Source organism: Butyrivibrio sp. VCB2001 (assembly GCF_000423965.1).
Taxonomy (GTDB): Bacteria; Bacillota; Clostridia; order Lachnospirales; family Lachnospiraceae; genus Butyrivibrio.
In genome coordinates, this window is sequence record NZ_AUIZ01000006.1 from 115,343 (window position 1) to 173,013 (window position 57,671).

At 45.0% G+C, this 57,671-nt stretch carries 50 protein-coding genes (2 of these 50 running past the window's edge); 40 read left to right on the forward strand and 10 right to left on the reverse strand.

Annotated elements, in window-relative coordinates:
- The 3 genes in view from G589_RS0108505 to G589_RS0108515 are tightly spaced (at most 27 nt apart) and all read left to right on the forward strand, a layout consistent with a single transcriptional unit that may run on beyond the window.
- Positions 1 to 757 carry the 3' portion of a helix-turn-helix transcriptional regulator gene (locus tag G589_RS0108505; protein WP_026521814.1) on the forward strand. It extends 233 nt beyond the left edge of the window, so 757 of the gene's 990 nt are visible here — the last part of the coding sequence; its start codon lies off the left edge, out of view; it ends in the stop codon at positions 755 to 757.
- A 27-nt stretch (positions 758 to 784) separates the two neighbouring features.
- Positions 785 to 2,287 (forward strand): 4-alpha-glucanotransferase, encoded by a 1,503-nt coding sequence (gene malQ, locus G589_RS0108510; RefSeq protein WP_026521815.1) that lies wholly within the window; start codon positions 785 to 787, stop codon positions 2,285 to 2,287.
- Between the two features lie 24 nt (positions 2,288 to 2,311).
- Positions 2,312 to 2,833, forward strand: a complete 522-nt coding sequence (locus G589_RS0108515; RefSeq protein WP_026521816.1) for a cysteine hydrolase family protein — start codon at positions 2,312 to 2,314, stop codon at positions 2,831 to 2,833.
- On the opposite strand, the gene G589_RS21865 is transcribed toward G589_RS0108515, so the two are convergent.
- Positions 2,834 to 3,007: a hypothetical protein gene (locus tag G589_RS21865; RefSeq protein ID WP_155832516.1), complete on the reverse strand. Its 174-nt coding sequence runs from the start codon at positions 3,005 to 3,007 to the stop codon at positions 2,834 to 2,836.
- A 273-nt stretch (positions 3,008 to 3,280) separates the two neighbouring features.
- Here G589_RS21865 and G589_RS19345 point away from each other — a divergent pair, with 273 nt between their 5' ends.
- From G589_RS19345 to G589_RS0108595, 15 genes are all read left to right on the forward strand, one after another.
- Positions 3,281 to 3,670 (forward strand): DUF4342 domain-containing protein, encoded by a 390-nt coding sequence (locus G589_RS19345; protein ID WP_022767670.1) that lies wholly within the window; start codon positions 3,281 to 3,283, stop codon positions 3,668 to 3,670.
- Between the two features lie 218 nt (positions 3,671 to 3,888).
- Entirely contained in the window at positions 3,889 to 5,178 is a 1,290-nt protein-coding gene (gene dinB, locus G589_RS19350) for a DNA polymerase IV (RefSeq protein ID WP_035775705.1), read from the forward strand.
- Between the two features lie 13 nt (positions 5,179 to 5,191).
- The gene (locus G589_RS0108535; RefSeq protein ID WP_035775707.1) at positions 5,192 to 5,455 is read left to right on the forward strand and encodes a hypothetical protein; all 264 of its coding nucleotides are present in this window, start codon (positions 5,192 to 5,194) and stop codon (positions 5,453 to 5,455) included.
- A 21-nt stretch (positions 5,456 to 5,476) separates the two neighbouring features.
- Positions 5,477 to 5,812 (forward strand): hypothetical protein, encoded by a 336-nt coding sequence (locus tag G589_RS19355; protein ID WP_035775709.1) that lies wholly within the window; start codon positions 5,477 to 5,479, stop codon positions 5,810 to 5,812.
- A 1-nt stretch (position 5,813) separates the two neighbouring features.
- On the forward strand, positions 5,814 to 7,391 hold the full coding sequence (locus G589_RS0108545) for a Y-family DNA polymerase (protein WP_026521818.1): 1,578 nt from the start codon (positions 5,814 to 5,816) through the stop codon (positions 7,389 to 7,391).
- Positions 7,392 to 7,402: 11 nt separating this feature from the next.
- On the forward strand, positions 7,403 to 7,885 hold the full coding sequence (locus G589_RS0108550; RefSeq protein WP_051192271.1) for a hypothetical protein: 483 nt from the start codon (positions 7,403 to 7,405) through the stop codon (positions 7,883 to 7,885).
- A 113-nt stretch (positions 7,886 to 7,998) separates the two neighbouring features.
- Positions 7,999 to 9,282, forward strand: a complete 1,284-nt coding sequence (locus G589_RS0108555; protein ID WP_026521820.1) for an O-acetylhomoserine aminocarboxypropyltransferase/cysteine synthase family protein — start codon at positions 7,999 to 8,001, stop codon at positions 9,280 to 9,282.
- Positions 9,282 to 10,061, forward strand: coding sequence for a YdcF family protein (locus G589_RS0108560; RefSeq protein ID WP_026521821.1), 780 nt, complete (start codon positions 9,282 to 9,284; stop codon positions 10,059 to 10,061). Before G589_RS0108555 ends, G589_RS0108560 begins: the two co-directional genes overlap by 1 nt.
- Before the next feature lie 67 nt (positions 10,062 to 10,128).
- Positions 10,129 to 10,308 carry a hypothetical protein gene (locus G589_RS0108565; protein WP_022767662.1) on the forward strand — a complete coding sequence of 60 codons (180 nt, stop codon included), beginning with the start codon at positions 10,129 to 10,131 and terminating at the stop codon, positions 10,306 to 10,308.
- A 79-nt stretch (positions 10,309 to 10,387) separates the two neighbouring features.
- Positions 10,388 to 10,657 (forward strand): hypothetical protein, encoded by a 270-nt coding sequence (locus tag G589_RS0108570; RefSeq protein ID WP_026521822.1) that lies wholly within the window; start codon positions 10,388 to 10,390, stop codon positions 10,655 to 10,657.
- A gap of 23 nt (positions 10,658 to 10,680) precedes the next feature.
- Complete coding sequence (dtd, locus tag G589_RS0108575; protein ID WP_026521823.1) at positions 10,681 to 11,115, forward strand: D-aminoacyl-tRNA deacylase; 435 nt, start codon at positions 10,681 to 10,683, stop codon at positions 11,113 to 11,115.
- Positions 11,116 to 11,247: 132 nt separating this feature from the next.
- Positions 11,248 to 11,556: a hypothetical protein gene (locus tag G589_RS22100; RefSeq protein ID WP_026519300.1), complete on the forward strand. Its 309-nt coding sequence runs from the start codon at positions 11,248 to 11,250 to the stop codon at positions 11,554 to 11,556.
- Between the two features lie 114 nt (positions 11,557 to 11,670).
- On the forward strand, positions 11,671 to 12,609 hold the full coding sequence (locus tag G589_RS0108585) for a hypothetical protein (RefSeq protein WP_026521824.1): 939 nt from the start codon (positions 11,671 to 11,673) through the stop codon (positions 12,607 to 12,609).
- A gap of 11 nt (positions 12,610 to 12,620) precedes the next feature.
- Entirely contained in the window at positions 12,621 to 13,580 is a 960-nt protein-coding gene (locus G589_RS21085) for a CPBP family intramembrane glutamic endopeptidase (protein WP_051192272.1), read from the forward strand.
- Between the two features lie 61 nt (positions 13,581 to 13,641).
- The gene (locus tag G589_RS0108595) at positions 13,642 to 14,628 is read left to right on the forward strand and encodes a DUF3048 domain-containing protein (RefSeq protein ID WP_026521825.1); all 987 of its coding nucleotides are present in this window, start codon (positions 13,642 to 13,644) and stop codon (positions 14,626 to 14,628) included.
- Between the two features lie 55 nt (positions 14,629 to 14,683).
- Here G589_RS0108595 and G589_RS0108600 read toward each other — a convergent pair whose 3' ends face one another.
- From G589_RS0108600 to G589_RS0108615, 4 genes are read right to left on the reverse strand one after another with little or no spacing between them, the layout of a single operon-like run.
- Positions 14,684 to 15,115: a hypothetical protein gene (locus tag G589_RS0108600; protein WP_155832517.1), complete on the reverse strand. Its 432-nt coding sequence runs from the start codon at positions 15,113 to 15,115 to the stop codon at positions 14,684 to 14,686.
- An 18-nt stretch (positions 15,116 to 15,133) separates the two neighbouring features.
- Positions 15,134 to 16,558 (reverse strand): Mbeg1-like protein, encoded by a 1,425-nt coding sequence (locus tag G589_RS19365; protein ID WP_051192273.1) that lies wholly within the window; start codon positions 16,556 to 16,558, stop codon positions 15,134 to 15,136.
- Between the two features lie 42 nt (positions 16,559 to 16,600).
- Positions 16,601 to 17,194 (reverse strand): hypothetical protein, encoded by a 594-nt coding sequence (locus G589_RS0108610; protein WP_026521827.1) that lies wholly within the window; start codon positions 17,192 to 17,194, stop codon positions 16,601 to 16,603.
- 2 nt (positions 17,195 to 17,196) lie between these two features.
- Positions 17,197 to 19,098 carry an acyltransferase family protein gene (locus tag G589_RS0108615; protein WP_081668981.1) on the reverse strand — a complete coding sequence of 634 codons (1,902 nt, stop codon included), beginning with the start codon at positions 19,096 to 19,098 and terminating at the stop codon, positions 17,197 to 17,199.
- A 79-nt stretch (positions 19,099 to 19,177) separates the two neighbouring features.
- Here G589_RS0108615 and G589_RS0108620 point away from each other — a divergent pair, with 79 nt between their 5' ends.
- The 10 genes from G589_RS0108620 to G589_RS0108665 all read left to right on the forward strand — a co-directional run bounded on the left by G589_RS0108620 (position 19,178) and on the right by G589_RS0108665 (position 32,266).
- Positions 19,178 to 20,332: an aromatic amino acid transport family protein gene (locus G589_RS0108620; RefSeq protein WP_026521829.1), complete on the forward strand. Its 1,155-nt coding sequence runs from the start codon at positions 19,178 to 19,180 to the stop codon at positions 20,330 to 20,332.
- Between the two features lie 11 nt (positions 20,333 to 20,343).
- Positions 20,344 to 21,678 (forward strand): B12-binding domain-containing radical SAM protein, encoded by a 1,335-nt coding sequence (locus G589_RS0108625; RefSeq protein ID WP_026521830.1) that lies wholly within the window; start codon positions 20,344 to 20,346, stop codon positions 21,676 to 21,678.
- Between the two features lie 21 nt (positions 21,679 to 21,699).
- Positions 21,700 to 22,992 (forward strand): B12-binding domain-containing radical SAM protein, encoded by a 1,293-nt coding sequence (locus G589_RS0108630; protein ID WP_026521831.1) that lies wholly within the window; start codon positions 21,700 to 21,702, stop codon positions 22,990 to 22,992.
- Positions 22,993 to 23,002: 10 nt separating this feature from the next.
- On the forward strand, positions 23,003 to 24,340 hold the full coding sequence (locus G589_RS0108635) for a B12-binding domain-containing radical SAM protein (RefSeq protein WP_026521832.1): 1,338 nt from the start codon (positions 23,003 to 23,005) through the stop codon (positions 24,338 to 24,340).
- Positions 24,337 to 25,740 (forward strand): B12-binding domain-containing radical SAM protein, encoded by a 1,404-nt coding sequence (locus G589_RS19370; protein ID WP_081668983.1) that lies wholly within the window; start codon positions 24,337 to 24,339, stop codon positions 25,738 to 25,740. The genes G589_RS0108635 and G589_RS19370 overlap by 4 nt, the downstream gene beginning before the upstream one ends.
- Positions 25,682 to 27,034: a B12-binding domain-containing radical SAM protein gene (locus G589_RS0108645; RefSeq protein WP_242826435.1), complete on the forward strand. Its 1,353-nt coding sequence runs from the start codon at positions 25,682 to 25,684 to the stop codon at positions 27,032 to 27,034. The genes G589_RS19370 and G589_RS0108645 overlap by 59 nt, the downstream gene beginning before the upstream one ends.
- A complete protein-coding gene (locus tag G589_RS0108650) occupies positions 27,031 to 28,101 on the forward strand; it encodes a hypothetical protein (protein ID WP_026521834.1) in 1,071 nt (356 codons plus the stop codon). Before G589_RS0108645 ends, G589_RS0108650 begins: the two co-directional genes overlap by 4 nt.
- Positions 28,098 to 29,660, forward strand: a complete 1,563-nt coding sequence (locus G589_RS0108655) for an ABC-F family ATP-binding cassette domain-containing protein (RefSeq protein WP_026519295.1) — start codon at positions 28,098 to 28,100, stop codon at positions 29,658 to 29,660. Before G589_RS0108650 ends, G589_RS0108655 begins: the two co-directional genes overlap by 4 nt.
- An 18-nt stretch (positions 29,661 to 29,678) precedes the next feature.
- Positions 29,679 to 31,091: a hypothetical protein gene (locus tag G589_RS0108660; protein WP_035775712.1), complete on the forward strand. Its 1,413-nt coding sequence runs from the start codon at positions 29,679 to 29,681 to the stop codon at positions 31,089 to 31,091.
- 83 nt (positions 31,092 to 31,174) lie between these two features.
- Entirely contained in the window at positions 31,175 to 32,266 is a 1,092-nt protein-coding gene (locus G589_RS0108665) for a radical SAM protein (RefSeq protein WP_026521836.1), read from the forward strand.
- A 36-nt stretch (positions 32,267 to 32,302) separates the two neighbouring features.
- On the opposite strand, the gene G589_RS0108670 is transcribed toward G589_RS0108665, so the two are convergent.
- Complete coding sequence (locus G589_RS0108670) at positions 32,303 to 33,559, reverse strand: DNA polymerase Y family protein (RefSeq protein ID WP_026521837.1); 1,257 nt, start codon at positions 33,557 to 33,559, stop codon at positions 32,303 to 32,305.
- A gap of 23 nt (positions 33,560 to 33,582) precedes the next feature.
- Complete coding sequence (locus tag G589_RS0108675; protein WP_026521838.1) at positions 33,583 to 35,004, reverse strand: amidophosphoribosyltransferase; 1,422 nt, start codon at positions 35,002 to 35,004, stop codon at positions 33,583 to 33,585.
- 170 nt (positions 35,005 to 35,174) lie between these two features.
- Between G589_RS0108675 and G589_RS0108680 the strand changes: the two genes are divergently transcribed.
- Positions 35,175 to 35,816: a DUF4867 family protein gene (locus G589_RS0108680; RefSeq protein ID WP_026521839.1), complete on the forward strand. Its 642-nt coding sequence runs from the start codon at positions 35,175 to 35,177 to the stop codon at positions 35,814 to 35,816.
- A 73-nt stretch (positions 35,817 to 35,889) separates the two neighbouring features.
- Here G589_RS0108680 and G589_RS0108685 read toward each other — a convergent pair whose 3' ends face one another.
- The gene (locus G589_RS0108685; RefSeq protein ID WP_026521840.1) at positions 35,890 to 38,412 is read right to left on the reverse strand and encodes a glycoside hydrolase family 2 TIM barrel-domain containing protein; all 2,523 of its coding nucleotides are present in this window, start codon (positions 38,410 to 38,412) and stop codon (positions 35,890 to 35,892) included.
- Positions 38,413 to 38,654: 242 nt separating this feature from the next.
- On the opposite strand from G589_RS0108685, the gene G589_RS0108690 reads away from it, so the two are divergent.
- Complete coding sequence (locus tag G589_RS0108690) at positions 38,655 to 40,901, forward strand: glycoside hydrolase family 2 protein (RefSeq protein WP_026521841.1); 2,247 nt, start codon at positions 38,655 to 38,657, stop codon at positions 40,899 to 40,901.
- A gap of 11 nt (positions 40,902 to 40,912) precedes the next feature.
- A complete protein-coding gene (locus G589_RS0108695; protein WP_026521842.1) occupies positions 40,913 to 42,274 on the forward strand; it encodes a GH1 family beta-glucosidase in 1,362 nt (453 codons plus the stop codon).
- A gap of 35 nt (positions 42,275 to 42,309) precedes the next feature.
- Here G589_RS0108695 and G589_RS0108700 read toward each other — a convergent pair whose 3' ends face one another.
- On the reverse strand, positions 42,310 to 44,808 hold the full coding sequence (locus G589_RS0108700; protein ID WP_026521843.1) for a GH39 family glycosyl hydrolase: 2,499 nt from the start codon (positions 44,806 to 44,808) through the stop codon (positions 42,310 to 42,312).
- Between the two features lie 261 nt (positions 44,809 to 45,069).
- On the opposite strand from G589_RS0108700, the gene G589_RS0108705 reads away from it, so the two are divergent.
- From G589_RS0108705 to pgmB, 9 genes are all read left to right on the forward strand, one after another.
- Positions 45,070 to 46,575, forward strand: coding sequence for a sugar ABC transporter ATP-binding protein (locus G589_RS0108705; protein ID WP_035775714.1), 1,506 nt, complete (start codon positions 45,070 to 45,072; stop codon positions 46,573 to 46,575).
- Between the two features lie 15 nt (positions 46,576 to 46,590).
- The gene (locus G589_RS0108710) at positions 46,591 to 47,556 is read left to right on the forward strand and encodes an ABC transporter permease (protein ID WP_026521845.1); all 966 of its coding nucleotides are present in this window, start codon (positions 46,591 to 46,593) and stop codon (positions 47,554 to 47,556) included.
- 46 nt (positions 47,557 to 47,602) lie between these two features.
- A complete protein-coding gene (locus tag G589_RS0108715) occupies positions 47,603 to 48,820 on the forward strand; it encodes a substrate-binding domain-containing protein (protein ID WP_026521846.1) in 1,218 nt (405 codons plus the stop codon).
- Between the two features lie 83 nt (positions 48,821 to 48,903).
- Positions 48,904 to 49,917: an ABC transporter permease gene (locus tag G589_RS0108720; protein ID WP_022767631.1), complete on the forward strand. Its 1,014-nt coding sequence runs from the start codon at positions 48,904 to 48,906 to the stop codon at positions 49,915 to 49,917.
- Positions 49,918 to 49,930: 13 nt separating this feature from the next.
- On the forward strand, positions 49,931 to 51,628 hold the full coding sequence (locus tag G589_RS0108725) for a glycoside hydrolase family 3 N-terminal domain-containing protein (RefSeq protein ID WP_026519279.1): 1,698 nt from the start codon (positions 49,931 to 49,933) through the stop codon (positions 51,626 to 51,628).
- An 18-nt stretch (positions 51,629 to 51,646) separates the two neighbouring features.
- The gene (locus tag G589_RS0108730; RefSeq protein ID WP_022767629.1) at positions 51,647 to 51,880 is read left to right on the forward strand and encodes a poly(A) polymerase; all 234 of its coding nucleotides are present in this window, start codon (positions 51,647 to 51,649) and stop codon (positions 51,878 to 51,880) included.
- Between the two features lie 67 nt (positions 51,881 to 51,947).
- Entirely contained in the window at positions 51,948 to 54,713 is a 2,766-nt protein-coding gene (locus G589_RS0108735) for an alpha-L-rhamnosidase (RefSeq protein ID WP_026521847.1), read from the forward strand.
- Entirely contained in the window at positions 54,713 to 56,212 is a 1,500-nt protein-coding gene (locus G589_RS0108740; protein WP_051192275.1) for a family 43 glycosylhydrolase, read from the forward strand. Before G589_RS0108735 ends, G589_RS0108740 begins: the two co-directional genes overlap by 1 nt.
- Positions 56,213 to 56,226: 14 nt before the next feature.
- Positions 56,227 to 56,865, forward strand: a complete 639-nt coding sequence (gene pgmB / locus G589_RS0108745) for a beta-phosphoglucomutase (RefSeq protein ID WP_026521849.1) — start codon at positions 56,227 to 56,229, stop codon at positions 56,863 to 56,865.
- Here pgmB and G589_RS0108750 read toward each other — a convergent pair.
- Positions 56,862 to 57,671: the 3' portion of an extracellular solute-binding protein gene (locus tag G589_RS0108750; protein WP_026521850.1), read on the reverse strand. 684 nt of this gene lie beyond the right edge of the window; only the last 810 of its 1,494 coding nucleotides appear in the window; its start codon lies off the right edge, out of view — the gene reads right to left on this strand; its stop codon occupies positions 56,862 to 56,864. The two genes, pgmB and G589_RS0108750, sit on opposite strands and share 4 nt — an antisense overlap.

Below are 57,671 nucleotides of genomic sequence, written 5' to 3' on the forward strand. Positions count from 1 at the left end.
CAAGGAGTTTGAGATAGCAGAGCTTAAACTCCTGGTGGATGCTATTCAGTCTTCCAAATTTATTACAGAAAAGAAGTCCAGCGAACTTATAAAGAAGCTCACAGGGCTTGTAAGTGACTACGAGGCGCTGCAGCTTAAGCGTCAGGTGGTGGTTCAGGGCCGTATAAAGACCATGAACGAGAGCATTTATTACGTAGTAGATGAGATCCATAGTGCAATCAGTAACAACAATAAGATCCGATTCAATTATTTCAAATGGAATATCAATAAAGAGATGGTTCCGAGAAAAGAGGGAAAATATGAGGTAAGTCCCTGGGCGCTGACCTGGGATGACGAGAATTATTACCTGATAGCATTTGACTCAGAAGCAGGAATCATCAAGCACTACAGAGTCGATAAGATGCGTGATATCGATATTATCGAGGAGAAAAGAGAGGGAAGAAGCCACTTCGAGGAAGTTGATATGGCCACCTACGCCAGGATGAATTTCGGAATGTTTGGTGGAAAAGAGGTCAAGGTTAAGCTTAAGTTCAAGAAGGACCTGGTGGGAGTTTTGCTGGACAGATTCGGAAAAGATATTGCTATTCGATCTACAGACGATGAGGAGTGGGCGGAAGCAAATGTCGATGTGGCCCTCAGCGAACAGTTTTTGGGATGGATCTTTTCCCTTGGCTCAAGTATAAAGATTGTTGGCCCGGATGAGGTTGTAAAGCGCTTTACAGAGGACCTTGGCGCAATTGAAAAGCTATATAAATAACAAATGTTATCTAAGGAGGATAAGATTTTGAACAGGGAAAGCGGAGTGCTGATGCCTATTTTTTCACTGGCATCAAGATTTGGGATTGGATGTTTTTCAAAAGAGGCATTCGAATTTGTGGACTTTTTGGAGAAGTCCGGACAGGGATACTGGCAAGTTTTGCCACTTGGCCCTACGGGCTACGGAAATTCTCCGTATCAGCCACTTTCGGCCTTTGCAGGCAATCCATATTTTATTTCGCCTGAAAAGCTCATAGAAGAGGGACTTTTGTCCTGGGATGATGTAAACTGCATGGATTTTGGCGGCAATCAGGAGTGCGTGGACTACGGAAAACTCTACGAAAACAGATATAAGGTACTGGAGAAGGCATACGACAATTTCCTTGAAAAGGGCGAAAAGAAGGAGCTGGATAAGTATTTTAAGGAAAATGCATACTGGCTTGAGGATTACGCATTATACCTCGTGATCAAGGAGCTCCAGGGCGGCAAATCCTGGACAGACTGGGATAAAGAGTTAAGAAGCCGCGATAAAAAGGTTATAGATGAGATAAAAAAGACCAACAAAAAGGAAATGGAATTCATCTATTTCCAGCAGTTTAAGTTTGATGAACAGTGGAAGGCGCTCCTTGAATATGCGCACAAGCACAATGTGAAGATCATAGGAGATCTTCCCTTTTATGTTGCCATGGACAGCGCAGACAGCTGGTCACATCCGGAAGTCTTTGAGATGGACAAAGACTTTGAGCCCAAGTCAGTGGCCGGATGTCCTCCGGATGCTTTTTCACCTACAGGCCAGCTTTGGGGAAATCCCATTTATGATTGGGATGCTCTCAAAAAAGACGGCTATTTGTGGTGGATAAAGAGAATTGAGCGCAATTATCAGTGGTTCGACGTGATCCGTATCGATCATTTCCATGGATTTTCCGAGTATTACGAGATTCCTTTCGGGGATGAGACTGCAAAGAACGGCAAAATGAAGAAGGGTCCTGGAATGGATCTTTTCAATGCACTTAAAAAGAGCCTTGGAGAGCTTGATATGATTGCAGAGGATCTGGGAAATACCACAGAGGAGAATGTTAAACTCCTTAAGGATTCAGGCTTCCCGGGAATGAAGGTGCTTCAATACGGCTTCACAAGCTGGGACAGCTGCTATGTAAATCACAGACACGAGAAAAACTGTGTTGTTTATACCGGCACCCATGATAACACACCGACTTTTGCCTGGGTTCAGGAGATTAACGAGGGCGAAAGGTCTTTTACCAGAAGATACATAAACTCCATGAATACGGACTACGGCGCTTTTGTGTGGGATATTATCAGGGAGGCATATCGCTCCGTGGCAGATTTGTGTATAATTCCTTTACAGGATTATCTGTGTAAGGGAAAGGAAGCCAGGATCAATACCCCGGGAACTGCAGAGGGGAACTGGCAGTGGCGCCTTACACCGAACTATCTCTCGGAGGATCTGGCAAGAAGCATCAGGCTTTTGAGTGAGACTTATAGCCGTCTGCCCAAGGCTTCCGAGGAATAAATTATATTTGGGAGAGAGAAAGATATGAGAAAAATACTTATTGTCATCGACATGCAAAAGGACTTTGTTGATGGGGCACTTGGAACAAAAGAGGCAGTGGCCATCGTGCCAAACGTGGTAGAAAAAATCAAGCGTTATGATATAAAAGACGTATTTGCCACAAGAGACACACATCAGCCCAACTATATGGAGACTCAGGAGGGAAAGAACCTCCCGGTTGTTCACTGCGTAGAGGGAACAGAAGGATGGGAAATAAATAAAGCCGTTGCAGCCGTACTTGATGGGGCAACTATCTTTGATAAGCCCACCTTCGGCTCAGCAGCTCTCTGTGATGCAATATTAAAGCTCTCCAAGGAAGAAGAGCTGGAAATTGAGATGGTCGGACTTTGCACCGACATCTGCGTTGTATCAAATGCGCTCATGCTCAAGGCCTTTATGCCCGAAGTCAAGATCAGCGTTGATTCCTCATGCTGCGCGGGTGTTACCGTGGAAAAGCACGAAGCAGCGCTTGAAACCATGAGATCATGTCAGATCAATGTCATCTGATCAGCCAAGAAGCAGGATGATAAATGTAATAAATGAAATGGCAAATACGGAAGTTGTGGTGGCTGTAATGACTTTCTGAGTGAGAACTTCCTTATCTACGTACTTTCCGCCGATGTTTATTGCATCCACTACTTTTGCGCAATGTGATTTTGAATAAAAATTTGAATTGCCCATTGGTATAGTCTCCGTGTGATATAACAACAACCGATATAGCTATAATACCCTATAATTCTGTATTTCTCGTAATCAGTCGCTAAAGAAAGTATAAAAAGAGTCTGTATTTTTTGTGGATTATTACTGCAGGACATGCATAAGGAGAAAAATATGCGGTTATAATTCACGGAATACAATATTTTTGTGGATAGTATCTCCGGATATAATCATATCATCAGCAAAACACATAGCTGATTTCGAGATAGATCACAAAGATTAGAGGAGGGACTTAAAATGGAAATCACATTAGAAGCTATCGAGAAAGTAATGGAGGCAACAGGAGTTGAATACAAGACTGCTAAAGAAGCCCTTACAAAGACAAACGGAAATGCTGATGAGGCTATCAAACTGATCCGTCCCGATACAATAGACATCGGAGAAGAGGCTAAGGCAGCTGTAGAAAAGCTCAAAAAGAAAGTGGAAGAGGGCAATGTAGACAGAATCCAGATTCGCAAGGATGACGAGATTGTACTCAGTGTTCCTGTAAATGTAGGAATCATCGGAGGATTTCTTGGACTTGCTGCAGCACCCTGGGCCATGATCGCCGGTTCTGTAGCAGCATTCGGACTTGGATGCAAGCTTGAAGTAGTAAAAAAAGACGGAACTACCGATGAAGTAAAGTAATAAAAAACTGAATACTAAATATGACAGGGCCACTATTCATCTCTGATGGATAGTGGCCTTTTCTGTTGCGCCATTTATCTGCTGCGCGGGGGAATGAGTCCAATAAAGGGCCCACCACAACATCTAGCGGTTGATTTTTCGAACAAACATTCGTACAATAAAAGCACAAACAAGAACAGATGTTCGCAACACATGTTTGCGAGTGCTAAGGAGTGGTTATGGATGATGACAGGATCATACTTCATTCAGACTGCAATTGTTTCTACGCATCGGTAGAGATGTTGCACAATCCGGGTCTCAGGGATATACCCATGGCAGTGGGAGGAGATCCGGAGGCCAGGCACGGGATCATACTTACTGCCAATTATATAGCCAAGAGACGCGGAGTTAAGGTTGGAATGGCCCTCTGGGAGGCCAGGAAGGTCTGCGGAGATCTGACTATTGTTTCACCAAACTACGACGAATACATAAGATTTTCACGCAAGGCAAGGAAGATTTACTCGGATTATACGGATCTGGTCGAGCCCTATGGGCTTGATGAGTCCTGGATCGACATAACGCACTCAAAGGATATGCTTGGAACTGATACAGGAATGTCCATTGCAAAAGAGATATCAAACCGGGTCAAAAGAGAACTGGGAATCACGGTTTCCATAGGTGTTTCGTGGAACAAGGTCTATGCCAAATTCGGTTCTGATTATAAGAAGCCGGATGCGATAACACAGATTTCCAGAGATAATTACCGGGATATTCTGTGGAGTGCACCGGCATCGGATCTTTTGTATGTGGGAAGGCACACAAGTGAGAAGCTCAGGAAATACGGAATAATAACCATAGGAGACCTGGCCAAGGCGGATCCTGAGAGCCTTCACAATATATTTGGCAAGATAGGTTACGTTCTGTCGGCTTTTGCAAGGGGGGAGGATCAGACTCCGGTGGCGGCTGTGGGCGAGTCATCTCCTATAAAGAGCGTTGGAAACAGCACAACGACACCAAGAGATCTGGTTAATGACGAGGATGTCCGTATGGTCATATACCTGCTTTCGGAAAGTGTGGCAGCAAGGCTCAGGGAGAACCACTTTATCGGAGATGTAATAGGCATCAGCGTAAGAGATAACGGCCTGTTTAGCTTCACAAGACAGCACAGAGTCAAGATTCCAACCAATATTTCCGAGGAGATCGCAGGCTACGCCTGGCAGCTTTTTAAAGAAAATTATGACTGGGCTCATCCGATCAGAAGCGTGGGAGTGAGGGTGGCTGGGCTTGTACCCGATACGATGCCTTATCAGACGGATCTTTTCAGGAGTGAGGCACTCAGGGAGAAGTATTTAAGAGCTGATCTTGCAGTCACTGATATACGAAGGAGATATGGCTATAGCGCTGTGCTTCGGGGCCTTATGTATTATGACAGGGAATTGTCCGGACTTGATGCAAAGGCTGATGACCACATGATCCATCCGGTGGCATATTTCCAGAATGGAAACAAGGTTCTTGGGGAGAATGAATGATAGGAGGCCGGATATGGCGATTCGGATAGGACATAAGGTTTATGTGGATACGGTGGTTGAATTTTCGGATGAAGGAGAGATACGTCCTTTGTCCATAGAGTGGGAAGACAGCAGGAAATATCAGATAACAAGGGTTAAGGATTGCGTTCCCGGAGCCAGCAGAAGGGCCGGCGGAGCGGGACTTGTATATACCTGCATTGTAGATGGAAAAGAGATTCACTTGTATTTTGAGGACTCACCCTCCGGTGCCAAGTGGTTTCTGGAGTCCAAGGCCTGATAGAGAAAGGAAGGTTTGACTATGATTTATGCGGTAGATTTTGACGGAACATTAAGCATGGGCGAGTGGCCAGAAGTTGGACCGGCCAACAGCGGGCTTATAGATTATCTTATAGACAGACAAAGGGGCGGTGATAAGCTCATACTCTGGACTTGCAGGGCAGGAGAACCTCTGGAGAGAGCGGTGAAGTTTTGCAAGGATCATGGGCTGAATTTTGATGCAGTCAATGATAATCTTCCGGAGACAATAGAGAAGTACGGTTCCAACTCCCGCAAGATCACCTGTGATGTGTATCTGGATGACAGAGCATGCCGTGTCGATGGTGCAGCGACAGATTTTTTAGGATATACTTTATAACATGGAAAAACAGTACATAGCCATAGATCTGAAGTCGTTTTATGCCTCTGTTGAGGCAGTGGACAGAGAGTGCGATCCTCTTATGACGAATCTGGTGGTGGCAGATCCATCAAGAACGTCTAAGACCATCTGTCTGGCGGTTTCACCATCTTTAAAAGCATATGGAATATCCGGCAGAGCCAGATTGTTTGAAGTGGTGCAGAGGGTTAAAGAGATCAACATTGAGCGCCTGAATAGAGCAATAAGGCTCGGAGTAGCGGTCAAGGATGATTCGGGAAATTACCACTTTTCCGGATCTTCTTGTGATGCCAGGGAGCTGGATAATGACCCGTCTTTGGAGCTTTCATATATCACAGCGCCTCCGCGCATGGCTAAGTACGAAGAAGTCAGCACAAAGGTATATTCAACATACCTGAACTACGTAAGTCCGGATGATATACATGTTTATTCCATAGATGAGTGCTTTATCGATGTATCAGCATATCTGAAAACCTATTCTCTCACAGCCCATGAACTGGCGAGGACCATGATAGGAGATGTGCTTAAAGAGACCGGAATTACGGCGACAGCCGGAATCGGAACCAATATGTACCTGGCCAAGGTAGCCATGGATGTCGTGGCCAAGCATGTTCAGGCAGATGAACAGGGTGTTCGTATTGCAGAGCTTGATGAAAAGAAATACAGAGAGCTTTTGTGGTGCCACAGGCCTCTTACGGACTTCTGGCGCGTGGGACGGGGGATATCAAAGCGCCTGGAGAATATGCAATGCTATACCATGGGAGACGTGGCAAGGCTCAGCATACAGGACGAGGAGCGCCTTTATAAAGAGTTTGGCGTAAATGCAGAGCTGCTGATAGACCATGCCTGGGGGTGGGAACCGACGGAGATATCCACCATCAAGTCCTATAAGCCAGAGAACAACTCGATTTCCTCCGGACAGGTTTTAATGGAGCCTTACAATGCAGAAAAGGGCAAGCTCATAGTAAAAGAGATGACAGAGCTTCTCGTTCTTGACCTTGTAAGGAAGAATCTGGTGACCAAGCAGATTGTACTGACGATCAGCTATGACAGGGAGAGCCTTAAGGTCTTGCATCAGGGCAGAACTCCGCAGGATACGGTATATGCTGTGGCCACAACAGGTAAGAGATATACAGGCGTAGTCACAGCTGATTACTATGGCAGAATGGCGCCGAAACATGCCCATGGTACAGGCAATCTGGATAGATATACCAGCTCAACACGAAAGATCATGGAAGTAATGACTCAGCTTTATGACAGGATCGTTGATCCTGACCTGCTGATAAGAAGGGTTAATGTTGTTGCAGCCGGAGTAATAAAGGAGTCAGACATTCCTCCCGAAGAGCCTGAGCAGATGGATCTTTTTACCGATTACTCCAAGAGGGATAAAGAGCGGGAAGAAGAGAAAAAGGCTGATGAAAAAGAAAAAAGAATGCAGAAAGCAACTCTTTTACTCCAGGAGAAATTTGGAAAGAATGCGGTACTAAAGGGGATGAATCTCAATGAAGGTGCCACTACCATACAAAGGAATGGTCAAATAGGAGGCCACAGGGCCGAATAAGGGGATTTTAGATGACAAAGGGTATAACAGGCCATGAGCCCGATCCAAGGGCCATATACGCGGATATAATCGATTTGCCGCACCATCAGTCTGAGGTGCATAAGCATATGAGTCTTTATGACAGGGCTGCACAGTTTGCGCCTTTTGCTGCCCTTACCGGATATGACGACATGGTGGAGGAAGAGGCAAGGCTGGTTGACAATAAGATAGAGCTGGATGGGTCAGAGCTCGAAATCCTGGATCAGAAGCTGGCTGTTATAGCCAAGGAGATAGATAAGGGAAGGGCTCCGGAGGTGTCCATTACCTATTTTGTGCCTGATCTTCTAAAAGAAGGAGGCAGCTATCAAACAATAACGGAAGTTATTAAAAGGGTCGACAATGTCAGCAGGAAACTGGTTTTAGAGCGAAAAACCGGGATTTCCGGGACGAATGCGACCATAGATATAAGTGACATCTTGGAGATACATGGGGAGATGGTAGATGCATTGCAGTGAGACGGGGATTTACGGCTTACTTATCGCCAGTTAAAAGTTTTAGTTAATTGACGGTAAAGGCGCGCAGGCTCTATCATCAGTTTCAAGAAAACACGAACGGAGGATTTAATGGTATGAGCAATTACAAATTTGAGACACTGCAGTTACACGTAGGACAGGAACAGCCGGATCCCGCAACAGATGCAAGAGCGGTACCGATCTATCAGACAACATCATATGTTTTCAGGAATTCACAGCATGCAGCAGACAGATTTGGACTTGCTGATGCCGGAAATATCTACGGAAGACTGACAAACAGCACACAGGATGTTTTGGAGAAGAGAATAGCAGCACTTGAGGGCGGCAGCGCAGCACTTGCAGTTGCTTCCGGAGCAGCAGCAATTACCTACACAATCGAAGCACTGGCTGCAAACGGCGGACATATTGTTGCACAGAAGACCATCTATGGTGGAAGCTACAACCTTCTTGCACATACTCTTCCACAGTACGGCGTTACAACAACATTCGTTGACGCTCACAACCTGGCAGAGGTTGAGGGAGCGATCAAGGATAACACAAGAGCCATCTATCTTGAGACACTGGGCAATCCTAACAGCGATATTCCTGATATCGATGCCATCGCAGAGATCGCTCACAAACACGGACTTCCATTGGTAATTGATAATACCTTCGGAACACCATACCTTATCAGACCTATTGAACACGGTGCTGATATCGTGGTACACTCAGCAACGAAGTTTATCGGTGGCCACGGAACTACCCTTGGCGGAATCATTGTTGAGTCAGGTAAGTTCAACTGGAAGGAAAGCGGAAATTACCCACAGATCGCAGCTCCTAACCCAAGCTATCACGGCGTATCCTTCTATGATGCTGTAGGACCTGCTGCATTTGTCACATACATCAGAGCAATCCTTCTTAGAGATACAGGCGCAACTATTTCACCATTTAACGCATTCCTGCTTCTTCAGGGTGTTGAGACATTATCTCTCCGTCTTGACAGACATGCAGAGAATACCAAGAAAGTGGTTGAGTTCCTTGCAAACCACCCTCAGGTAGAGAAGGTTAACCATCCTTCACTTCCTGATCACCCTGACCATGCTCTTTATGAGAAGTACTTCCCCAATGGCGGAGCATCAATCTTTACCTTTGAGATCAAGGGCGGAAAAGATGCAGCCTGGAAGTTTATCGACAACCTGGAGATCTTCTCACTTCTTGCTAACGTAGCGGATGTTAAGAGCCTTGTTATTCACCCTGCAACAACTACTCATTCACAGCTCAATGATGAGGAGCTTGCAGATCAGGGAATTACACAGAGTACCATCAGACTTTCAATCGGTACCGAGCATATAGATGATATCATCGCAGATCTTGAGAAAGGCTTTGCAGCAGCTAAGTAATGAAGTTTTTTAAACCAAAGATCAGAATACTATGGCTGGGACTGGCAGTAATCTGCTTATTGTACTCAGCCATGGTATATATGGTTGGGAGCGGAACCTATTCCTTTACCATCTGGCTGGCAGGAAGCGCATTTTTCGCACTGTGCTTTTTCCTTTCAGGGAAAGGGAGATGGATGAGAATTCCCAAAGCCCTTAGATACGGCGCAATAGCTGTTATTACAGCAGTTGCAGCCGTGTTTTTGGTGTGCTTTATTGCGATATTTTCGCATTTTTCCGACAAGGGTGAAGAGAACCTGGACTATATAATTGTTCTGGGAGCCCAGATGAGGAGCACCGGTCCCAGCGTTGTATATAGATACAGGCTTGAAAAAGCCTCAGAATATCTAACAGAAAATGGCGATACCATCTGTATCACCACCGGAGCAAAGGGTGTAAATGAAACCGTAAGCGAAGGCGTAGGAGGCAGAGATTACCTTATATCCAAGGGCATATCTCAGGATAGGCTTATAGCTGAGGATAAGTCCCTTGATACGGATGATAATATATCCAACGCCCTGGCTATCATAGAAGACAGGGAAGGATCCACGGAGAATCTTCACATTGGAATTGTCACAAACGGTTTTCATGTATTCAGGGGTGTTCATTTGGCACAGAAGCTGACAGATGCCGATATTTGCGGTATTGCAGCATATATGGAGCCTCAGTATGTACCCAATAATGTAGTAAGAGAGTGTTTTGGAATACTGAGAGATCTGAAAAATGGCCTACTACAATTGTGAGTAGGGGCAGATATGAGGTATAATCAGGATATAGACTATATTCTCACTCAATTTCGAGAGGTGCCTCATGCGTTCAGAAGAAGATATCAGGAAAAAACTCTGTGATGAGATCGATACGTATCTTACGTGTCCAAAGTTTTCTGTGGAGGAACATGCACACAATATCACAATGCTGGCCTGGGTAATTGACTTATCGGACCAGGAGCTTAGTGACATGATAAAAGAGGCTGAAAGCGCCTTTTTATGATTGTGTGATATTTCTGTGATAAACCGGATGATAATATTTTCTCATAACAAATCACGTCGAGATATTAAGGAGAATAGTTATGAGAAAGAGTTTTATTGGCATCGCAACAACATTTTTTGGAATCATGTTAATTGCATTCCTTATTTTCCATTTTGCATTTATTCACATCTTTGCAGCTAGCCCTGTTACTGCAGTAGATCCTGTTGATACAATAGTTGTAACAGAAACTGTAAACCCTCAGATGATGAATATAGCTTGCCACGAGTGTGGAGAAGTAATTACAGTAGATATTAGCCAGCCTGAAGCAACTTGCACACACTGTGGAGAGTGTAATCATTTCTCAGGCTGAATAAGTTTTAGCCGGAGGAGATCATGAGAGCGGTAATCACAAGAGTTTTGTCAGCATCAGTAACTATTGACGGGGTAAAGACATCGGAGATCGATAAAGGGTTTCTGGTTCTCCTGGGAGTAAGGACTACTGATACACAGGAGCAGGCAAAAAAGATTGCCGACAAGATATGCGGACTCAGAGTATTTGAGGACGAGAATGGAAAGATGAATATTTCTCCTAAAGATGCCGGAGCTAAATTACTTATAGTCAGTCAGTTTACTCTTTATGCAGATTGCAGTTCCAGAAGACCCGGGTTTACGGATGCTGCAAGACCAGAGATTTCAAAGCCACTTTATGAACTTGTTGTTTCTGAGTGTAAGGGCCGGGGATTTGAAGTTCAAACCGGTGAATTCGGAGCAGATATGAAGGTGGAATCGATAAACGACGGACCGGTAACTATAGTACTTGATATTTGACGAGGAAAGAACCCCTCATTGCTTGCTAAGCGGTGGGGGATTTTTTACGCCCATAGGTAATTGTTGAGAGGCCTTAATTGGGATATTATGGATATATGAGTATTTCGTTCACATCACAAGGAGGAGAGAAGTATGGCCACAGCAAAGAAGACAACCGCCAAAAAGACTACAACTGCTAAGAAGCCGGCAACAACCGCAAAAAAGACTACAGCTGCCAAGAAACCTGCTACAACAGCTAAGAAGAGCACAACAGGTTCATCCGTAAAGGTTACAGCTACAGAGAAAAAGCTCCTTGAACTCTACAGAGCTGCAGATGCCGATACCAAGAAGGCAGCAATGGCTCTTTTAAAGGGTGAGAAGTCACAGCTTAGTGGCATTCTTGATGAGATCCTGAAAAACAAAGCCATTATGAATACGGTAACAAGCCTGTTTGGCAAATAATCTGATAATATTAAATAACTATTAAAAAACTCTCCGGAAGTTGATTATTTCCTGAGAGTTTTTTATTATGGAAATTGTCTGACAATTAAGTCAGTACAGGAGGAGAAAAGGAATATGAAAAAAAGAATCGCAACAGCTGTTGTAGCAGGCGTGCTGATGACAGCTATTTTAGCCGGTTGCGGAAAGAGTGCGGATAATGAGCAGGCAAACAGCTCTTTATTCGAGCAGGTATCAGAAAGCGGATCAGAGCAGTCTGAGAATGCACAGAGCCAGCAGGCAGAATCAGAGTCATCTCTCTATGATGACTTTAAAGCAGGAAATGCCAAGGCCAAGTACACCGGTGCAGGGGACAGAACCTCTTATCTTGAGACATCCCTTTGCCTTGAAAAGGGCAAGTCTTATACAATGGACGAAATCGTCAGTGCCCTTGAAGGATCAACCGATTACAAAAAGGCTTCCGACACAACATATACCATGATAGATTGCGGAAGTGACGGGATACCTGAGATGCTTACAGAGACCTTTTTTGATCCGGAGTTTACTCTCTACATGATCATCAAGGATATCAACGGTGAGCTTGTTATCTGCTTTGATCAGGACGCATGGTCAAGGAGTGACTTGCAGGTTGAAGCTGACGGAAAGATTTCATCCGGTGGATCAGGCGGAGCAGCTATCCATATCGTGGATTATGCATTTGTAGATGCTAAGGGTGATTACAAGTTCTTTTACGGATGTGAGGAGACACTTACTCTTTACAACGATATTTACCTCTATGATAAGACTGATTATCAGGTACTTCCTGTTGACGGCCTTGATGTGGACCACATCGGAATCAGAGATTATTACTTTGAGGCTGATTATGAGCAGAGAACTCATTACTATGAGTATTTCATGATAAATGACAATTATGAAGATGTTACTACTGATGCAGATTACGAGGATTCAAATCCCGTAAAGCAGAAGTTTAATGAATGCGGTGTTAAGGCGTATACTCACGCAGACATTGAGGCACTACTTAACGCAAGAGCTGCAGATATTGGTTATAAAAGATAAGGGGGTAATCTATGAGCGAAGAAAATGTAGTAGAGAAAAAGTCATTCTTTAAGAGAATTCACAACGAAGGTTTTACCTGGCACGACAACTTTTTCGTTATTACCCTGTTGTTTATCTTTTTGATGGTTGTTTCGTCGGTTCTTGCGGCGCCTTTTGAATATCTTATTATACGCTTATACCCAACAGTTAATGATGACGGCTTCTGGTCATTGTTTATCATGTATGCATCAACAATATTCCAGTGGCTGATATTTGCCTTGTACTGTGCTGTAACAAAGCTGAATAGGCCTATTCTTAGAGCTATCACGCCCGAGGCAAAGGGAAATACTCTTAAGATGCTCCTTATTGGCCTTTTGATCGGCTTTGGTGAGAATGCGCTGGGTATTTTGCTTGCAGCACTTCATAGCGACATTCATCTTTCATATAACGGATTCCCGATCATCAGACTGATAGCCATGTTTGTTGTTGTGTTTATCCAGTCATCCTCTGAGGAGCTTTTGTGCAGAAATTTCCTGTATCAGAGGTTAAGAAGAGGTTATAAGTCTCCCTGGGTGGCTATAATCGGTAATGCAGTTATCTTCATGGCGCTGCATCTTTTAAACCCCGGAGTATCGGTAATTCCAATCATTCACCTTGTTGTAATTGCAGTATTTTATTCATGTTTCGTATATTACTTTGACAGCATCTGGCTTCCAATGATGGCGCACGCAGGCTGGAATTATACTCAGAATATTATTTTTGGACTTCCCAACAGCGGAATCGTCAGCTCTTTTTCCATTGCGAAGCTCGAGGCGTCTGTTGGACAGATAACCTTCTTCTATGATCCGACCTTTGGTGTTGAGGGCTCAGCATTTTTGTTGGTTGTGACCATTGTAGCTACGGTAGCGGTCATTGTTATCGGGGAAAAGAGAGGTACAAGGAGCCTCAATGTATGGAAAAATCAGGAAGAAACAAAGCAATTAACTGTATAAAGAGCCAAATTGTATGATATAATGAATATTACTCACCCTTATTTTTAAAGGAGGCCATTTTATGCGTTTAAAAACAGTTTTTGCTTTGGTATTATGTGCAGTGCTCACATTTGTGCTGCCTACAACGGTTTATGCTGCGACCAACGAGCTTACGGGACTTGAAGTTTCCGATGGAATTGCCGGACAGAGACCTGTAGCGATCATGGTAGACAATGAAAAGAAAGCCCTTCAGCACTATGGTACAGCTGAGGCTGATGTTGTCTATGAGATGATGAACAGCACAGCAAACGGAAGAATTACCAGACTCATGTGCCTGTATAAGGACTGGACAAACCTTCAGAGAACAGGAAGCATCCGCAGTACAAGAACAACAAATGTTATGATTGCAGATGAGTACAATGCTGTTCTTATCCATGACGGCGGTCCGTTTTATATCAACACATATCTGGCTCAGCCATACGCAGCTCATATCAGCGGCGGATTTTCAAGAATAAAGAATGGTAAGCCAACAGAGTTCACTGAGTATGTATTCGGACAGGAGATGCTGGGCAGATTTGCCAAGGCAGGAATCCCAACCACCTATACTCTTGGGCTTGAGAGAGGAACTCACTTCGTATTTAACGGAGCTGACACCGATCTTGCAAGTGAGCTTGTTGCAAACAACGTAGAGCTCGGAAACGTGTTCCCTCATAATAAGAGCAGACTTGCTTTTAATGCAGGAACAAGAACCTACGACTACTATGAGTACGGATCAATTCATACAGATGCGGAAGACGGTCAGGTAATGACCTTCAAGAATGTAATTCTGCAGAATGTCTCTTTTAACCAGCTGGATAAGAACGGATATCTTACCTACAACGTGATCGGATCAGGAAGCGGATACTACATCACAAACGGTAAGGCTATTCCTATCACATGGTCCAAGGGAAGCGAGACAGGAATGACACACTACTACAACTCAGCCGGACAGGAGATTTCCATCAACAGAGGAAAGACCTATATCGGACTTGTACCTGCGGATACATGGGGCAGTGTAGTGCTCAACTGATCGGAACATACAAAAAGGTATAATTAAAGGGAAGGCGAAAGCCTTCCCTTTTTAGTCACTCAAGACCACATTCGTTATAAAATTTGGTAATCCTTCTCTTGGCCTGTTTCCTGTCGATGATCTCAAATTCCATCACCTTGGATATCATGGCACAGTAGAATTTGAAGGCCTCCTTGGCTGCCAGAAGCTTCATATATCGCAGCTCTTCGTGCTTACCCTGCCCGATAAAATCCTGCAGGCCCTTGATGATGGTGGTGCAGGCCTGAACCTCGGGACTTATGTTTGAAGATGAACTCTCCTCCTCGTCCATCATCTCCTCAATATATTCCTTGCAGGCCGTATAGACACTTCCAAGGTATTCGTGGTTGTACATGTCAAAATACTTATCGATGTATAAAAGAACCTGTGATTTACGTGTTCTGGCGCTGTTTACTCTTGGGCTTTCCACCCTTGTTATGTACTTATCTGCTTTAAAAAATAGTTTCATAAAAAAATTATAGCACAATTAATGTACCACAAATAAGAATAAGAAAAACAAAATTAGCAGAAAAATGAAAGCCGCAATAAGAACCTTTTTTCCCCGGCCTGTACGCCTTGCAAAGCTGCTAAACCAGCCTCCGGCCGTATCCGGAGTCATGTCATCGCCCCTGTATTTTGTGGGGTCAATAGAGCGCATTTTGCTGGCTGTAAGGATCAGGAAATCAAAGAGCTCACGGTGGTTTTGAAGGAAAGAAACAAGCTCTTTTGGCGCATTATTAAGCCTGAGAAGACCTATTATGGAATTAGGGCTTGCGCCTACAAACTCCATAAGGAGCTCATGATTGGTAACAAAGTCAATTACGCCCAGCATCGCGGTATCAAACCCGTTCTGACTCAGGATTTCCTGTAGAGAGGCCATTATCTCAGGCTTTTCTTCCTTGTATCTGAGAATGAAGGCCAAAAGGTCAGCGGTATTATCGCTGTATTTTTCTCCGGTAAAAGAGCTGATGATGCCCTCGGAGTCATTGTTTTTGGCGCAGACAATGATGTTTGCAAGGGCGTTGTAGAGCATCTCTTTCTTGCCTGAGGGGTAGGATCTTACAAAGCTGTTGAGCATATGGTCAAGATCAGACATCCTCTTATCCTGCTTTTGCGCCTTCCAGACTGAAGGATCGCCCTGATCATCAAAGAAAAGAAGAGCGTTTGAGCAGTGATTCTCTACAAAACCAAGTCTTCCGAAGTTCGTACCAAGGTAATAGGTCCTTTTGCCCACGTCATTGAGGAGGATATTAACAAAATCGCTCTCTGCGTTGATGTTAAGGATCTTATCCTGATACTCTCTGATATTTGAGGCGTATTTTTTGATAAATTCGTCGTTGAAGCCCTGTCCGTCCATGGCGAAACAATTGTCCACGCTTTCATCCATGAGCGTTATGAATTTGGACTTGTTTCCACCCTTTGAATGGCCGGTAACGGTAATGATATCGTAGCCTGAAAGGTCGAGGGATCTGTACCAGTCCAGAGCGCTTTGCTGATAGGCTGTAGGCACTCTGCAAAGGCCTGAGAGATTGTCTATCCACTCTGCATCTCCCTCAGTTCCCTTAAATCCAACGATGGCCTCGTTACAAGCAGGATCGTAGAGCAGAGCGCTTCTTCCGCCGCCGGCATCCGAGCTCTCAATATGAACCTGCATTATGATCATATCTTTAAGGTGCTGATTTTTATTTACGGCCGCAAGGATCTCTTTGTACTCAGAGCCGGTGATTCCGGTGCTGTACTCCTTGTCATCCTCGATAAGGTCAGAGCTTTTCAGCGTTCCCTTTACGTAATCACCTATGGTTTTCATCTCCTGGCCTGGAGAGAGGAAAGTTCCCTTTGGGCCACCGAGATTTTCTGCGTACAGCAGGTTATTTATCAAAACAATTTCTTCAATCGTAAGATTACTGTTCATTAAAAGCCATCCCCCCATTAGACTTTTGTTTCGAAGTGCTGCTTACAGAGTGAAACTGTCGGAATATAGCCTCTCTCTGGCTGGATCGGCATCTTTATCCTTTAATATCACCACATAGTAGTCTCCTGTGAATCTCTTTTGGGAAAAGACCTTTTCCAGTGCCGGAAGCACATTGTCGTAGGAAGACTGTTTAAGCTCTGAGCCGTCCAAAAAGATCTTGATATCGTTTCCTGCGTTTATTTTGCCGGTCAGAACATCAAGGGCCGACATGTCTTTTGCCTCATCCGAGCCGAATTGCTCCCAGAAGGAGACCTTTACATCTATGGCAGCAAAGCCTGCTTCTGATGTAGCTCTTTTAATGCTCCTTACAATTTCGTCACTGATAAGTTCACCGTAAAAATCGTCTGTGAGCTCATAATTTTCGCCATCAGGCATACCTTTTGCGACGAAGGAGGATTCATTTGTGGCGTTTCCGTCGGCATCCAGTGCGTTGTAAAACCACTCGTCATAATCCCTGGCAGTGCCGGCCATGGGGGTACAGCCCGTAACTTCAAAGCGCTGCCCCGGGTATTTGCTGCATAGATAAGCTTCTACGTCCTGCGTCTTTATTTTCATTTCGGTGTTGTTCTGATCCATACTCATCCTCCGATTTGATCTATCTTGACTCTTATGACCGGCCTTATGGCCCCGGCCGGCTTATTTACGTACTTTTCGTCTAAAGAGATGACTCCGTCTACGGTAACTATGGGCGCCGTTAGTGCAGATACGCCCTTATCGCCCCTAAGCCACCACCAGGAGGTCTTTACATTTGTCATATCCCACTCATGGTGCTTACTCAGATCGTTGATATTTGTTCCCTGAGCTTTAGCCATAGGCGTGATGAGAAGTTCTCTTGATACATCCGAGGAAAAGAGCTTTTCAGCTTCCGAGGCGGTCAGAAGTGATACAAGGTCGCCATCTATGAAAAGCATGTCCGGACGCTCGTATTTGCTAAAGGATTTAAGGGACTTATCAGAGTTTATGAGCCCCCTTAGGTCGCTGTCCTCCCAGGAAATTGCCGTGTGATGCTGATGATAGTAGCTTCCTGCAAGACCCATTTCGGATATCAGAAGAGCGCTTTGATCGTCTTTTTCAAGGACTATCCAGGTAATGTGTTCTTTTCCGGGGATAGAAGGATTTGTGTCTATGTGGCCCCATTCGATGATGTCTCCGACCTCTGCACCCTTAAGCTGTGCCTGTTCTTTTGAGTGTTCGCCTTTTAAGATGACGGATTTGCCAACGAGGAAATAAATAACAGCTGCGACGATTAGAATGCCTGCTGTTAAGCTAAAAATCTTAATTCGTTTCGCCCTTTGCTTTTCAATGATTGCCCGCTCCAGAGTATCGTTTTTTACTCGTTTTGTGTTTAGGAGCATCGTAATCTTTTTTACCAAAAATTTCACGACAGGGGCAATGAGTGCAGTACAAAGTATGCTGCATATGAGCACAACCGTATAGCGGACAAAATCGCTCATTTCACGGGAGCCGAATATCTGATTCACAAAAAGGCCGTGGATAAGGAACAGCTCAAGGCTCATATTGCGAATGAACAAAAGGGCTCTGTTTCCTATTGACAGCCTCATGTTGAGGACCAGGATAAAGGTTGTAAAAATGATGGCAGAAGCGCTTTGGATAACTAGTGTTATGGCTGCATCCCGCACTCCGTGGTGCACAGCCTCATGGTAGTAACCTAAATGTTTCTGAGCAAATACATTTATTCTGACTGAAACTATTGTCAGTACAGCAAAAAGAGCAAGCATCAGCTTGTAGTGTTTAACACAAAAAGCTGAGAATTTGTCTTTCATGCCTGCAAAAAGGACTCCAAAAGCGAAAGTAATTGTCGAATTGTACCACCACTCGCCCTCAAACCAGCGAGGCTGAGTTCCTTTGGTATTGTGTCCCTGTAAGAAACCATAGACAATGATGCATACGGTGGCGATACACAAAAGAGCTGTGGCAAGTTTTCGGTTTTTTACAAATCTAAACAGTACATAAAAGATGATATAAAAAAATACAATCTCAATTATGTACCAGCCATTGCCGTTTATGAGAGTGACTCCTGCTATTGCACATGCTATCTCGCTTGCAGAGAGCTTTGGTCCCGGGAGAAATGAAACCAGAATGACCGCGAGAATATTGATGATCCAAAAGGGAATCAGAACCGCCGGAAGTCTCTTTTTCAAAAAGCTCTTTAAATAATCCGGCTTGGTGTTTAGGCTGGTCATCAGGCCATACCCTGAAAAGAAGAAAAACAGCGCAGTAAAAAGGTACCCGATATAGCTAAAGAGCGTGATCGGTCCCTTGGGACGCATTCCGTAAACCGATATCTGCTGGGTGACATGGTGAATGATTATCGCTAAGCAGGCAAAGGCCTGAATGTTCTTGCTCTGATCAAGGTCAAGAAAAGTGTCGGAAATAAGACCTTTTTTTGAAAGTGTCGTACAATAAAAGGTTATAACAAAAAGAAGTATTGGAAATATGAGCAATAGTAAGTTTTGCATACACTTATCTTAAACCACGGGCACAGAATTAACAATAATTTACTAATGGATGATAAAATATAATTAGGAGACTATGTCAATGAAGAAAAAGACTGTATTTACAGCCGCAGCCATAGTTGCCGGAAACGGGATCGGAAGCGGAGTCATGGCTATTCCGTATTTCGTGTCCAAGATAGGCCAAGCGGGCGGCGTTATAGCTTTTTTAACAGCATATATTATCAGCGCGCTGCTTCATCTGATGATCGCCCAGATCATGCTGACAATGGGTGAGACATCTGATATTCTCGGCGCTTTCAATGTCTATCTGTTCAGAGGCAGGTTTAAAAATGTCTTCAAGATAGCCTTCTTTATCATCATGATAGTGGTTCTTGAGACAAACCTTGCAGCCTATATAACTGGAGCTTCCGCTATTATGGCCGATTTTTTGCCGGGAGTATCAGAAAAGCTCCTTGGCACCGTGTTTTTCGTCCTGGCGGCGGTTATTGTCCTTCTTGGCCTTAGAGCTGTTGCAATAGGAGAGAACGTAACGGTCAGCATTATGGCTATAATTCTCTTAATTGCGCTGTTTTTCTCATTTAGAAACATAAATCCGTCTATGGCCATTGAGTCCATAGGCTTTGATGCAAAAGGTCTTTTGCGCCTTGCAGCTACATACAGCATGATCATGTTCTCTTTTTCCGCGATATTTGCTGTGCCCCAGGTCATCGAGTGCCTGGAGCATGATGCGGTAAAGGTCAGAAAGTCCATATATCTCGGGCTTTTCATGAACCTGGTCTTATCGGCGGTCATAACCTTCTGCACCATAATCACATCAAAAGAGGTGACGAAGGTGGCCATAGTCGGCTGGGCTGACGCAGTTGGTGGAATAATCCGAGTTTTGGGCTCGGCGTTCATAATCCTTGCCATGTTCACATCCTACTGGTCTATTGGATTTGCCACTACTGAAATTATTTCAAATCAGACCAAATGGACCTTTGGACTTAGCTTTATTCTGGCCACTGTCCCTGCGCTTCTACTGACATTTCTTTTATCAAACGGCTTCATGGAATATATGAAGCTGGCAGGCGGCGCTGTGGCAGTGATCATATCCCTGATGGTCATCCCCACCTATCTGATATCCGTCAGGGGGCAAAAGACATCCATCCTGACGCCCATAGAGGCTTCAAAAGCGTCGGTAGTAATCGTATTTGCAATGTACATCGTAATGGCCATAGGGTCACTGATTTCTGTCTGATGGGAGAAAGAATGAGAGTAGCGTTACTGGCACCTGCAGGTGCAATGCACAGATATAACGGAATGTTCCACAAGAACCTTCATTATGCGCCAATTACTCTGGCGCTCCTTGCTGCATACCTTCCGGATGATGACGTAGTCATATATGACGAGACGGCAGAGCCGATCCCTCTTGATCTTCAAGCGGATGTGGTGGCTATCACCAGCATCACCGGTACTGCTGAGCGCAGCTACAAATATGCGGACTACTTCAGAAGCCGCGGTATTCCGGTTCTCATGGGCGGCGTTCATCCGACGCTTATGCCTGAGGAAGCCAAGGAGCATGCGGATTCTGTTTTGGTGGGACTTGGAGATCGGACCTTCAAGCAGGCCATAGAGGACGTTTCAAAGGGCTGTCTTAAGCCGTTCTACCGGGATGAAGGAGGGTGCCCTTCTATAGCCGGTCGCCCCATTCCTCGAAAAGATCTTTTGAAAAAAGACAGATACATCACCTTAAATACCGTTGAATGCGTAAGGGGGTGCAATCATTCCTGCTCATTCTGTGCCTATCCGGCGGCTTTTGGACAGCACGTTTTGACCCGTCCGGTGCAGGATGTTATAGACGAGATAAAAACCTTTAAGGGAAAATTTGTTATATTCCCCGATGTTAACCTGATTGCAGACGTGAATTATGCAAAAGAGCTTTTCACAGCCATGATTCCACTGAAAAAGTGGTGGTTTGGCCTTACGACCACAGCCATAGGAAGGTGTGACGACCTGATCGAGATCTTTGAAAAGAGCGGCTGTAAGGGACTACTCCTTGGTTTTGAGTCTGTAAATCAGGAGACTCAGAGCGAGATCAACAAGAATGTCAACAGGGTGGATGACTATAAATGGCTTATGGACAAGCTTCATGAGCACAACATCCTTGTCATGGGCTGTTTTGCCTTCGGAAGTGATGAGGACGGAAAAGATGTCTTTGACAGAACGGCGCAGCTGTGCCTTGATGCCAAGATAGACCTGCCCAGATTTTCGATTATCACGCCATTTCCGGGCACAAGTTTTTACAACGAACTGGAAGCTCAGGGAAGGATAACGGAGCGAAACTGGGCCCTGTATGACGTTGAACACGTAGTCTACAAGCCGGCGCAGATGACCAAGGCAGAGCTTCTTGAGGGAATCGAGCGGGCCTGGAAGATGTGCTATTCCTGGAAAGCCATATTTAAGCGCTTTGATTTTAAAAGAGTGCATCGCTGGCTCTTCATTTATATGATCGCAAATATCGGATATCGCAAGTACGCAAAGAAGTTCGGGGACTATGACGAGGCGGTCATGATCGACAACTCGGACATTCCGGACGTAACCTGAGCGCATAAAAAAGGCTTTTAGATGAAAGTATTACTGGTTTTACCCTGGCACAGTACCGACATGAGCTACAGGAGCAGGTTTTCAAGCCTGTTTACCTATCCGCCCTTAACACTCGGTGCTCTGGCAGCAATAATTGAAAAAGTGCATCCCGACTGGGTTATTGATGCCGTTGATGAAATATCCGGCAGAGTAAGATTTGATAATTCCTACGACCTTGTCATGCTCACTGCTACAACGCCCACTGTAACAAGGGCCTATGAAATTGCAGATAAATTCAGAGAAATGGGATCGTATGTCTGCATAGGCGGATATCATGTTACCTATTGCAGAGAAGAGGTCCTTCAGCACGCAGATACAATATTTATCGGGCCGGGAGAATATACTGTTCCGCAGTTCCTTAAAGATCTTGAAGCCGGAAATCCCCTTGATACCTACGAGGGGAGCTGTGTTATGGGAAAAGACATCCCATCTCCCGACAGGTCCAAGATCTCCCATAAGAAATACCTCAAGTACCCTCCTGTGGTAGCCAATCCCGGATGCCCCAACAGATGCAGCTACTGCGTCATCAGCCAGATGTGGGGCGAAGCGACAGCAAGGCCCATAGAGGATGTAATAAGTGAGATAAAGAGCTTAAAGAGTAAGATAATCGTGTTCTTTGACCCGAATTTCTTCGGAAACAGGGATTATTCCATTAAGCTGATGAAAGAACTGATGGGGCTTAAGATAAGGTGGGTCGGAAGCGCCACGATAGATGTCGGGTTTGATGAAGAGCTGCTTACACTTGCCGAGAAGAGCGGATGTAACGGACTGTTGGTGGGACTTGAGTCCGTAAACCAGCAGACGCTAAATAAAGTCAGAAAAGGTTTTAATAAGCCCGAGAGATACAAAGAAGCGGTACAGAACCTGCAGAAACACGGCATCATGGTAAACGGCTGCTTTGTACTTGGGATGGACGGAGATACTGAGGAAGACCTCATGGACCTTCCTAGACAGGTGGACTATCTTGGGATTAATCTTGCAAGATTTTCCATCCTGACTCCGGTGCCGGGAACAGGGCTGTATAAAGAGCTTGAGGCATCGGGACGCATAATCACCACCAACTGGGCGGATTACACCCAGCATAAAGCTGTTTTTAAGCCGGAGAACATGAGCCCTGAGAGACTCGAGCATATATACAGGTATGTTTGGAAAGAAACCTATTCATACAAGAATATCTTCAAGAGAATAAAAAGGGTGACATCAAAGGGAATATCCGCCAGGATTATCGCCTTTGGCGCTAATCTGGGATTTAAGTTCCTTGGCATGGAAGGGTAAATAAAAAGGGATGAAGATTGCATTCATCAAAGTAAATATGATGTACAGCAAGGGGAAGGATGCTCTAAAACCCCTGGTTTTTGCTGTGATTGAGAGGCTGACACCAAAAGAGCACGAGCTTGTTTTCTACGATGAGCGAATAGAGAACGTTCCGGAGGCTCTGGATGCTGATATTATCGCCTTTTCAGTTGAGACCTTTGCAGCCAGACACGCCTATGAACTGGCAGATAAGTACAAGAGAGATGATAACCTCATAGTCATGGGTGGCTTTCACCCGACTGCGCTTGAGGAAGAAGCTCTTTTGCATGCGGACGTAGTCCTAAAGGGCGATGCTGAGGAGACCTGGGGAGAGTTTATAAAGGACGTGGAGGAAAACGGCTTAAAGCCTGCAAAGCGCGTCTATCAGGCGGAGAATAAGTGTGTCATGTCCTATGTTAATCCCAACTCCTCCTGCTATGAGGGCAAAAAGTACCTGCCACTGGCCATGGTCCAGGCATCAAGGGGCTGTAAGTTTAATTGTGATTTCTGTTCAATAAAGAGCCTCTACCCCGGTGGAGTCAGGCAAAAAGACATTGAAAACGTGGTAAAAGAGATCAGTGAGTGCAAAGAAAAGCTGCTGTTTTTCATTGATGACAATCTCTTTTTAAACGAGGAGAGCGCAATAGAGCTGTTCAGGGCCATAAAGCCTCTTAAGAAGAAGTGGGCCTGTCAGATTAGCCTTGAGATTGCTTTCAGGGATGAGCTTTTAAAAGAGATGTACGAGTCGGGCTGCTTTATGGTGCTGATCGGCTTTGAATCCCTTAATGAGAACAACCTGGAGATCATGAAAAAGAGTGCCAATCTGGGAATCTTAAGAGGCGGCGAAAAGTCAGGGAACATCGCGCACTTAGAGGAGGCCATAAAAAATATCTATAAGCACAACATAATGATCTACGGAATGTTTGTGCTGGGCTATGACTATGACACGGCAGATTCCATCAGGGATACCTATGAATTTGCTGTGAAAAACAACCTTGCTATAGCTAATTTCAATCCGCTCATGATACTGCCCGGAACTCCTTTATTTGAGAGAATGAAAGGCGAAGGGCGTCTTAGATTTGAAAAATGGTGGCTCGATCCCGGCTACAGATACGGCGATGCCATGTATTTCCCCAAGGCCATGAGCCCCGATGAGCTTAAAGACGGCTGCAGAAACGCAAGATTTAGCTTTAACACCTATCGCAATATATTTAAGAGAATGCTGGGAGAGAGGGCAAACCACAGGACGCTTTTAAACATGTCTGTTTTCCTTGCCATCAACCTCATATCCCGCAGCGAAATACACAGAAAACAAGGCGAAAGTTTATGAAGATAACTCTGATAAAACCAAATATCGGGAGAAGAGAGCACAGCCTGTATGTGGACAATGCCAGCATGGAGCCTTTGCAGCTGGGAATCCTGGCAGCTCTTACCCCAGAAGATATAGAAGTAGTCATGTATGACGACAGGCTTGAGCCGATTCCCTATGAGGAAAAGACCGATCTTGTGGCCATAACCGTCGAGACCTTCACTGCGCGCAGATCCTATGAAATTGCCGACGAGTACAGAAAAAGGGGCGTCAAGGTCATCATGGGAGGCATCCACATCAAGCTCCTGCCGGAAGAGGCCGAGGAACATGCGGATTCCATCATGATCGGAGACGCTGAGAGCCAGTGGGGTAACATGATCGAGGACCTGCGACGCGGAGAACTAAAAGAGAGGTACATCTGCACAGCGCCAAAGGTGCCACAAAAGGGAATTCTGACCAGACGCAGCATTTATGAGGGCAAGAAGTACATGCCCATATCTCTTTTGCAATTCTCGCGCGGATGCGGGTTTAACTGCAAATACTGCGCCAGCAGCGTATATTTTGAGCAGCATCATTACACCAGGGACATTGACGAAGTGGTGGCAGAGATTAAGTCACAGAAGAGGAAGCTCCTCTTTTTCGTGGATGACAACATCGTGGCCAATAAGGCCAGGGCAAAAGAGCTTTTCAGGGCCCTTATTCCACTGAAGGTCCGGTGGGTCAGCCAGGGAAGCATAGATATGCTCGATGATGAGGAACTCATGAAACTCATGGTAAAGAGCGGATGCCTGGGACTTGTAATAGGATTTGAGTCCATAAAGCCCGAGAGCATAGAGAACATGCGAAAGGGCGTAAATCGCAAGTTTGTGGCGGATAACTACAAGGAAGCCATAGAGAAGCTAAGGCATTACGGACTGCAGACCTGGGCGGCGTTTACTATAGGACACGATACCGATACTCTGGAGTCCATCAGGGCAACATACGAGTTTGCAAGGCGCAATAAATTCACCTTCGCTGCCTATAATATCCTGATGCCATATCCCGGAACTCCGCTCTATGATGAGCTTAAGAGTCAGGGAAGGCTTTTATACGACGGCAAATGGTGGCTGCATCCTCAGTACAAGTTCAATTACACGGCATTTATTCCAAAGAACATGACTCCGGATGAGCTCACAGAGGCAGGATTTAACTGCAGAAGGGATTTCAACAGTCTTGGGTCCGTCCTGTACAGGCTCTTTGAACCAAGAACAAACCTGCGAGGACCGGTCAGGTTCTTTACTTACATAATCTACAATCCGGTATTCAGAAAAGAGGTATTTGAGAAGCAGGGCATGACCTTTGGATGCCTTGAAAAGGACGAAGATGAGAGAAAGCTTGAAGGTAACCTTGATCCTGCCGGCCATCGGCAAGAAAACCAATGAAAAATACTTAAAATCCTGGCTCATGGAGCCTCTTACAATAGCTGTGCTCAGCTCTCTCCTTCCGGCAGATTGCGAAAGAGAGTTTTATGATGACAGAATTGAGAGCATAAACTACGACACCGACACGGATGTTGTGCTGATCACCGTTGAAACCTACACGGCAAAGAGGGCTTATTACATATCCGAGCAGTTTAGAAAGCGCGGCAAAAAGGTGGTCATGGGCGGCTATCACGTGACCCTTGTGCCCGATGAAGCTGCACAGCACTGCGATGCAATAATGATTAACAACTGCGGAGAGAATATAAACAGGCTCCTTGAGGACTTAAAGAGCGGAAATCTGCAGAAGCAGTATGTGGGTAAACCCTGCATAGACTACAAGATGGCAGACAGGAGCATCTACAGGAAGCAGCAAAAGAAATATCTGCCTGTTTCACTGGTTGAGACAGGGCGAGGATGTTTCCACAACTGCGAGTTCTGCTCCATTGCAAAATACTACGATTCCAAATATATCCATAGGGATGTTGCAGATATCATTGCAGAGATGAAATCCTGCAAACACAAGCTCTATTTTCTCGTGGATGACAGTATTTTTTCCAACAAAGAATTTGCAAGAGAGCTCTTTACAGAGATCAAAAAGCTGCATGTGACCTGGACTACACAGATAACACTTGATATTGCAAAAGACGACGAAACCCTGCGCCTTATGAAGGACAGCGGCTGTGAAATGGTGCTGATAGGGTTTGAGTCCATCAACAGCGGAAATCTTAAGCAGATGAACAAGGAGTGGACAGCAAGGCTGGGCGAGAGGGATGAGCTCATCGAGAAGATACATGAGGTGGGCATCAGTATTTATGCCTCCTTCGTATTTGGCTTTGACGAGGACACAGAGGAGAGCTTTATACAGACTCTGAAATTTGCCATGAAGCATCAGTTCTTTGTTATAGCCTTTAATCACCTTCTGACCTTCCCCAATACGCCTACCTATAAGACTTTTCAGGAGGAAGGAAGACTTATCTGCGACAAATGGTGGCTCCAGGAAGGGTACACCTTCGGAACAATCTCTTTTGTCCCTAAAAACGTAACTGCCGAGGAGCTCAGGGCTCTCTGCAGGAAGTATAAGACCAGATTCTTTGAGTTCAGATCCATAGTACAAAGAGGCGTTACCTGCTTTAAGCGCACCAAAAAGCTCCTTATAAACTTTGCTTACTGGTACATAAACATCCTCTTCCACTTTGAGGTTGACCAGAGGATTGGCATTCCCGTGGGCGAAAATCTGGAGGAGGCCAAGAAATGAGCAATGTCTTTTCCTTTGCTAAAAGTGAAGACGGAGCCGGGATCTTAAAGATCATGGAGAGCGATATTGCCAGGGGCGAGATAAGGCTCCTTTATACAAGGCGTCCGAATCCCTATGACTCCTTTATGAAGGAGAGCGACAAAAGTGTTGTGGGGATATTTAAACGCGGTGGAGAAATCGTAGGTACGATCGCCGGAATCCCCAGAAATTTTTATGTTGCGGGAGATGAGCATAACGCTTGTTATGTAACGAACATGAAGCGCCTACATGATTTGAAGAGCCGTATCAACTGGATAGAGGCCTTTGAGAAGATGTACGATCCACTGGATTCATCTGTATATTTCTGCTCCGTGATAAAAGAGAATATGGATGTCCTTAAGATGCTCAAAAAAGAAAGGCCAAAGCTTCCCTACGCAGTAGACATGGATGGCTACAGGACCTATATAATAAGCCCCACAGCGCCGGTAAGGAATACCTGCGCGGATCTTAAATTCAGAAGGGCGACGGAGGCTGACAGCGCCGATATTTTGGCGTTTCTTAAGACCTGGGGCGGGGCAAAGAGTCTTTTCCCTGTCATTGACTGCCTGGGCGGTGAGAATGTTCCTGAGGCGAAAGACTTTTATATTCTTCACAGGGATGGTAATATAAAAGCTCTTGGCGCCCTGTGGGACAGATCTGATACCAAGCAGTACGTAGTAGAAGAGTATTCCGGGAAAGTGGCCCTTTTGCGAGCTTTTAACCCGCTTATTTCAAGGCTTGGCTATGTGAGGATACCTCCGGAAGGAACACAGATACAGTTTGCCTTTCTTTCATTCTTTCTGGCTGAGGAATACAAGTGCGATTATTACAGAACATTTCTGCATCACATAAGAAGAGAGGTTTCAGGGTCCTACGACATGTTTGTTCTGGGCACAAATGATCACAACGAAAAGAGAGAGGTGTTGGACGAAGTGAGATCGCTTAAGTTCGACACCCAGCTCTGTGAAGTGGTCATGGAGAATTTCAGAGGTGCTAAGAGATTAAACTTTGATTACACAAATATAGAAGTGGAGTGTGCATTACTATGAGTATTTTAAATGTTGAGCATCTGACCCACGGTTTTGGTGACAGAGCTATCTTCGATGACGTTTCCTTCAGGCTCCTAAAGGGCGAGCACATCGGCCTTGTGGGCGCCAACGGCGAAGGAAAGTCGACTTTTATGAACATCATAACCGGTCAGCTTATGCCTGACGCCGGCAAAATTGAATGGGCCAAGAACGTGAAGGTGGGATACCTTGATCAGCATGCGGTCCTAAAGCAGGGCATGACCATTAAGGATGTGCTATCTTCAGCCTATGACGAGCTCTTTGAAATGGAGCGCAGGATGAACGAGATCTGCGATGCCATGGGTGAGGCAGATGAAAAGGAGCTTGAGGACTATATGGAGGAGCTTGGAACCATCCAGGACCTTCTTACCAATCACGATTTCTACCTGATAGATTCAAAGATTGAAGAGGTTTCAAGGGCTCTCGGCTTTTTGGAGCTTGGCCTTGACAGGGATGTTACCGAGCTTTCCGGTGGACAGAGAACTAAGATACTGCTTGCGAAGCTTCTTTTACAAAAACCTGATATATTGCTTCTGGACGAGCCTACGAATTATCTGGATGCCGAGCACATCGTGTGGCTCACCAGATACCTACAGGAATATGAGAACGCGTTTATCCTGATCTCTCATGACATTCCGTTCCTCAACAGCGTTGTAAACATCATTTATCACATGGATGGCTATACGCACGCCCTGGAGCGCTATGTGGGCGATTACGACAAGTTTATGGAAGTGTATGAGGCCCAGAAGGCGCAGAGAGAAGCTGCTTACAACAGACAACAGCAGGAGATTGCAGAGCTTAAGGACTTCGTTGCCAGAAACAAGGCCAGGGTTGCCACAAGAAATATGGCCATGGCAAGGCAGAAGAAGCTTGATAACATGGACCTCATCGAGAAGATCCAGGAAAAGCCAAAGCCTGAGTTTTACTTTAAGACAGCCAGAACCCCCGGCAAGTTCCTCTTTGAGGTAAAAGACCTTGTGATAGGCTATGATGAACCTCTTTCAAAGCCGCTTAACCTGGCCATTGAGAGAAATACCTTCACCGTTCTTACAGGAGCAAACGGAATCGGAAAGACCACTCTTTTAAAGAGTATTCTCGGCATAATCCCTCCGATCTCCGGTAAGGTCCAGAGGGGTGAAAATGTTGAGATAGGCTATTTCCAGCAGGAGATGCCACCGGATATCGAGACAACCTGCCTTGAGGAGATCTGGAATGAATTCCCGGGATTTTCACAGTACGAGGTAAGGTCAGCCCTTGCTAAATGCGGACTTACAACCAAGCACATCGAGAGTAAATGTAAGGTCCTCTCCGGAGGTGAGCAGGCCAAGGTAAGGCTCTGCAAGCTAATGAACAGAGAGTCCAACATTCTGGTACTGGATGAGCCTACAAACCATCTGGATGTCGATGCAAAAGAGGAGCTTCACAGAGCTCTTAAGGAGTACAAGGGCACAGTCATTATGGTGTGCCACGAGCCTGACTTCTATCAGGACCTTGCTACGGACGTTCTTGACTGCACGAAGTGGACAACAAAGCTGATTTAAGAAAATAGGGTGTTGCGCATGAAGAGAAGACAATTACTGATAATAACGGCTATAGCTCTTTTGATAACGGGCTGTGGTGGATTTAATTCCAATAACGTAGCTATCGAGGCAGATACTGCCCCGGCAGCTGAGGCAACACAGGAGACTTTGCAGAGTGAACCTGAAGCTGAGCCTGAGCCGGAAGAGCCCGAGGATACGTACGAGCTGGCATATCCTTATGAAGAGCAGCTTGCAGTTATCAGTGACAACTCTGATCTCTGGGAGCTTACTGAGGAGGATATGGAGGTCTTTTCACCCTTTATAGATCATGGCTATGCCATAGATGACCTGGACAGGGATGGATATCTGGAGGTGATAAAGACCTTCTGGGGCGATGAGACCAAGCTCTATCAGACTTCAATCTATGAGACGACAGATGACAAGGCGCTTTGCGAATGGAAAATGGATGCCTTCAGAGCGCTGGATGTTGAGCCGTGTCTGAGTGATGTTGACAGCGTATACATCATAGAAGATGAAGATGCAAAATACATGGTTTACGCAACCGTGCGTGAGTCTGCCGATGCATACTGGGGCATGAATACCTTCTACAGAATGTTTATCGAGGACAATACGATAACTTTAGAAGAGATCAAGGACGGTGAGCAGTCCTGGTATTTTGGTAATGAGAAGGAGAGATTTTCCTGGTTTAAGGATGTGACAGCTGAAAGTCTGCTGGTTTCTTATGAAAAGAAGTATTACCGGGATGAAAGAGACACAACAGGTCTTTACACTGCGTATCTCAATGGAGAAGCAGAGGCAATAATGGATTGCGAATTCGAAGACTATGATGCTGAGGCTGATTATCCTATTTATGATTACAAATATATTGACTGCGGAAGTGACGGTGAATATGAGCTTTTGGTCTTTGCCCGCAGTGACCCTGATATGCTTCCTGCCAAACTCAGCTTTGTGATCAAAGAAGCTGGAGGCAAGTTATATATAAGATATATAACATATGTTGAGGCTGAAAGGCGTGAGGGAAACATCAGCGAACAGGGCTTTGTAGGCGAATTTGGTAAGGGCGGAGCGGATCTTGCGATATATGACTATGGTTTCCTTGATGCTGATGCCAGATATCATTTCTTCTACAAGATGCATTATTTCTTGACGGTCAATGATTTTGATTTCGGGGATGATGTAGAGATCGATATGGAGGAGTGGAAGGACACTCAGCTCATGGTCTACATATTATCCGAAGATATGAAGGATTCAGAGCACATCTATTATCATTACACTTATACCGGCAGCAAAAAGTATTACGAGAACGACAATGTGTTTAAGAACACTTTGGAAGAAGCCGGATTTAAGACATATACAGAAAAAGAGATCAAGAAGATCCTATCAGATCGTGCAAAAGAAATAGGGCTGGACCCTTCTATCAGAAATGATTAAAAAATAGCGCACAATATAATTGCAAAAAATATAAAACGTGATATAATCATCTGTATCAATGACAAATATAAGAGGATCACGTTATGAGTAAAGACTTTGATATTCAGGAGTATATGACCAGGGGAGTTGAGCGTGTTGTTGCCGACGCCGTAAGAGCTACGCTAAGAAACCCCAAGGAGAGCGCATATATGGCTAAATTCGCCATTGCCAGCAGCGCAGCTTCCAAAAAGAGAGCCAAGATGGAAGAGGCAGGAGAACACGTTCCGCCATTCCTTATTGCAAGCATTACCAGCAGCTGCAACCTTCACTGTGCAGGCTGTTATTCGAGATGTAATGATGCTACCAATGACAATGAGCCTGTTAAGCAGCTCTCAGATGAGGATTGGAGCAAGATATTCGACGAAGCTGATGACCTCGGAGTAAGCTTTATTCTTCTTGCTGGAGGAGAGCCACTTCTCAGGCGCGGAGTAATTGAGGCTGCAGGTAAGAAGCAGTCAATCCTGTTCCCGATCTTTACAAACGGAACTTTCATGACAGAGAAGTACTTCGACGAATTTGATAAGAACCGTAATCTGATCCCCATCATGAGTATAGAAGGCGAGCAGGAAGCTACTGACAGGAGAAGAGGAGAGGGCGTATACGAGAAGCTTGTTTCAAACATGGATGAGCTTAAGAGAAGAGGCCTTATCTTCGGAACATCTGTAACAGTGACAACTGACAATTTAAAAGAGGTTTCCTCCGAGAGTTTCATCAGTATGATGTCCGAGAAAGGCTGCAAGGCGGTTATTTTCGTAGAATTTGTGCCTGTAGATGAGAATTCTGAGCACCTTGCACCCGGTGATGAGGACAGAGAGTACTTAAAGGCAGAGATCATGAGACTCAGAAGAGAGCATCCTGAGATGGTATTCGTATCATTCCCGGGAGATGAGAAGAGTTCAGGCGGATGTATCGCTGCAGGAAGAGGCTTCTTCCACATCAACTCACAGGGAGGCGCAGAGCCTTGCCCATTCTCACCTTATTCAGATATCAATGTAAAAGAGACTTCTCTCAGGGAAGCTATTAAATCCAAGCTTTTCCTTGAACTTCAGTCCGAAGGTGTTCTTCTTGACGACCACAAGGGCGGATGCGTCCTTTATGAGAAGCGCGCACAGGTTCAGGAACTTGCTGCAGTATAAAATACTAAAGACCGCCGTTATGGCGGTCTTTTTTTGTCAAAAGCCTTTGTGTATCAGACCATCCCCGAATTTATCCCGGATGGACTTTTCCATTTTTTCAAGCTTATCGTCTTTTTCTTTCTTTTCTTTTTCTTCCCGGAGCTCTTTTTGCCCGGTGGTCATCCAGTCAAAGAGATTGCCCTGCCTGAAGGTTCCGTTATCAAGGTGATCCACACCAACGCCCACAAGGCGTATGCCAACTCCTTCTTCAAAAATGCCGTTATCGCCGGTAAGGAGCTCACCCAGCAGCATAAGAGCATTTTCATATATGGTATCCGCATCGTTGGTGGACTCTGCAAGACGGAGCTGCCTTGAATAGCGCTTAAATTCACTGGTCTTAACCTGCACACTTATAGTTCCGCCATAGACGTTATCTCTTTTAAGCCTTGCAGATACTTTATCCGAGAGATGCCTTACGATCGGAGGCATATCAGTGTCGAAATTGGCTGTGGTTATATCATTCTTAGTTGTGGTCTCGTTGGAGTAGCTCTTGGGATCATCCCTCTCAGGATGTACGGTTTCAGAACCAATGCCGTTGGCACTCTGATATATGTATTCTCCGGCCTTTTCGCCAAGGAGCGAGGTAAGCAGTTCCTTGGAATATGACGCAGCATCTCCTATGGTCCTTATACCCACTGAGCGGAGCTTTTCTGCGGTCTTTTTGCCGCAGCCGTACAGATCTCCGATATCAAGTGGCCACATTTTTTCTTTGATTTCCGAGGGAAATAGTGTGTGAGTCTTGTCGGGCTTAGTGAAATCGCTGGCCATTTTCGCAAGGAGTTTATTGCTGGAAATGCCGACGTTTACAGTAAAGCCGAGATTATCCCTGATCTCGTCGCGGATCATCTGTGCGACGTTTAGCGGAAAATCAGGGGATGGATAGATGTCTTTTAAAGAAGTGACATCAAGATAAGCCTCATCAATAGAGACCTGCTCAAGAACTTCGGAGTAGGTCCTAAGGATACTGATAAAGGCGCTTGAATACTCATGGTAGGTCTTAAAATCCGATGGAACAACCACGAGTTTGGGACATTTCTGGAGAGCGCTGGCTATGGGCTCAGCAGTCTGAATCCCGTATTTTTTGGCAGGGATAGATTTGGCGGTAACAATGCCGTGCCTGGTCTTAACATCCCCTCCGATAACGGAAGGGATGGTTCTAAGGTCTATGGAATCGGGATTGTCTTTTAACCTCTTAACTGCTGTCCAGGAAAGGAAGGCAGAGTTAACATCCACATGAAAAATGATATGTTTCATGTCTCTATCCTTTAAATCAAAAGTTACTCTTTACCGCTCCAACAGTAGGTGCAAAGTCTGCAGGGCTCGATCGGAATAGCCTCTACCATGTCGTCGAGACGGTGGTAGTGAAGAGATGTGAAGTTGAGCTCTTTTCTGATCTCCTCGAGCATTGCCTCATACTGTGGTGAATCGGGGTCAGTGTATTTTCTTACGGTTTCTTCATTAGGACTTGGATAACCCTCGAGCTTCTCGATGACACGTCTTGTAATAAGCTCCATTTCGGAGTTGGAACGGGAGAAGTTGAGGTACTTGCATCCGTAGATAAGCGGAGGACAAGCAGGTCTTATGTGTACTTCTCTTGCGCCGCTTCTGTATAAAAACTCTGTGGTTTCCCTCAGCTGTGTGCCTCTTACGATTGAGTCATCGATGAGAAGAAGGCTCTTATTGTTGATGAGCTGATTGACGGGAAGGAGTTTCATCTTGGCAATAAGATCACGTCTTGACTGAACTGTGGGCATGAAGGATCTTGGCCAGGTTGGTGTGTATTTTACAAAAGGTCTTGAATAGGGGATTCCTGAGGTGTTGGAATAGCCGATGGCATGGGCAACACCTGAATCCGGAACGCCGGCTACAAGGTCAGGGTGAAGGCCTCTTTGCATATCACGCTGAGCAAGCTTGCCACCACAGCCGTATCTGATATTCTCTACGCTGAGTCCCTCATAGGTAGATGCAGGGAATCCGTAGTAGATCCACAGGAATGTGCAGATGCGCATTTCGTCAAAGGCAGGAGCCACAATTTCAACGCTCTCCGGTGTGATATAGGCTATTTCGCCGGGGCCGAGTTCTTTATAGGGATCATATCCAAGATTGAGATAGGAAAAGCTTTCAAAGCAGACGCAGTAGCCCTCATCTTTGTGACCGATCTCAACAGGAGTTCTTCCGAAACGGTCACGGGCTGCATAGATGCCTTCAGGAGTCATAAGAAGAAGGGACATTGAGCCCTTGATGATCTCCTGGGCGTAACGTATTCCCTCAACGATAGTTACTTTTTGATTGATAATAGAAGCTACAAGCTCTGTGGGGTTGATATCTCCACCGCTCATCTCAAGGAAGTGAGATCTGTTGTCGGCAAAGAGCTTGTTGGTTATTTCATCGATATTGTTGATCTTACCTACAGTGGTAATAGCATAGGTGCCATGATGCGACCTTACAATAAGTGGCTGGGGCTCAAAATCGGAGATACAGCCGATTCCGAGATTACCTTCCATCTTGAGCATGTCATCTTCAAACTTAGGTCTGAAGTAAGATCTTTCTATGTTGTGAATAGAGCGGTCGAACCCTTTCTTTTTATCGTAAACTGCGAGTCCGGCACGACGTGTGCCAAGGTGTGAGTGATAGTCAGTACCATAAAAGAGATCGAATACTGCACTTTCACGAGACGCTACACCAAAAAATCCTCCCATTGGAAACCTCCGGATGTAATGCGAATAAATGGTTGACAGATACGCTAACAATAATAGCACAACTCTCAGCAATTTTTGAAGTATTTTTGATACATATTGATAAGAAAAATGATATGGCTTGGTGTATCATTGTTTATTGAGGAAGTATTTTGATTTTATAGGAGGACGATATGAAGATTTATAAGGTTACAGACCCGGAATTTGTTAACTACGGAAGAATCATTGAGGGGTATGAAGAGGAGAAGAAGCAGATTGAAGATGCTCTTCGCGACAAGACTCCGATTCCTGAGGGAACAGACTATGTAGCTGAGGAGAAGGCTCTTCAGGAGCTTCCTGCAGCTGACAAGATCACAAACTCATTGTTTGGCGGATCTCCAATGCAGTTTGGATGGTGCAACGGACACAACACCAAGCTCAACTGCCTTGAGTATCACCGTTCAAGCGAGATCAACCTCGGCGCAACAGACTTTATCCTTCTTCTTGCTAAGAGAGAAGAGATCGTAGATTACAAGATCGATTCCAGCAAGGTTAAGGCTTTCCTTGTACCAAAGGGAGTTATGGTAGAGGTTTATGCTACAGCTCTTCACTATGCTCCATGCCAGGCAAGCAAGGATTCAGGATTCCAGGTACTTGTTGGACTTCCTAAGGGAACCAACGTTGGTAAGCCTGACTTTACACCTGCCAATCAGGAGGACAAGCTCATCACTGCTACAAACAAGTGGCTCCTTGCACATGCTGAGTCATCTGAGGCGAAGGACGGCGCTTGGATCGGCATTACAGGCGAGAACATCGATATCGCAGCTGATATCTGATAGGTATTTATAAGCTCTTTTACCTGTAATACGCCCGGGAAATCAGATCGATATCCCGGGCGCTTATTTTTGCTTATTTTATATTGATCGTTGCACTTACACTTTCAAGTCCATCGCCTGATACTGTAAGAGTACAGGTTCCGCTTGTATAGCCGCTTCTTATAATAGCAGTTGCACGGCCTCTGTAGGCTGTAAAAGACCCGGTTGTATAATTCTCGTCTGTTATTGGATTGGCTGAGCCAAAGGCGGCAAGAGAGCCTTCTCCCGTAACTGTTGCAGTCAGCTTGTTGTCAGCATCGGGAACAATATTTCCATCGCTATCTAAAAGCTCTGCCTGAACGTAGGTCACACTGTGGCCATCGGCAGGCATTTCCTGCCTTTCGGCAATCAGCTTAATGGAGCTTACAGCGCCGGTTGTTGCCAGGGTGTCTTTTGAAATAACATCGTTTCCTTTATAGCTTACAGCTTCAAGTGTTCCCGGAACATAGGTGATATCAAAGAGGAATGACTTTGGCAGACCACATGCAAGTTTTTCTCCTTCCTTGCAGATGCCCATTGACTTGCCGTTAAGGAAGAGCTCAACACGCTCTGCGTTTGAGAATACGGCAACAAAAACAGGCTTATTGTCTGCATCCTTCCAGTTCCAGGACTTTCTGACATCGGTAAATCCCCAGTTGCTGATCAGCTCTTTTTTGTCGTGAGTGGCAGGATCGTAGGAGTACAGGTAAGTCTTATCACTTCCCCAGATAACTGAGCGATATTCGCCCTGAGGAAGAATATGTCCGTTTATATCTACATCCGCATCGTTGGCAAGGCGCCATGGATAGGGTGATCCGTGTGACATCAGGGCAAATCCGCCTATTTTGTGCATGGGATCATCCTCTTCCAGGAAGACGGATTTTCCGATACCTGCTTCGCCTATATAGTCAAAGGCAGTCCAGGTGAAATCGCCGATGACGTATGGAGTGGATTCAACCATAGGCCAGCGAATGCCTATCTCCTTGGGGTAATTCTCTGAGCCGAGGATAACACGCTCAGGGTACATTTCATGGTCAAGAGCATATTTGTCTTCCATGTAGTTGTATCCAACAATATCAAGGCTATTGGTGAAGGCTTCAGAGAATTCCTCCCAGCTGGTGTCATTCTTACCGCCGTCTGCGTTCTGAAGTGGAGGATTGCCGTCAGCATCGACGCCGATGACCTTTTTCATATTTTCAGCAGCGAGCTCATCATCAAGACCGCTCCAGTAAGAGCAGATCGCATTTGAAACCGGGCGGCTGGGATCAAGGCTGTGAGCCTTCTTTGCAAGGCGAGTTGCCAGGGTATAACCGTTTCCAAGGCCTCCTCGTTCAGGAATTTCATTACCTGTGGACCAGATGATAACTGATGGGTGGTTCCTGTCACGCTTCATGAAGGCTGTAAGGTCTTTTTCCCAATCCGTATCAAAGTACTGGTTGTAGTCCCCGGGCTGCTTCATGATACCCCAGGCATCAAAGGCTTCATCAAAGACGTACATACCGATACGGTCGCAGGCCTCCATAAGCGCAGAGGAAGGGGGATTGTGAGTGGTTCTGATGGCGTTGAAGCCGATCTCTTTCATTATGGAGAGCTTGCGCAGCTCTGAGTCGTATAAAGAGACTGCTCCAAGCATTCCGTTGTCATGATGAAGGCATCCGCCCTTTAGCTTGACGGTTTTGCCATTGATCCTAAGGCCGTTAACAACGTCTGCAGTTACGGTCTTAATGCCGAATAAAACTGAAGTTTCGTCACAGGTTTCATTTTCTGTAGGAATGAAGTGAGTCTTGAAGGTGCCAAGATCCGTCACAGAGGCGCAGAGCCTGTAAAGATTCGGATTTTCTGCATCCCAGAGCTCAGGTTTATCAAGGGTAATGCTGATATAGGCTGTCTCCGATGACGCAGGATTAACCTGAATCTTCTGGGAGCGGGAGATTATTACCTCATCGCTTCCGTCTTTTGTCAGAAATGCGCTGACGCCGGCCATCTTATTGTCAAGGGTGTTATTCTGCACCTGAATTTCTACGCGAATATAAGCTCTGAGGGCATTTCCTTCAGAGTCATACTCAATGCTTTTGGTGTAGCCGAAAATTCCGTCATTAGCGATGTGGAGTTTTGGGAAGTGAACAAGTTCCACGCTTCTGAAGATTCCCGCGCCTGTGTACCAGCGGGAGTTAGGCTGCATGCTGGGATTAACAGTTATTGTGACACTGTTCTCCCTGCCAAAATAGATGTAAGGCGTGATATCTACAGAAAAAGGAGCGTATCCGTAGTGCTGAAGAGCCACTTTGCAGCCGTTTACAGCTACAGTAGCATTCATCATAACGCCGTCAAATTTAAGGGAAACATCATCATTTTCCCACTCTGCGGGGATCATTACTTTTTTGGTGTAATAGGCTACGCCCTCAGTAAAAAAGCCGCTTGAAGCCCCGGCAGGAGCATCTTTTTTTACAGAGCCGGAAATCATATAGTCGTGAGGGAGATCTACTTCACGAAGTGTACTCTCCCTGGATGGATTGGGAAAACCATCTATAGTTCCGTAATTAAACTGCCATCCTTTATCAATATTCTGATTACGCATAGGTGAAAATCTCCTTGTTTTTTTCTAAATCATATATACAGGAGTAACAAAAGACAAGGTTTAATATTTACGGCATAATAGGCTTTTGTGAACATAAAATCGGCGAAAGAAAAACAATATACACTAAATGACCTGGTTATATTAAAAAATGTTCGATGTGATAAAAAGATTTGGCGTAGGCATGAGAGAGATCTCTGGGATAAAATTATCATGTAGATATTATATTTTGTCCGGAGGAAATTGTGAGAAACGTATATAAGATAAATGATAACTGGACCTTTAAAAGAGGCGAAAAAGCCCCTGAAACAGTTAATATACCTCATTGTTACAACGCTGTGGACGGCCAGGACGGCTCAAAGATGTTCCGTGGAGTTATGACTTATGAGAGAGACCTGGAGGTAACCGGCGATGATCTTAAGCGCACTGTAATCCTGGAAGTTGGTGCTGCGTCCCTTAGCAGCAGAGTATTTGTAAACGACAAGCTCTGCCATGAGCTCAGATGCGGCTTTTCAATGTTCAGAGCAGATATTACGAAGCTTCTGACTATCGGCAGCAATACAATCCGCATAGAAGTCAGCAATGCTGTAGATAACACAATTTACCCCGCTATGGCCGATTTTTCTTTCTACGGCGGAATATACAGAGATGTAAACATCATAATTGATGATGATCTTCATTTTGAAGAGATAGGCAAAGGACGTGACGGAATATATGTAAATCCCAAGGTTTGCGGGGATGATGGAGAGCTCTTTGCAGATGTTTTTGTTAAAAGAGAAAACGGATACGCAGGGAATGCAACCTGCATGCTCAAAGTCATCGACAGAGAAAGTCATGAAGAAGTGGCCTGCTCATCTGCGGAAATCCGTGGCAGCCACACTAATTTGACCGCTGCCATTTCGGAAGTGAGCCTGTGGGACGGAGTCAATGGTCCATTTTTATATGACGCAGTTTTTGAACTCTTTGACGAAAGTGGCAATCTGTGCGACACAAGGACGATTCCTGTGGGCTTTAGAACAATTGAGTATTCCCCGGAGAAAGGTCTTTTGCTAAACGGAAAGCCCTACAAGCTCCACGGTGTTGCCAAACATCAGGACTTTGGTGGTCTCGGAAACGCCATTACGGAAAAAGAGCTGCAGACAGACCTTGCACTTATCCTGGAAATGGGTGCCAATTCCGTGAGATGCTCTCATTACCAGCACTGTGACAGATGGTATGAGCTGTGTGATGAAGCAGGTCTTTTGGTTTGGGCGGAGATACCGGTCATAAGCTCAGTTCCGCAGAAGCGAGAGGCTGATGAAAACGCCATGAACCACCTGGAACTCCTTATAGATCAGGTCAGAAACCACACCTGCGTTTACTGCTACGGCGTGCAAAACGAAGTCTGCATGGTTTCCAAGAATGAATACACTTTTAATCTGGTGGACAGGCTCAGCAAAAAGGTAAGAGAGCTGGATGAGAGCCGCCTTATAGCACAGGCCAATGAGTGTGGCACCGAAGATGATTCGCCAATCCTTAATTACACGGATATTCTGGGATACAACTTATACTATGGCTGGTATTACGGACAAATAGAGGATCTTCAGCCAAGGCTTGACAGTATACACTCTGCAAATCCGGAAAAACCCCTTATACTGACGGAGTACGGAGTTGATACCAACGTAAGATTCCACAGCACAGAGCCAAAAGCCAACGATTACAGCGAAGAATATCAGCTGTTATTTTCCGAAAACGCCATAAATGCTGTAGAAGAGCGCAGCTTTATGGCCGGAGGATATGTCTGGAACATGTTCGATTTTGGCAGCGCCGGAAGGGCAGAAGGCGGAGAAAAGGGCAAGAATCAGAAAGGCCTTGTGACTATAGACAGGAAGATCAAAAAGGACGCGTATTATCTGTACAAAGCCCACTGGTCCAAGGAGAAGTTCATTTACATAGCAGGCAGGAGATACGTCAACAGGCCCGGCGATTTGACGGATATTACAGTCATTTCCAATGTAAAAGAGCTTTCGCTTAAGGTTAACGGTACTGATATAGATAAGAGGCCTGTAGAGGGCGCAATGACCGTATTTAAGGATGTAGCCATAAAGCCCGGTGAAAATGAGATTGTGGCTTATTGCGAAGGGCTTAGCGATCAGATCACTGTCAATTCGGTAAAAGAGCCTGATCCTTCCTATATCTGTGAGAAAAAGACAGATTCGGAAAACGCAATTAACTGGTTCGAAGGGCTTGATCCCGAGACCATGGAAAAAGTGGACAAAACCGAGCTGAATCCAAGCTGCTTCACTTTTGAGGACCAGATCTGCGATATTTTTGAAAATAGTGATGCTAAGGCAGTGTTTATCAAGTACCTGAAGCCTATAACCGAGGGACCACGATTTGATCCTTCATCACCGATAACAGTGAATGCACTGCTTGGCTTTGTAAAAGCCCTGAACATACCGGAGTCGCTCCTTGTTTCCTGTGAGCAGGAGCTTAACAAGATTAAGAAATGAAGAGGTGAAAAATGAGTTTTTCAAAGGATTTTTTATGGGGAGCTGCTTCCGCAGCACACCAGATTGAAGGTGGATACTTAGATGACGGCAAAGGCCTTGGAATCTGGGACCATTTCGAGCACGAGGAGGGACGCATTGAGTTTGGCGAGAATGCTGATGTTTCCTGTGATCACTACCATCACATGAAGGAAGATATTGCTCTTATGAAGCAGATCGGCTTAAAGAGCTACAGATTCTCCATAAGCTGGCCAAGAGTTATGCCCGAGGGAATCGGAAAGGTGAACGAAAAGGGACTTAAGTTTTACTCAGACCTTGTGGATGAGCTTAAAAACGCAGGAATTGAGCCCATGGTAACTCTTTTCCACTGGAACCTTCCCATGGCGCTCTATGAAAAAGGCGGCTGGAAGAACCCTGAGATTGTAGACTGGTTTGCTGAATATGTAGAAGTAGTGGTTAAGTGCCTTGGCGACAGGGTTAAATACTGGATGACCTTCAACGAGTATCAGATGTTTGTGGGACTTGGTTACCAGATCGGTGCAATGGCACCCTTTGAGAACAATGATATAAAGACCATGCTGGATATCTCGGTAAATGTCTTTAAATCCCACGGAAGAGCCGTTTCTGTGATCAGGAAATACAGTAAGCTTGATGCCAAAATCGGAATGGCTCCCACAGGAAATGTGTGGGTTCCAAAGGATGACACTCCTGATGAAGTTGAGAAGTGCAGGAAAATGTCTTTTGCCATAGATCCGTATGGTTTCCTTATGGGAAATGCATGGTGGGCAGATCCGATATTCTTAGGACATTTCCCGGAAGGCTCAGAAGAAGCCTTTGGAGACATGCTTCCAAAGCTTACTAAAGAGGAGTGGGATGAGATAGCGCAGCCCCTTGATTTCTACGGCTTTAACGTCTATGAAGGAACTGTAAGATATCCGCTTGATCCAAACAACTACGGACCATACGAGTATCAGGGAAGTGCACACACAATGATGGGCTGGAGCGTTACGCCAAGAGTTCTGTACTACGCACCCAAGTTCTTCTATGAGAGATATCATAAGCCGGTCATGATTACCGAAAACGGAATGGCCGGCATGGACTGGAAGGCCCTTGATGGCAAGGTTCATGACTACCAGAGAATAGATTTCACAAACAGATATCTCTTGGAGCTTGAGAGAGCAATTGATGACGGCATCGAGGTCATCGGCTACCAGCACTGGTCAATCATGGATAATTTCGAGTGGTGCCACGGCTACAAGATGAGATTTGGTCTTATCTACGTCGATTATGAGACAATGGAGAGAACCCTTAAGGATTCTGCTTACTGGTATAAAGAAGTGATCGCAACAAACGGCGAGAGACTTCATAAACATTAAAAATTAACCCCTGTTCCTTGGAACAGGGGCTTTTTTTACTTTATTCGTTTGATCTCGGCGAATCGGATCTCGAGAGGAGCCAGAACAGGCGAGTATTCGTAGACTCCGCTTTCGATCAGCCTGTATTCCTTGTGCATTCCGGGAACACAGTAGCCTTTTATTATCTCGACATCGCTTGGATCCAAGGGAACAGCACCCATCTTAAGCCAGATGTCATAAGCACTTCCGTATTCTCTGTTTACAAAGAGCTCTTTGATGCAATAGTTGCCATCCTCAAGATCTGTGAGCTTTATCTGGAACTGGAGGCTGTTTGTCATGTCAAAAGGCGTGTATCTGTTGGTCTCTGTCATATCAAACAGTTCACCCGAAGCAAACAGATTGCCGTAGTGTACGTAGTTGTAAGTGATGATCTGGTATGCATCAATGCTTCTTGTGATAAAGTAGCCTTCTCCTCCGGCTATGAGCTCATCTCCCAAAAGGCTTGCAAAATAGAAGCTGTAGTAAACGCTCTTTCTTATGCCGTTCGTGGTGTAGATACCAAGTCCTCCGTGGAAAAGAGTGTCCGGCAGAGCATTTTCTTCCAAGAGGTCCGTAAGTGACCAGTAGCCGTAGCTATCGAGCCTGTCGTAGTTCCTGAGGAGATTTTTAAGTATATAGCAGGATTTAAAGCAGGTGTCGCTGGCAAGATTTCGGTGGGAGAGGGTGAAGTTCCACTCTGTCATGTATATTGGCAACGAGCCGAATCCTGCTGAGGAAAAGATCTTTTTGATGCTTCCGATCCATAGCGAGAAATCGTCGGTTCTTTTCGGGAAGGAAAAAGAAACGCTTCCGATAGTTACATTCTGCTTGGCTGTAATAGGAATAATGTCGGAATAGTAGTGTACATTCAAAAACTCCGGTTCACAGTTATTCTTTTTGGTATATGCAAGGAAATCTTTGATCCACTTGTCAGTTCCTAAGTTTTCCATATACAGAATTGAAGGGGATCCAAATACAAGCTTGTCGTCAACTCTTTTTACTGTGCGATAAGTGGCTTCGTAGAAGCGCATAAACAGTGGGTCATCGCCAAAGCCGAACATGGACTTGGGTGTTACAGGTTCATTCCATACGCAAAAGAGCCATGATCTGACTGTGTTGGTGCCATAGCGCTCCAAAAGATGCCTTGTGAAGTTGTCGATGAACTGTTCCCACTCTGACATGTGTTTGGGTGGGCTTGTTATCATCGGCGAATAGAAAATAGTCTTATTCGGATCGGCAGCGAGGTCCCTTGGCATGAAAGAAAGCTGTATAAGGGGCTTTAAACCGATGGAAATAAGGAAATCAAGCGCCATATCAACCAAAGTGTAGTGGAAGGTCAGTTTGCCATTAATTCTTGAAACGACCATCATGTCATCGGAAAGAAGGCCATGGAACTTGATGTATTCATAACCAATGTTATTTTGAAGGTCTATGAGCATGTTCTGAATGTCCCGGTTTAACAGCTCTTTTGCCCTTCCGACGGTAATAAATTTCTTAAAGGTATGCTTTAAGGTTCTTACGCTGCTACTTGCTGAGGCGACGATTTCTTCAGACTTTTTTATGTTTTTGGTGCTGATCGCGTGTGGCTGATCCTTGATATCTCCCAGATATTTTGTCAAAAGATGCAGATAATTACTGGGCTCCATATGCAGGTAGTTCAGTGTTGAGGAAGTCTCTGAAGCAGAGATATTCTGTCCTCTTTGCTTTCTATAAGTGCTTGGAAGTGTTCCGTATTGTTTTTTAAAGCTGCGGACAAAGGAATGAGACTCTGTAAAGCCGTTCCTGACAGCGATACTCTCGATGGAGTCGTTGGTAGAAAGAAGATCCGTGAGAGCGTGGTTTAGCTTAACGGAAGTGTAGTACTGAGAGAACTTGACACCCATATTCTTCTCAAAAAAGTTGGACAGATAGGGCATCGAAAGGTCTTCTTCGGCTGCAAGATCGCTTAAAGAGAAGTTCTCAGCGTAATGGTCTTCAATGTATTTAAGCAGTCTTGTGAGTCTTGCTGCGTATTTCTGCTGGGTTTTAATGGCATTTGTGATCGGAACACTGAAATTTGCCAAAAGCTCAGCAACAAGATAATAAGCCAGGGAATAGTTTCTGTACTGGGATTCGTATGAATTATGAGCATTCTCGTTGAGCATGGTGGCAATTGCGAACTTTAAGCCATCAAACTTGGATAAGTCATCAGTTGTTGTTGTATTGCAGTCAAATACCATCTCATCGAGGTTGGCATCAAACTGGTTCATTCTTGATAAATCTATCTGGATAGCGATCATAACGGCGCTTTCAGACTTTAGGGAATGAATGGTATTGCTGTTGATAAGAATGATGTCCTCGCCGGTGAGCGTATATTCCGTATTATCGATGGATATGGTAATAGTTCCGTCCAGAATCATCAAAAGCTCAATACTTCTGTGCCAGTGATTATCAACGGAACCCAGCTTGTGCATGAAGATTTTAAGGGGAATATTAGGCGGGAACTCTATTATCTCGTGACGCTCTTCAAGATACATGATAAAACCTCATATAAGAAAAAATGTACGTTATGTGCACCTAATTTAAGGATATATCAAATGTTTTTTTCGGTAAAGGCAAAAAAGGTACAAAAATTAATGTGTTAAATCGGCAAAAAGAGACCTCAAAATTAAAAAACAGTTTTTTCTTAAAAATTGTACATGTTTTTAGAAAGGGGTGACCTAGGGAAGGGTACCCTTTAATTTGTATAATTGTTTCATCAAGAGAACAAGTGATTATTCCATGACATGGAGGAACCTATGGAACAGGAATTGATAATTGAAGTAAAAAACATGACCAAGAACTTTGGGATCACTAAAGCGCTCAGGGGAGTCGATGTAAAGTTCTACCGTGGTCAGATCCGTGGTCTTATCGGAGAGAACGGTAGCGGTAAATCAACCATAACATCAATCCTTGCAGGTATGCAGAAGGCTACCAGCGGCGAAGCGTTTTATAAAGGACAGCCCTGGGATCCCGACAGCATGGTAGAAGCTCAGAAGGCCGGCATCAGCATGGTACTTCAGGAAGCAAATACAATTCCTAACTGTACGGTAGCTGAAAACATCTTCGCAGGACGCTTCGATGAATTCTCCAAGTTTGGAATAGTAAATATGAAGAAGCTCAATGCTGCAGCTCAGAAGATGCTCGATGATTTCAATATCACCCACATCAAGGCTGCTGACAGCATCAACAAATACGGCTTCGAGGATAGAAAGCTTATCGAGATTGTGAGATGTGTTTCCGAGGATACAGAAGTATTCGTTGTCGATGAGACAACCACAGCACTCTCTCATGAAGGAAGAAAGCTCATATATGACCTGATCCATAAGCTTAAGGACAACGGTAAGTCAGTAATCTTCATCTCCCATGATATGGAAGAGATTCTGGAGCAGTGTACAGATCTTACAGTTCTTAGAGACGGCGAGATAATCGGTCATCTTAACAGAGAAGAGATGGATATGCCCAACGCGGAACAGGTTATCAGATACATGATGGTTGGTCGTGAAATCGGAGATGCTTATTACAGAGAAGACTACGACATTTCACATGGCGATAAGGTTGCGCTGGAACTTAAAAACGTAACACTTGGAGAGATAAAGGACTTTTCACTTCAGGTTCACGAGGGCGAGATCATAGGATTTGGCGGACTTAGCGGCTGCGGAATGCATGAGATCGGAAGACTTGCATTCGGACTTGAAAAGCCCGAATCCGGAGAGGTCTTAAGAGAAGGTAAGAAGATACACAACTGTAATGACGCCATCTCAGCAGGAATCGGATATATATCCAAGAACAGAGATACAGAGGCACTTATCCTCGAGGGTTCAATTCAGGACAATATCACACTTCCTTCAGAGAAAGACCTGGCAAAGAAGCTGTTCATCAAACCTTCCGATGAAAAGAACTTATCGGATAAAGAGATTGATTCCTTCAGGATCAAATGTAATGACGGTAATCAGTGGGTCAACACTTTGAGCGGTGGTAATAAACAGAAGGTTTCATTTGCAAAGTGGACTGCCAAGGGTTCTGATGTGATCATCATGGACTGCCCTACACGAGGCGTTGATATCGGTGTTAAGCAGTTTATGTACGCTCTGATCGCAGAGATGAAAAAACAGGGCAAAGCAATAATCCTCATCAGTGAGGAAATGGCAGAGCTCATCGGTATGGCAGACAAGATCGTAGTAATGAAAGATTTTGCCATCAGCAAAGAGTTTACAAGAAGTAAGGATCTGTCAGAGACAGATATTATCGAATACATGATCTGATCTAGGAGGAAAGAGATGTTTTCAAAAGCGTTTTTTAAAAAGCATGTATATGATATCGCGGCGTATGCCGGTCTGGCAGCGACTTTTATCCTGTTTCTCATATTCAGTAGAGAGAACCTCTCCTACAACGTAGGAACAGTACTGCAGGCAGCATCAGCGTATGCGATCTTATCCCTGGGAGCTGTGTTCGTTTATTCCATGGGATTTATGGATGTATCAATAGGACAGCAGATAGGTGTTTACTCCATCCTGATGATACTTATCTCGAATAAAATGGGCGGAAGCATTGCAGGAGTGGTACTTGGTTTTGTTGTTATCCTGGCCATCGCTCTGGTGTGCGGAGCCTTCAACGGAGCAGTTGCCGTATGGCTCAAGCTCCCATCAATCGTAACTTCGCTGTTCCTTATGTTCTTCTTTACAGGAGCGCAGCTCCTTCTTATGGAGAGCACCGGAAACAACACGATTTCCATTGAGGCAAGCATTAAGCCCTCAAGCAGAACAGCTTATAACTGGATCATTTTGGCAGCGATAGTGATAGTTGCACTACTTGTTACATTCCTTTTCAACTACACAAAGCTGGGTAAATATACAAAGGCAATCGGAGCTAATGAAGTGGTCGCAGCTCAGAGCGGAATAAACACCACCAGATGGAAGGTAATAGCTTATATGACCTTTGGTGTGTGCGTAGCAATTGCATCCTTCATCATGCTGATGAGAACCGGAACAGCCGGAAAGGGAACAGGCGGCGGATATGCCATGGACGTAATGATTTGCCTGATCCTGGGCGGAATGCCTCTTTCAGGAGGAATGGTCTCAAAGGTAAGAAGTGCTCTGATCGGTACATTTACTTATGTGTTGCTGACAAATGATCTGACGACAATGGGTGTAGAGCTCAATTACATCAATTTCGTCAAGGCAATCATTTTCATAATCATTATTCTTATAACATGTCGCAAGAATAATGGGGTGTTACCAAGATGATTTTTACTGCTTTTGCAGGAAAAATACTTAATTTAAGGAGGAATTTATGAAGAACGCAGTAAAGAAATTTTTAGCAATGATGCTTGCAGGCGTAATGTCAGTATCACTTATGGCTTGCGGATCAAGCGGAAGTGGAGCAGCAAGTACAGATGGTGCTGCATCAAGTGAAAAGGCAGGCAAGAACTGCACAATCGGTGTAGCTTTCTATCAGGACAGTGGTCTTGCAACAGAGGCAACAAAAGCTTATCTCGACAACATGGCAGATACATTAAACTGCAAGTTTAAGTACACAGTATTATCTCAGACTGACGAAGGCGTAAACCTTACAAAGATCCAGGAACTCATCGCTTCAGGTGTTGACGGAATCATCTGCACAATGGATTCCGGTACAGCAGCTATCGTACAGGAGTGCGAGGCAGCGGGCGTATACATCGGCGGATACCTTTGCGATTACGATATTTCTTACACACAAGCTTATGATGCTGTATTTAAGAACGATCATTTCGTAGGAACAGCAATCGACGGTTATGCTCCTGATAACGTAGTAGTAGGACAGCAGATGTTTGACAGCCTTCTTGAGTACAACGAGAGAAACGCAGATGCTCCTATAACACACGTTTCACTGGCTATCTTCCCTGTATGGGCTTTCCCTGCACAGACACTTGCAGCTCAGCAGTTCATCGCAGCAGTTGACGAGTACAACAAGACAGCTGACGTTCAGATCACATGTGATCCTTTGAACGAGGAGACAGACGTTTTAGCATTCTCACCTATGGACAGCACATACTTTGCTAAGCACGAAGGCATTCAGGCAATCATGAGCTTCGCAGCAGGTACAGGTTTTGTATATCCTGTAATGGTTCAGACAGGAAACGATAAGAACATCAAGCTCTTCACAACAGGTTTTGACGGTGGTGAGGAGAAGAACTTCGGCAGCGCAGGAACAGGCACATATCAGCAGAACTGTGTAACAGCTGTTGAGACTATCACATATCCACTTGTACTTCTCTTAAACAAGATCAACGGCGTAGAGTTTAAGGACCAGCCTGAAGATGCAGAGAGAGTAAGCTGCGATCAGTTCATCATGAACAGTGATGAGGATATGGCAGCATTCCAGAAGAACATTTACTTCACAGCAAATGCTTCTGATGCACTCTTCACACCTGAAGAAGTACTCAACATGACAGCTTATGCTAATCCTGATGCTACTTACGAGCAGCTCAAGAAATCTATTTCAACACTTACAGTTGATTCACTTAAGTAATTAAAAGAAATGCTAATGAAATGGTAATGATGTGGGGGATATTTATTATCCCCCAGGCATCATCCTGGTAATGAGGAAACGATATGAATACAAATAAAGGCTTAGAGATATTCAAAAAAATAGGGTTATCTGTCATTTTTCCATTATTGATGTTTGTGGTGATGCTGATCATTACCGGTACTAATGAAAAATGTTATGTCAATGGAAAGCTGATCTTCCTTTCGGGAGATATGGTGCAGCAGGTATTTCTTAATGCTTCCATGACAATCTGCGTGGCTCTGGCAATATGGATCCAGCTCAAAAACGGAAGATTTGATTTCTCCGGCGGAGCAACCATGATCCTTACAGCTATTGTTGCAGGACACATTGGTTATGACACCAGAAACCCATGGCTTGCGCTTATTATTGCAGTAGTACTGGCAGTTGTCTTAAGCATGTTCACAGCAACTGTGTACATCTTAGGTCGTATTCCGATCATCATATGCACGATCGGTATGACTCTTTTCTATGAGTCACTTACATACCTTGTATTTGGTGGACAGGGTATCAGAGTATTTTACTCCACCGTGGAGACATCAGTATTCGGAAGACTTCCCGGAATCTTCCTTCCTGCAGGACTCGCAATACTTGCATTTGTGGTATTTACCTACTTTACCGCAGCCGGAAGAAAGGGAAAGATCTTATCAAACAACCAGAGAGCCGGTGTAAACATCGGTATCAACGAGAAAAAGAATGTATTCACAACATACATCTTTTCAGGAATCATCCTTGGATTTGCAGCAATCATCTACGTATCACAGCATGAGGTTGGCCCTCAGTCAGGACTTGCCACATCAGGAATAATGTTTTCTTACATCGTTCCTGTATTTATGGGAACCTTCATCGGACTTGCAAGCTGTGACGTTATCGGTATCGCGATCGCTGCAATCGGTATGGAAATCATGAACTACGGACTCAACTGTCTGAACCTTGGAGCAGGCGGATGGCAACAGATCATCCTCGGAATCTTCGTACTTGGATTCTACTCATTCTCAGCTCAGACAGATAAGATACAGGCATTATTTGCCAGAATGAAAGCCGGAAAGGCAAAAGCATAAAGAGGTTATTTCAATGGATTTAAAGGCAAAGCCATTTTATTTATCAGATGAAGATATTAAGTGGGTTGAAGAGACCAAGGCTTCTCTTACATTAGATGAAAAGCTCGGACAGCTCTTTTTCCCAATCGGATATTCCCCAAACGAGCAGTATCTGCAGTATGAGATACTCTCCAAGAACCCCGGCGGACTTATGTTCAGAACGGGAAAGACTGAGGAGCTGTTTGATGCATACTCATATCTTCAGACAAACAGCAAGGTTCCGATGCTTCTTGCAGCAAATCTTGAGGCGGGCGGAGACGGAATCGTACTTGAGGGAACATCATTCGGAAAGCAGATGCAGGTTGCAGCAACAGGAGATCCCGAGCAGGCATACAGACTTGCAAAGGTGAGCTGCAGCGAAGGACAGGCAGTAGGATGCAACTATGCATTCGCTCCTGTTGTGGATATCGATTATAACTATCACAGCCCCATAACCAACGTCAGAACCTATGGCTCTGACCCTGAGAAGGTCAAGAAATTCGGCCTTGAGTATATGAGAGGGGCAAAAGAGTGTGGCTCAGCAGTAGCCATCAAGCACTTTCCCGGAGACGGCGTAGATGAAGTTGATCAGCATATATTAACCAGCGTAAACAGTCTCAGTTGTGAGGAATGGGATGCGACATACGGCGACGTTTACAAAACCCTTATCGACGAAGGCGCTCTGTCAGTAATGGTTGGGCATATCGCGCTTCCTTCTTATCAGAAGAAATTTAACCCGGGCCTTCCCAAGAAGCTTATACCGGCTTCACTTTCACCTGAGCTTTTACAGAATCTCCTTAGAGATCAGCTTGGATTTAACGGAATGATAATCACCGATGCTACCCCTATGGTTGGCTTCCTCTGCGCAATGGATAGAGAAAAATCAGTTCCGTACTGCATTGAAGCAGGTTGTGACATGATCCTGTTCAACAAGGATTATGACGAAGATATTCAGTTTATGAAGAAGGGTTACGAGGAGGGAATTCTCTCTGAGAAGCGTTTGGATGAAGCACTTACACGTATTCTTGCCATGAAGGCTGCACTTAGACTTCATGAGAAAAGAGCTAACGGAACTCTTGTACCTGATAAAAAGAATCTTCCTGTTATCGGCAGCGATGAGCATGTTGCCTGGGCAAAAGAGTGCGCTGACAAGTCTGTGACACTGGTAAAGGATACACAAGCTCTTTTACCCATATCTCCTAAAAAGCACAAGAGAGTGCTGTATGAGATCATGGGCGGATGTGCTTCTGAGAAGAGAGTAGAAGAGACCTTTGTAAAGCTCATGGAAGCTGAAGGTTTTGAGATGATTCCTTACGTTAAAGAGGAATTTGATTTCAACAAGCCCATCAAGTTTGAGTCAGTTACCGAGTTCAGAAACAAGTATGACCTTGTTATCTATCTCGGAAATGTGGAGAATGCTTCAAACAAGACCACAGCAAGACTTAACTGGCACACCATCTTCGGAGCAGGCAACAATATTCCATGGTTTGTGGAGGTTGTTCCGACAATGTTCATTTCACTGCAGATTCCATATCATCTACTGGATGTGCCGATGATCAAGACCTACATCAATGCATATTCAAATCATGATTACGTGATCGAGTCAGTGGTTGAGAAGATCCTTGGCAAGAGCGAGTTTAAGGGTGTAAGCCCCGTTGATCCGTTCTGCGGAAAAGAGTACTTGGCATATTAACTTTGGAGGTAGACAAATATGGTAATCGACAAATTATCGGATTTCGAAGGCTTTTTAGAGGTGGTAGAGCAGTGCAAGGGAGATGTTGAACTGGTTACACCTGAAGGTGACAGACTTAATCTTAAGTCAAAGCTTTGCCAGATCATAGCATTATCCAGTGTATTCCCTCAGATTGCTGAGATCCCCAACGTTGAAGTATTTGCGCATCAGCCGGAGGATATGGAGAGGATCGCAAAATTTTTATTTAAGTAATTTGTAGCCTGGATATGAGAAATTCATGTCCGGGCTAATTCTCATATTTGATAAAGGGAAAACTAGTATGAAAATCGTTGATGTAAAGATAAATGGAATTGAAAATCCAATAGGGTTCTCATACCCGAAGATAAAGTGCAGCTGGAAGGTGGCCGAGACAACCGGAAAATATCAGGTACGCTCTAAGATCGTTGTAAGCGAAAAAGAGGATTTTTCCGAGATTCTCTGGAGCAAGGAAGACCACGATCTTGACTGGATCGGAGAGATTATAGATATAACTCCAAAGCCCAGAACAAGGTATTATTTCTACGTCGAAGTTACGGATGACGAGAATAATACTGCAAAGAGTGATGTATGCTTCTTTGAGACGGGCAAGATGACTGAGAAGTGGAAGGCTAAGTTCATTGGAACAAATGAGGAGCCTTCTTTCCACCCCTGCTTTGTAAGAGAGTTTTCTCTTGATGGGGTAAAAGAGATCAAGGAAGGCCGTATTTATGTGACAGGACTTGGTCTGTACGAGGCATATCTTAACGGCGTTAAGATCGGCGACGACTATCTTGCACCTTTCTGCAACGACTATAACAAGGGCATTCAGTATCAGACCTATGATATTACGGACCTTCTTGGGGCAGAGAACAAGCTCTCTATCATCTGCGGAAACGGCTGGTACAAGGGCCGTCTAGGTTACGATGGCGACGTTTCATACTATGGCAATAAATTTGGCGTCATTGCGGAAGTTTACGTAAATGGCAAGCTCACTGTCATGACAGATGAGAGCTTTAAATACTGCGGAAGCGATATTGTTTCCAGCGATATTTACGACGGTGAGGAGTATAACCGCCTATATTGGAAAGATAAGGAAAATGAGTATAAGCCTGTGACCGTATGGAAGGACAACAAAGATACAGTGGCAAGGCTTGTGGAGAGATACAGTCTGCCTGTTGTGGTAAAAGAGACTCTTCCTGTAAAAGAGATCATCGATACCCCTGCAGGTGAGAAGGTGCTGGATTTTGGTCAGAATTTTACGGGATATGTGTCCTTTAAGTCAAAGCTTCCAAGCGGAACCAAGGTTGTTCTTGATTTCGGCGAAGTCCTTCAGGAGGGCAATTTCTACAATGCCAACTACAGATCTGCCAAGGCACAGTTTACCTATGTTTCAGACGGATCAGATGAGACTGTTCGTCCACACTTTACCTATTATGGATTCAGATATGTGAGAGTAACAGGCTGGGAAGGTGAGCTTCGTGCAGAGGATTTCACCGGAAACGTAGTCTATTCAGACCTTGAGACCACAGCGACCTTGGACACTTCAGATGCCAAGCTGAACAGACTTGCAAGCAACTGCTTGTGGGGACAGAAGTCCAACTTCCTTGATATGCCAACAGATTGTCCTCAGAGAGATGAGCGTCTTGGATGGACCGGAGATGCACAGGTTTTTGCTCCTACTGCCTGCTTTAACATGGACACGAGAGCTTTCTACAGAAAGTTTTTATACGATCTTCATCTGGATCAGATGGATCACGACGGGATTGTTGCTAACTTTATTCCAAATATCAGCAAGGCTCCCAGCGGAAGCAGCGTATGGGGCGATGTTGCCACATTCCTGCCAATGGCTCTGTATGAGTACTACGGAGATGAGGATGAGCTTAGGGCCAACTATCCTCTGATGAAGGACTGGGTGGATCATGTCATTCATGAGGACGAAGAGCACGGTGATACCGGCCTTTGGAACTTTGGCTTCCATTTCGGTGACTGGCTTGCTCAGGACGGAATCAGCCCTCAGAGTATGAAGGGCGGCACAGATGACTATTTTGTGGCATCTGTCTACTACTATGAATCACTTATTAAGGCAGGAAGCGCAGCCAGAATCCTTGGCTATGTCGATGACAGCATAAGATATGCAAAGCGCGCAGAGAAAGTAAATACCGCGATCTTAAACGAGTATTTCTCACCCAGCGGAAGACTTGCGATTGATACACAGACAGCGTACCTTATCTGCCTCAAATACAAGATTTTTATCAGCAGGGACAAGATTATTAACGGCCTTAAACTCAGGCTCAAAAAGGACTGCTACAAGATTAAAGGCGGCTTTGTAGGAGCTACAATGATGTGTCAGGTGCTTGCTGAGAACGGTATGGAGGATATTGCCTACTACATCCTGTTTCAGGAAGGCTTCCCCGGATGGATGCACTGCATTAACCTCGGAGCAACCACTATCTGGGAGAGATGGAACTCTATCCTTGATGACGGAACCATCAGCGGAACAGGCATGAACTCGCTCAATCACTATTCATACGGCTCTGTCATGGAGTATGTTTACCGTTTTATCGCCGGAATCCAGCCTAATTCAGCAGGATTTAAGAGCGCATATATTGCGCCTCAGCTCAGCTCGAGGCTCAGGTATGTGAACTTTGAGTACAACTCTGTAAGCGGTAAGTATGCATCCTGCTGGAAGATAAACGATGACGGCACAATAACTGTAAGAGCCGAAGTCCCTTTCGGATGTTCTGCGGTTTACAGACTGCCCGGAACAAACGGCGAGGAGGTACAGCTGGAGGCAGGAGTTTTTGAAAAGACCTATAAGCCCGCCAGAGATTACAGGCTCATGTATACCATGGACACAAGGCTTGAGGAATTTGCCGAGGATAAAAGAGCTCTCGACATAATAAAAACTGATCTTCCCCTTGCATATAAGCTAATAGAAAGCAAGGACGTAGAGAGCCTTGGACTTACACTAAATGAGTTGCAGACCATGTTCTTTATGGGCTTTAACCCGCCTATGGTCATGGCAGCGGCAGAGAAACTGCTTGCACTTAAAAAGGAGTGGAAATAATGAGACAGGTTTTTAACCCCTATTTGCCGCTATATGAATATATTCCCGACGGAGAACCAAGGGTATTTGACGGAAGAGTTTATATCTACGGATCACATGATTTCGCAGGCGGAGAGAAGTACTGCATGGGAGATTATGTGACCTGGTCTGCACCTGTAGAGGACCTGACAGACTGGAGATATGAAGGCGTTATCTATAAGAGAACCCAGGATCCTTCAAATGCAGATAACAAGATGGATCTGTGGGCTCCGGACGTAGTAAAGGGCGCAGATGGCAGATATTACATGTATTATTGCTTCTCTTTTAACCCGGAATTTGGCATGGCAGTCAGCGATTCACCCGCAGGACCTTTTTCCTTCTACGGACATGTTGAGTATCCGGAGGATGTGATGGGAGGAAAAGAGCTTCACGAGAACTTCCCGTTTGATCCCGGAGTACTGGTAGATGATGACGGAAGAGTCTTTTTATACTACGGATTCAGCCCGGCAAAGCCACTTCCTGCGCCTCCGCTTGAAACATTCCTTGAAATGGGAATGAGCAGGGAAGAAGCACAGGCGCAGCTTCAGGCTATCGCTAATACCAAGTTTTCAGATGGAGCCTTTGTTGTAGAGCTTGATAAGGATATGCTCACAGTTAAGGGAGAACCCCATCTGATGGTTCCCGGTGAAAAGATTGCAGGGGGTACAGGATATGAGGGACACGGCTTCTTTGAGGCCTCTTCGATGCGCAAGATAGGAGATAAGTATTACTTTATCTATTCAAGCTCAGTTAGTCATGAGCTGTGCTATGCTACATCTGACTATCCGGACAAAGAGTTTACCTACGGCGGAGTGATCGTATCCAACGGAGATATCGGCTATAAGGGAAATGTAAAGCCCAGAGCCATGATGGGCAACAACCACGGAAGCATTATCGAAATAAATAACAAGTGGTATATATTCTATCACAGGCAGACTCACGGCACTGAGAGCTCAAGACAGGGCTGTGCTGAGGAGATCCATGTTGCAGAGGATGGCAGTATTGCACAGGTTGAGCTCACAAGCTGCGGCCTTAACGGCGGAGCTCTGGCAGGCAAGGGAACTTACTCAGCTGCCATTGCATGTAACCTTATGTGCAAAGAGAATGACAAAAAGATTGTTTACGGACAGTCTCTTAAGGACTCTCAGCCCTATATTTTCCAGAAAACCGCTGAGAAGGAAGAGGAGTCGGAGCAGTATATCGCAAATGTCTTTGACGGTGTTGTTGCAGGATTTAAGTATTTTGACTGCAAGGGCGTTAAAAAGATCCGGGTAGAGGCAAAGAGCTATGGAAACGGTAAGCTTCTTATATCGCTGGATTCTGAAGATTCTGCGCCGATTGGCGAGATCTCTTTTGCGAAAGCAGATGATGGGTTTGCAGAGTATGAGACAAGCGTAGATATTCCGGATGGGATCCATGGCCTGTTCTTTAGCTTTATAGGTGATGGAAAGATTGATTTTAAGAGTTTTACATTGGAGTGATGAAAGGAGCTGTTATGAAATATAAGGCTGTAATTTTCGATTTGGATGGGGTTATCTGTTTTACGGATGAATATCATTATCTGGCGTGGAAAGAGCTGGCAGATGAGCTGAATATTCCCTTTGACAGGACAATAAATGAGAGACTCAGGGGTGTCAGCAGAATGGATTCTCTTGAGATAATTCTTGAGAAATACACAGGTCCTGCGCTTTCAGACGAAGAGAAGGAAAGACTCGCTACCAAGAAGAATGATATCTACAGAAAGAGTCTTGAGAAAATGTCTCCTGCAGATCTCTCGGATGAGGTCAAAGAGACTTTAAATGCCCTTAGGGATAAGGGACTTAAGCTGGCTATTGGTTCATCCAGCAAGAATACCAAGTTTATACTTCAGAGAATCGGCCTGGAAGGTTTCTTTGACGCCATAAGTGATGGCACAAATATCACAAGATCCAAGCCGGATCCGGAAGTTTTCTTAAAGGCTGCTGAGTTTGTGCTCGAGGAGCCAAAGGACTGCCTTGTTATCGAAGATGCCGAAGCCGGCATAGATGCTGCAGTTGCAGGCGGATTTGATGGTGCCGGTATCGGAAGTGCAGCAAACTACTCCAAGGCAACTTATCATCTGGACAGCTTTAAGGATATTTTGGAATACGTTTAATTGTAGAGCTTTTCCTTTGCGGCTTTTTGACGCAGGAGAAATACTACTACAGCGCAAATCGCCAGTATGATGGCAGCCCATACCCATACAGGAACAGTAAGGATGTTAAAGCACCTTACGCGGATCCACATACGGTTGATGACTTCGCTCTTTGCCTGGTCGAAGTAGACCATGATGGAAGCGCGGTCTATGACCTCTGAAGAAGGGTACTGGGCGCCTAATTGGCGTTTAAGCTGTTCCTCGGGAACAGTCAGCACATAATCTTCATCATCAGGGTCTCCTGAGAAGAAATATCCAACGGGGTAATCTGTTGCCTCGTCTTCATCCTCTGCACCGTAATTCCACTCAAGATATTCAAATACGCGTCCATCGTCTCCTCCGGAGATGACAGAGGTATATCCGATATAGTACATGTTGCGGATAGCGTTATCAGGTCTTGAAATAAAGTTGATGAATGCTTCTGCAGCCTGCTGTTTGGCAGGATCCTGGGAAATTCCCTTCTTGAGCATTACCCATCCGTCAAAGTATATATTGGTACTCTCCTTAGGAGCAGCGAAGTTCAAGTAGTAATCGTCTTCTTCGGCCTGATCCATGGCATATACAGCATCTCCGGACCACTGGTAGTTTGCAACAACCTTACCTGTGATCATATCGGCTTTTCCTGAGTCTGTTTCAAAGGAATACAGATTGTCTTTTACCTTCTGCAGATACTCTTGCACGTTATCCACTGTCTCCTGGGAGACATCATTCATCTCGGTCTGAAGGGCCATGGCATAGTCCGGTCTTGATCTGAATTCTTCGGATGT

Excerpts from the sequence above, each read along its gene's own strand:
- G589_RS0108515 (WP_026521816.1), top strand. The coding sequence starts at position 2,312 with ATGAGAAAAATACTTATTGTCATCGACATGCAAAAGGACTTTGTTGAT.
- G589_RS21865 (WP_155832516.1), bottom strand. The coding sequence starts at position 3,007 with ATGGGCAATTCAAATTTTTATTCAAAATCACATTGCGCAAAAGTAGTG.
- G589_RS19345 (WP_022767670.1), top strand. The coding sequence starts at position 3,281 with ATGGAAATCACATTAGAAGCTATCGAGAAAGTAATGGAGGCAACAGGA.
- dinB (WP_035775705.1), top strand. The coding sequence starts at position 3,889 with ATGGATGATGACAGGATCATACTTCATTCAGACTGCAATTGTTTCTAC.
- G589_RS0108535 (WP_035775707.1), top strand. The coding sequence starts at position 5,192 with ATGGCGATTCGGATAGGACATAAGGTTTATGTGGATACGGTGGTTGAA.
- G589_RS19355 (WP_035775709.1), top strand. The coding sequence starts at position 5,477 with ATGATTTATGCGGTAGATTTTGACGGAACATTAAGCATGGGCGAGTGG.
- G589_RS0108545 (WP_026521818.1), top strand. The coding sequence starts at position 5,814 with ATGGAAAAACAGTACATAGCCATAGATCTGAAGTCGTTTTATGCCTCT.
- G589_RS0108550 (WP_051192271.1), top strand. The coding sequence starts at position 7,403 with ATGACAAAGGGTATAACAGGCCATGAGCCCGATCCAAGGGCCATATAC.
- G589_RS0108555 (WP_026521820.1), top strand. The coding sequence starts at position 7,999 with ATGAGCAATTACAAATTTGAGACACTGCAGTTACACGTAGGACAGGAA.
- G589_RS0108560 (WP_026521821.1), top strand. The coding sequence starts at position 9,282 with ATGAAGTTTTTTAAACCAAAGATCAGAATACTATGGCTGGGACTGGCA.
- G589_RS0108565 (WP_022767662.1), top strand. The coding sequence starts at position 10,129 with ATGCGTTCAGAAGAAGATATCAGGAAAAAACTCTGTGATGAGATCGAT.
- G589_RS0108570 (WP_026521822.1), top strand. The coding sequence starts at position 10,388 with ATGAGAAAGAGTTTTATTGGCATCGCAACAACATTTTTTGGAATCATG.
- dtd (WP_026521823.1), top strand. The coding sequence starts at position 10,681 with ATGAGAGCGGTAATCACAAGAGTTTTGTCAGCATCAGTAACTATTGAC.
- G589_RS22100 (WP_026519300.1), top strand. The coding sequence starts at position 11,248 with ATGGCCACAGCAAAGAAGACAACCGCCAAAAAGACTACAACTGCTAAG.
- G589_RS0108585 (WP_026521824.1), top strand. The coding sequence starts at position 11,671 with ATGAAAAAAAGAATCGCAACAGCTGTTGTAGCAGGCGTGCTGATGACA.
- G589_RS21085 (WP_051192272.1), top strand. The coding sequence starts at position 12,621 with ATGAGCGAAGAAAATGTAGTAGAGAAAAAGTCATTCTTTAAGAGAATT.
- G589_RS0108595 (WP_026521825.1), top strand. The coding sequence starts at position 13,642 with ATGCGTTTAAAAACAGTTTTTGCTTTGGTATTATGTGCAGTGCTCACA.
- G589_RS0108600 (WP_155832517.1), bottom strand. The coding sequence starts at position 15,115 with ATGAAACTATTTTTTAAAGCAGATAAGTACATAACAAGGGTGGAAAGC.
- G589_RS19365 (WP_051192273.1), bottom strand. The coding sequence starts at position 16,558 with ATGAACAGTAATCTTACGATTGAAGAAATTGTTTTGATAAATAACCTG.
- G589_RS0108610 (WP_026521827.1), bottom strand. The coding sequence starts at position 17,194 with ATGGATCAGAACAACACCGAAATGAAAATAAAGACGCAGGACGTAGAA.
- G589_RS0108615 (WP_081668981.1), bottom strand. The coding sequence starts at position 19,098 with ATGCAAAACTTACTATTGCTCATATTTCCAATACTTCTTTTTGTTATA.
- G589_RS0108620 (WP_026521829.1), top strand. The coding sequence starts at position 19,178 with ATGAAGAAAAAGACTGTATTTACAGCCGCAGCCATAGTTGCCGGAAAC.
- G589_RS0108625 (WP_026521830.1), top strand. The coding sequence starts at position 20,344 with ATGAGAGTAGCGTTACTGGCACCTGCAGGTGCAATGCACAGATATAAC.
- G589_RS0108630 (WP_026521831.1), top strand. The coding sequence starts at position 21,700 with ATGAAAGTATTACTGGTTTTACCCTGGCACAGTACCGACATGAGCTAC.
- G589_RS0108635 (WP_026521832.1), top strand. The coding sequence starts at position 23,003 with ATGAAGATTGCATTCATCAAAGTAAATATGATGTACAGCAAGGGGAAG.
- G589_RS19370 (WP_081668983.1), top strand. The coding sequence starts at position 24,337 with ATGAAGATAACTCTGATAAAACCAAATATCGGGAGAAGAGAGCACAGC.
- G589_RS0108645 (WP_242826435.1), top strand. The coding sequence starts at position 25,682 with ATGAGAGAAAGCTTGAAGGTAACCTTGATCCTGCCGGCCATCGGCAAG.
- G589_RS0108650 (WP_026521834.1), top strand. The coding sequence starts at position 27,031 with ATGAGCAATGTCTTTTCCTTTGCTAAAAGTGAAGACGGAGCCGGGATC.
- G589_RS0108655 (WP_026519295.1), top strand. The coding sequence starts at position 28,098 with ATGAGTATTTTAAATGTTGAGCATCTGACCCACGGTTTTGGTGACAGA.
- G589_RS0108660 (WP_035775712.1), top strand. The coding sequence starts at position 29,679 with ATGAAGAGAAGACAATTACTGATAATAACGGCTATAGCTCTTTTGATA.
- G589_RS0108665 (WP_026521836.1), top strand. The coding sequence starts at position 31,175 with ATGAGTAAAGACTTTGATATTCAGGAGTATATGACCAGGGGAGTTGAG.
- G589_RS0108670 (WP_026521837.1), bottom strand. The coding sequence starts at position 33,559 with ATGAAACATATCATTTTTCATGTGGATGTTAACTCTGCCTTCCTTTCC.
- G589_RS0108675 (WP_026521838.1), bottom strand. The coding sequence starts at position 35,004 with ATGGGAGGATTTTTTGGTGTAGCGTCTCGTGAAAGTGCAGTATTCGAT.
- G589_RS0108680 (WP_026521839.1), top strand. The coding sequence starts at position 35,175 with ATGAAGATTTATAAGGTTACAGACCCGGAATTTGTTAACTACGGAAGA.
- G589_RS0108685 (WP_026521840.1), bottom strand. The coding sequence starts at position 38,412 with ATGCGTAATCAGAATATTGATAAAGGATGGCAGTTTAATTACGGAACT.
- G589_RS0108695 (WP_026521842.1), top strand. The coding sequence starts at position 40,913 with ATGAGTTTTTCAAAGGATTTTTTATGGGGAGCTGCTTCCGCAGCACAC.
- G589_RS0108700 (WP_026521843.1), bottom strand. The coding sequence starts at position 44,808 with ATGTATCTTGAAGAGCGTCACGAGATAATAGAGTTCCCGCCTAATATT.
- G589_RS0108705 (WP_035775714.1), top strand. The coding sequence starts at position 45,070 with ATGGAACAGGAATTGATAATTGAAGTAAAAAACATGACCAAGAACTTT.
- G589_RS0108710 (WP_026521845.1), top strand. The coding sequence starts at position 46,591 with ATGTTTTCAAAAGCGTTTTTTAAAAAGCATGTATATGATATCGCGGCG.
- G589_RS0108715 (WP_026521846.1), top strand. The coding sequence starts at position 47,603 with ATGAAGAACGCAGTAAAGAAATTTTTAGCAATGATGCTTGCAGGCGTA.
- G589_RS0108720 (WP_022767631.1), top strand. The coding sequence starts at position 48,904 with ATGAATACAAATAAAGGCTTAGAGATATTCAAAAAAATAGGGTTATCT.
- G589_RS0108725 (WP_026519279.1), top strand. The coding sequence starts at position 49,931 with ATGGATTTAAAGGCAAAGCCATTTTATTTATCAGATGAAGATATTAAG.
- G589_RS0108730 (WP_022767629.1), top strand. The coding sequence starts at position 51,647 with ATGGTAATCGACAAATTATCGGATTTCGAAGGCTTTTTAGAGGTGGTA.
- G589_RS0108735 (WP_026521847.1), top strand. The coding sequence starts at position 51,948 with ATGAAAATCGTTGATGTAAAGATAAATGGAATTGAAAATCCAATAGGG.
- G589_RS0108740 (WP_051192275.1), top strand. The coding sequence starts at position 54,713 with ATGAGACAGGTTTTTAACCCCTATTTGCCGCTATATGAATATATTCCC.
- pgmB (WP_026521849.1), top strand. The coding sequence starts at position 56,227 with ATGAAATATAAGGCTGTAATTTTCGATTTGGATGGGGTTATCTGTTTT.